The 55696-nt window shown below is 69.2% G+C and carries 52 protein-coding genes (1 of these 52 cut by a window edge); 32 read left to right on the top strand and 20 right to left on the bottom strand.

Features of this window, described 5'->3' with window-relative positions; translation table 11 throughout:
• Positions 1-1431, top strand: the 3' portion of a protein-coding gene (locus ACFVYR_RS33500) for a GntP family permease (RefSeq protein WP_384261563.1). Its footprint begins 60 nt before the window's first position; 1431 of the gene's 1491 nt are visible here — the last part of the coding sequence; its start codon lies off the left edge, out of view; its stop codon occupies positions 1429-1431.
• A 190-nt stretch (positions 1432-1621) separates the two neighbouring features.
• On the opposite strand, the gene ACFVYR_RS33495 is transcribed toward ACFVYR_RS33500, so the two are convergent.
• From ACFVYR_RS33495 to ACFVYR_RS33485, 3 genes are all read right to left on the bottom strand, one after another.
• The gene (locus tag ACFVYR_RS33495) at positions 1622-3193 is read right to left on the bottom strand and encodes an alpha/beta hydrolase (protein ID WP_384261565.1); all 1572 of its coding nucleotides are present in this window, start codon (positions 3191-3193) and stop codon (positions 1622-1624) included.
• An 81-nt stretch (positions 3194-3274) separates the two neighbouring features.
• The gene (locus ACFVYR_RS33490; RefSeq protein ID WP_384261568.1) at positions 3275-3466 is read right to left on the bottom strand and encodes a hypothetical protein; all 192 of its coding nucleotides are present in this window, start codon (positions 3464-3466) and stop codon (positions 3275-3277) included.
• 11 nt (positions 3467-3477) lie between these two features.
• Positions 3478-4329 carry a helix-turn-helix domain-containing protein gene (locus tag ACFVYR_RS33485; RefSeq protein ID WP_384261571.1) on the bottom strand — a complete coding sequence of 284 codons (852 nt, stop codon included), beginning with the start codon at positions 4327-4329 and terminating at the stop codon, positions 3478-3480.
• A 267-nt stretch (positions 4330-4596) separates the two neighbouring features.
• On the opposite strand from ACFVYR_RS33485, the gene ACFVYR_RS33480 reads away from it, so the two are divergent.
• On the top strand, positions 4597-5097 hold the full coding sequence (locus ACFVYR_RS33480) for an ATP-binding protein (protein WP_384261573.1): 501 nt from the start codon (positions 4597-4599) through the stop codon (positions 5095-5097).
• Between the two features lie 403 nt (positions 5098-5500).
• Here the strand turns inward: ACFVYR_RS33480 and ACFVYR_RS33475 are convergent, their stop codons facing one another.
• A complete protein-coding gene (locus ACFVYR_RS33475) occupies positions 5501-6907 on the bottom strand; it encodes a hypothetical protein (RefSeq protein WP_384261576.1) in 1407 nt (468 codons plus the stop codon).
• 575 nt (positions 6908-7482) lie between these two features.
• On the opposite strand from ACFVYR_RS33475, the gene ACFVYR_RS33470 reads away from it, so the two are divergent.
• From ACFVYR_RS33470 to ACFVYR_RS33455, 4 genes are all read left to right on the top strand, one after another.
• A complete protein-coding gene (locus ACFVYR_RS33470; RefSeq protein WP_384261578.1) occupies positions 7483-7776 on the top strand; it encodes a lactococcin 972 family bacteriocin in 294 nt (97 codons plus the stop codon).
• Positions 7777-7983: 207 nt separating this feature from the next.
• Complete coding sequence (locus ACFVYR_RS33465; RefSeq protein WP_384261581.1) at positions 7984-10047, top strand: hypothetical protein; 2064 nt, start codon at positions 7984-7986, stop codon at positions 10045-10047.
• A gap of 41 nt (positions 10048-10088) precedes the next feature.
• On the top strand, positions 10089-10745 hold the full coding sequence (locus ACFVYR_RS33460) for an ABC transporter ATP-binding protein (protein WP_384261584.1): 657 nt from the start codon (positions 10089-10091) through the stop codon (positions 10743-10745).
• 198 nt (positions 10746-10943) lie between these two features.
• Positions 10944-11276, top strand: coding sequence for a hypothetical protein (locus ACFVYR_RS33455; protein WP_384261586.1), 333 nt, complete (start codon positions 10944-10946; stop codon positions 11274-11276).
• Positions 11277-11352: 76 nt separating this feature from the next.
• On the opposite strand, the gene ACFVYR_RS33450 is transcribed toward ACFVYR_RS33455, so the two are convergent.
• Positions 11353-11556 (bottom strand): hypothetical protein, encoded by a 204-nt coding sequence (locus ACFVYR_RS33450; RefSeq protein ID WP_384261589.1) that lies wholly within the window; start codon positions 11554-11556, stop codon positions 11353-11355.
• A gap of 189 nt (positions 11557-11745) precedes the next feature.
• Here ACFVYR_RS33450 and ACFVYR_RS33445 point away from each other — a divergent pair, with 189 nt between their 5' ends.
• On the top strand, positions 11746-12198 hold the full coding sequence (locus ACFVYR_RS33445) for a phospholipase A2 (RefSeq protein ID WP_384261592.1): 453 nt from the start codon (positions 11746-11748) through the stop codon (positions 12196-12198).
• A gap of 88 nt (positions 12199-12286) precedes the next feature.
• Here the strand turns inward: ACFVYR_RS33445 and ACFVYR_RS33440 are convergent, their stop codons facing one another.
• The gene (locus tag ACFVYR_RS33440; protein WP_384261595.1) at positions 12287-13624 is read right to left on the bottom strand and encodes a M14 family metallopeptidase; all 1338 of its coding nucleotides are present in this window, start codon (positions 13622-13624) and stop codon (positions 12287-12289) included.
• A 246-nt stretch (positions 13625-13870) separates the two neighbouring features.
• Between ACFVYR_RS33440 and ACFVYR_RS33435 the strand changes: the two genes are divergently transcribed.
• The 13 genes from ACFVYR_RS33435 to ACFVYR_RS33375 all read left to right on the top strand — a co-directional run bounded on the left by ACFVYR_RS33435 (position 13871) and on the right by ACFVYR_RS33375 (position 26032).
• Positions 13871-15202, top strand: a complete 1332-nt coding sequence (locus ACFVYR_RS33435) for an Nramp family divalent metal transporter (RefSeq protein WP_384261598.1) — start codon at positions 13871-13873, stop codon at positions 15200-15202.
• Positions 15203-15444: 242 nt separating this feature from the next.
• Complete coding sequence (locus ACFVYR_RS33430; RefSeq protein WP_384261600.1) at positions 15445-16422, top strand: endonuclease/exonuclease/phosphatase family protein; 978 nt, start codon at positions 15445-15447, stop codon at positions 16420-16422.
• Positions 16423-16583: 161 nt separating this feature from the next.
• Entirely contained in the window at positions 16584-17534 is a 951-nt protein-coding gene (locus ACFVYR_RS33425) for a hypothetical protein (RefSeq protein ID WP_384261656.1), read from the top strand.
• Between the two features lie 105 nt (positions 17535-17639).
• On the top strand, positions 17640-18350 hold the full coding sequence (gene cpaB / locus ACFVYR_RS33420) for a Flp pilus assembly protein CpaB (RefSeq protein WP_384261603.1): 711 nt from the start codon (positions 17640-17642) through the stop codon (positions 18348-18350).
• Between the two features lie 10 nt (positions 18351-18360).
• Positions 18361-19980: an AAA family ATPase gene (locus ACFVYR_RS33415; RefSeq protein WP_384261606.1), complete on the top strand. Its 1620-nt coding sequence runs from the start codon at positions 18361-18363 to the stop codon at positions 19978-19980.
• Positions 19981-20060: 80 nt separating this feature from the next.
• A complete protein-coding gene (locus ACFVYR_RS33410; protein WP_384261659.1) occupies positions 20061-20390 on the top strand; it encodes a TadE/TadG family type IV pilus assembly protein in 330 nt (109 codons plus the stop codon).
• 46 nt (positions 20391-20436) lie between these two features.
• Positions 20437-21774 (top strand): CpaF family protein, encoded by a 1338-nt coding sequence (locus ACFVYR_RS33405; protein ID WP_384261609.1) that lies wholly within the window; start codon positions 20437-20439, stop codon positions 21772-21774.
• Entirely contained in the window at positions 21771-22718 is a 948-nt protein-coding gene (locus ACFVYR_RS33400; protein WP_384261612.1) for a type II secretion system F family protein, read from the top strand. Before ACFVYR_RS33405 ends, ACFVYR_RS33400 begins: the two co-directional genes overlap by 4 nt.
• A 37-nt stretch (positions 22719-22755) precedes the next feature.
• Positions 22756-23637: a DUF5936 domain-containing protein gene (locus ACFVYR_RS33395; protein WP_384261615.1), complete on the top strand. Its 882-nt coding sequence runs from the start codon at positions 22756-22758 to the stop codon at positions 23635-23637.
• A 261-nt stretch (positions 23638-23898) separates the two neighbouring features.
• Positions 23899-24117, top strand: coding sequence for a hypothetical protein (locus ACFVYR_RS33390; RefSeq protein ID WP_384261665.1), 219 nt, complete (start codon positions 23899-23901; stop codon positions 24115-24117).
• Positions 24114-24722 (top strand): pilus assembly protein TadG-related protein, encoded by a 609-nt coding sequence (locus tag ACFVYR_RS33385; protein WP_384261662.1) that lies wholly within the window; start codon positions 24114-24116, stop codon positions 24720-24722. The genes ACFVYR_RS33390 and ACFVYR_RS33385 overlap by 4 nt, the downstream gene beginning before the upstream one ends.
• 32 nt (positions 24723-24754) lie before the next feature.
• Positions 24755-25351 carry a hypothetical protein gene (locus tag ACFVYR_RS33380; protein ID WP_384261618.1) on the top strand — a complete coding sequence of 199 codons (597 nt, stop codon included), beginning with the start codon at positions 24755-24757 and terminating at the stop codon, positions 25349-25351.
• 3 nt (positions 25352-25354) lie between these two features.
• Positions 25355-26032, top strand: a complete 678-nt coding sequence (locus tag ACFVYR_RS33375) for an OmpA family protein (RefSeq protein ID WP_384261620.1) — start codon at positions 25355-25357, stop codon at positions 26030-26032.
• Here the strand turns inward: ACFVYR_RS33375 and ACFVYR_RS33370 are convergent.
• A complete protein-coding gene (locus ACFVYR_RS33370; RefSeq protein WP_384261623.1) occupies positions 26022-26483 on the bottom strand; it encodes a nuclear transport factor 2 family protein in 462 nt (153 codons plus the stop codon). The two genes, ACFVYR_RS33375 and ACFVYR_RS33370, sit on opposite strands and share 11 nt — an antisense overlap.
• A gap of 82 nt (positions 26484-26565) precedes the next feature.
• Here ACFVYR_RS33370 and ACFVYR_RS33365 point away from each other — a divergent pair, with 82 nt between their 5' ends.
• Positions 26566-27363 (top strand): class I SAM-dependent methyltransferase, encoded by a 798-nt coding sequence (locus ACFVYR_RS33365; RefSeq protein WP_384261626.1) that lies wholly within the window; start codon positions 26566-26568, stop codon positions 27361-27363.
• Between the two features lie 220 nt (positions 27364-27583).
• Here the strand turns inward: ACFVYR_RS33365 and ACFVYR_RS33360 are convergent, their stop codons facing one another.
• On the bottom strand, positions 27584-27994 hold the full coding sequence (locus tag ACFVYR_RS33360) for a DUF192 domain-containing protein (protein WP_384261629.1): 411 nt from the start codon (positions 27992-27994) through the stop codon (positions 27584-27586).
• Positions 27995-28293: 299 nt separating this feature from the next.
• On the opposite strand from ACFVYR_RS33360, the gene ACFVYR_RS33355 reads away from it, so the two are divergent.
• Positions 28294-28860, top strand: a complete 567-nt coding sequence (locus ACFVYR_RS33355) for a hypothetical protein (RefSeq protein WP_384261632.1) — start codon at positions 28294-28296, stop codon at positions 28858-28860.
• Positions 28861-28965: 105 nt separating this feature from the next.
• Here ACFVYR_RS33355 and mgrA read toward each other — a convergent pair whose 3' ends face one another.
• Entirely contained in the window at positions 28966-30003 is a 1038-nt protein-coding gene (mgrA, locus tag ACFVYR_RS33350; protein ID WP_384261634.1) for an L-glyceraldehyde 3-phosphate reductase, read from the bottom strand.
• A 129-nt stretch (positions 30004-30132) separates the two neighbouring features.
• Between mgrA and ACFVYR_RS33345 the strand changes: the two genes are divergently transcribed.
• From ACFVYR_RS33345 to ACFVYR_RS33330, 4 genes are all read left to right on the top strand, one after another.
• Entirely contained in the window at positions 30133-30894 is a 762-nt protein-coding gene (locus ACFVYR_RS33345) for an isoprenyl transferase (RefSeq protein ID WP_384261637.1), read from the top strand.
• A gap of 331 nt (positions 30895-31225) precedes the next feature.
• Entirely contained in the window at positions 31226-32548 is a 1323-nt protein-coding gene (locus ACFVYR_RS33340; protein WP_384261640.1) for a PhoH family protein, read from the top strand.
• A gap of 381 nt (positions 32549-32929) precedes the next feature.
• Entirely contained in the window at positions 32930-33676 is a 747-nt protein-coding gene (locus ACFVYR_RS33335) for a lytic transglycosylase domain-containing protein (protein ID WP_384261642.1), read from the top strand.
• Between the two features lie 135 nt (positions 33677-33811).
• Positions 33812-35125 (top strand): AI-2E family transporter, encoded by a 1314-nt coding sequence (locus ACFVYR_RS33330; protein WP_384261645.1) that lies wholly within the window; start codon positions 33812-33814, stop codon positions 35123-35125.
• Positions 35126-35197: 72 nt separating this feature from the next.
• On the opposite strand, the gene ACFVYR_RS33325 is transcribed toward ACFVYR_RS33330, so the two are convergent.
• Both ACFVYR_RS33325 and ACFVYR_RS33320 read right to left on the bottom strand, forming a co-directional pair.
• The gene (locus ACFVYR_RS33325) at positions 35198-35731 is read right to left on the bottom strand and encodes an alkyl hydroperoxide reductase (RefSeq protein ID WP_055568864.1); all 534 of its coding nucleotides are present in this window, start codon (positions 35729-35731) and stop codon (positions 35198-35200) included.
• Positions 35732-35747: 16 nt separating this feature from the next.
• Positions 35748-36302: a peroxiredoxin gene (locus tag ACFVYR_RS33320; RefSeq protein ID WP_384263317.1), complete on the bottom strand. Its 555-nt coding sequence runs from the start codon at positions 36300-36302 to the stop codon at positions 35748-35750.
• 133 nt (positions 36303-36435) lie between these two features.
• Here ACFVYR_RS33320 and ACFVYR_RS33315 point away from each other — a divergent pair, with 133 nt between their 5' ends.
• A complete protein-coding gene (locus ACFVYR_RS33315) occupies positions 36436-37392 on the top strand; it encodes a LysR substrate-binding domain-containing protein (protein ID WP_384263315.1) in 957 nt (318 codons plus the stop codon).
• Positions 37393-37542: 150 nt separating this feature from the next.
• Here the strand turns inward: ACFVYR_RS33315 and ACFVYR_RS33310 are convergent, their stop codons facing one another.
• From ACFVYR_RS33310 to ACFVYR_RS33300, 3 genes are read right to left on the bottom strand one after another with little or no spacing between them, the layout of a single operon-like run.
• Positions 37543-39954, bottom strand: coding sequence for an ABC transporter permease (locus ACFVYR_RS33310; protein WP_384263312.1), 2412 nt, complete (start codon positions 39952-39954; stop codon positions 37543-37545).
• Positions 39951-40637 carry an ABC transporter ATP-binding protein gene (locus ACFVYR_RS33305; RefSeq protein ID WP_384263310.1) on the bottom strand — a complete coding sequence of 229 codons (687 nt, stop codon included), beginning with the start codon at positions 40635-40637 and terminating at the stop codon, positions 39951-39953. Before ACFVYR_RS33305 ends, ACFVYR_RS33310 begins: the two co-directional genes overlap by 4 nt.
• Positions 40634-41161: a PadR family transcriptional regulator gene (locus tag ACFVYR_RS33300; protein WP_384263307.1), complete on the bottom strand. Its 528-nt coding sequence runs from the start codon at positions 41159-41161 to the stop codon at positions 40634-40636. The genes ACFVYR_RS33305 and ACFVYR_RS33300 overlap by 4 nt, the downstream gene beginning before the upstream one ends.
• Positions 41162-41412: 251 nt before the next feature.
• Between ACFVYR_RS33300 and ACFVYR_RS33295 the strand changes: the two genes are divergently transcribed.
• Positions 41413-43665 (top strand): transglycosylase domain-containing protein, encoded by a 2253-nt coding sequence (locus ACFVYR_RS33295; RefSeq protein ID WP_384263305.1) that lies wholly within the window; start codon positions 41413-41415, stop codon positions 43663-43665.
• Between the two features lie 113 nt (positions 43666-43778).
• Here ACFVYR_RS33295 and ACFVYR_RS33290 read toward each other — a convergent pair whose 3' ends face one another.
• The 4 genes from ACFVYR_RS33290 to ACFVYR_RS33275 all read right to left on the bottom strand — a co-directional run bounded on the left by ACFVYR_RS33290 (position 43779) and on the right by ACFVYR_RS33275 (position 48817).
• Positions 43779-45845: a SpoIIE family protein phosphatase gene (locus tag ACFVYR_RS33290; protein ID WP_384263303.1), complete on the bottom strand. Its 2067-nt coding sequence runs from the start codon at positions 45843-45845 to the stop codon at positions 43779-43781.
• A gap of 62 nt (positions 45846-45907) precedes the next feature.
• On the bottom strand, positions 45908-46549 hold the full coding sequence (locus ACFVYR_RS33285) for a class I SAM-dependent methyltransferase (RefSeq protein ID WP_384263301.1): 642 nt from the start codon (positions 46547-46549) through the stop codon (positions 45908-45910).
• Positions 46550-46665: 116 nt separating this feature from the next.
• Complete coding sequence (locus tag ACFVYR_RS33280; protein WP_384263299.1) at positions 46666-47352, bottom strand: DUF402 domain-containing protein; 687 nt, start codon at positions 47350-47352, stop codon at positions 46666-46668.
• Between the two features lie 52 nt (positions 47353-47404).
• Positions 47405-48817, bottom strand: coding sequence for a class II fumarate hydratase (locus ACFVYR_RS33275; RefSeq protein ID WP_384263297.1), 1413 nt, complete (start codon positions 48815-48817; stop codon positions 47405-47407).
• A gap of 122 nt (positions 48818-48939) precedes the next feature.
• Between ACFVYR_RS33275 and ACFVYR_RS33270 the strand changes: the two genes are divergently transcribed.
• Positions 48940-50502 (top strand): ricin-type beta-trefoil lectin domain protein, encoded by a 1563-nt coding sequence (locus ACFVYR_RS33270; RefSeq protein ID WP_384263294.1) that lies wholly within the window; start codon positions 48940-48942, stop codon positions 50500-50502.
• 52 nt (positions 50503-50554) lie between these two features.
• Here the strand turns inward: ACFVYR_RS33270 and ACFVYR_RS33265 are convergent, their stop codons facing one another.
• Complete coding sequence (locus ACFVYR_RS33265) at positions 50555-52231, bottom strand: fumarate hydratase (RefSeq protein WP_384263292.1); 1677 nt, start codon at positions 52229-52231, stop codon at positions 50555-50557.
• Positions 52232-52398: 167 nt separating this feature from the next.
• On the opposite strand from ACFVYR_RS33265, the gene ACFVYR_RS33260 reads away from it, so the two are divergent.
• Together ACFVYR_RS33260 and ACFVYR_RS33255 are read left to right on the top strand one after the other, a co-directional pair.
• Complete coding sequence (locus ACFVYR_RS33260; protein ID WP_384263290.1) at positions 52399-53052, top strand: DUF1707 domain-containing protein; 654 nt, start codon at positions 52399-52401, stop codon at positions 53050-53052.
• 153 nt (positions 53053-53205) lie between these two features.
• Positions 53206-53580, top strand: a complete 375-nt coding sequence (locus tag ACFVYR_RS33255; protein ID WP_384263287.1) for a WhiB family transcriptional regulator — start codon at positions 53206-53208, stop codon at positions 53578-53580.
• Positions 53581-53688: 108 nt separating this feature from the next.
• Here the strand turns inward: ACFVYR_RS33255 and glpX are convergent, their stop codons facing one another.
• Positions 53689-54720: a class II fructose-bisphosphatase gene (gene glpX, locus ACFVYR_RS33250; RefSeq protein ID WP_384263285.1), complete on the bottom strand. Its 1032-nt coding sequence runs from the start codon at positions 54718-54720 to the stop codon at positions 53689-53691.
• A gap of 204 nt (positions 54721-54924) precedes the next feature.
• Between glpX and ACFVYR_RS33245 the strand changes: the two genes are divergently transcribed.
• Positions 54925-55527, top strand: a complete 603-nt coding sequence (locus tag ACFVYR_RS33245) for a DUF4245 domain-containing protein (RefSeq protein WP_384263284.1) — start codon at positions 54925-54927, stop codon at positions 55525-55527.
• Positions 55528-55696 lie beyond the last annotated feature (169 nt).

Raw genomic sequence — 55696 nt, 5'->3', positions numbered from 1 at the left:
ACCGGTGGCATCCTCACCCTGATCGACGGCACCGCAGGCCTCCTGACGGTCGCCGCGCTCGGCATCGTGCTTCTGCTCTTCCTGATCATCAAGGTCAGGCTGCAGCCCTTCGTGGCGCTGCTCGCGGTCTCCATAGCCGTCGGTCTCTCGGCCGGGCTCTCCGTCACCGAACTCTTCGGCACCGTCCAGAGGTCCGACGCCGTCTCGGTCATCGAGACCGGCATGGGCGGCATCCTCGGCCACGTGGCGATCATCATCGGCCTCGGCACGATGCTCGGCGCGATCCTGGAGGTCTCCGGCGGCGCCGAGGTCCTCGCCTCCCGCCTGCTCGGCCTCTTCGGCGAGAAGCGCGCGCCGCTGGCCATGGGCCTGACGGGCCTGATCTTCGGTGTCCCCGTCTTCTTCGACGTCGGCATCTTCGTCCTCGCGCCGATCGTGTACGCCGCCGCCAAGCGCAGCGGCAAGTCGATCCTGCTCTACTGCCTGCCCCTGCTCGCGGGCCTCTCCATGACCCACGCGTTCCTGCCCCCGCACCCGGGCCCGGTGGCCGCCGCGGGACTGCTCCACGTGGACCTCGGCTGGGTCATCCTGATGGGCATCGTCTGCGGCATCCCCGCGGTGCTCGCCGCCTGGGCGTTCTCCGCGTGGGTCGGCAAGCGCATCTTCGTGCCGGTGCCGCAGGACATGGTCGAGGCCGCCGAGGAGGCCAAGGCCGCGGTCGTCGCCGAGCAGCGGGCGGCGGGCGTGGCCCCGCAGGAGAAGCCGGTGCCGCTGGGCATCGTCTTCACGATCATCGGCACGCCGCTGGTCCTGATCCTCCTGGCGACGTTCTCCTCGATCGCCTTCGACCCCTCGACGTTCCGCAGCGTCATCGAGTTCTTCGGCAGCCCGTTCGTCGCCCTGACCATCGCCCTGCTGATGGCGTACTACCTGCTCGGCATCCGGCGCGGCTGGTCCCGCAAGTCCCTGGAGACCGTCTCGACCGCGTCCCTCAAGCCGGTCGGCAACATCCTCCTGGTCGTCGGCGCCGGCGGGATCTTCGGCGCGGTCCTCAAGGCGAGCGGCGTGGCCGGCGCCATCTCGGACACCTTCCAGGACGTCGGCCTGCCGATCATCGTCCTCGCGTACCTGCTCTCCCTGATCCTGCGCGTCGCCCAGGGCTCGGCGACGGTCGCGATCGTCACGACGGCGGGCATCGTCGCCCCGCTCCTCTCCGAGGGCGACTACTCCCAGGCGTTCACCGCCCTGGTCATCATGGCGATCTCGGCGGGCTCCATCTTCGCCTCGCACGTCAACGACGGCGGCTTCTGGATGGTCGCGAAGTACTTCGGCATCAGCGAGCGGGACACGCTGAGGACGTGGACCGTCCTTGAGTCGGTCCTGTCCGTGGCAGGGTTCGCGGTCGCCGCTCTGCTAAGCCTGTTCGTCTAGGGCCTGTCTTTCGGATCTGTCCGGGGTCGCGGGGTCTGGCACGCACATCTGCGGCGTTGTCGTCGGTTGCCAACGCTCCGCGTTGCCGCCCTCCTCCGCCTTGCAGCTGCACGCACCAGACCCCGCTCAAGCCCCACCCAAGGCAAGGCCACCCAAGTCCGGCCTGATCCGAAAGACAGACCCTAGGGCCCTAGCGGTACGCCCTGCCGGTCTGCCGCTTGCAGGTCAGGTCGCCCGCGGGCAGCTTGCCGGTGGCCAGGTAGCGGTTGACCTGGTTGTCGACGCAGGCGTTCTCGTAGAGGCCGTAGACCGCGTGCCGGTTGGCGCCCTCGACGGTGACCAACCGGGAACTCGGCAGCAGGCCGTGCAGGGCGACGGCGCCCTTGTGCGGGGTGCGCGGGTCGCCGGTGGCGGACACGATCATCGCCTCGGCGTCGTGCGTCACCGCGGTGGGCTCCTCACGGGGCCGGTCCCAGAAGGCGCACGGGCCGATGTTGTTGTTCATCGGGCCGAAGCGCGGGTACGCGGCGCGGCTGCGCCGGATGTCCCGCCAGTAGACCTCCGGGTCGCGCGGGGCCGCCTTGTCCCCGCAGATGATCGCGGTCTGCGAACTGCCCATGTTCGACTGGTCACCGGTCGTCGCGAGCCGCAGGAGTCCGGTGAACTGCGGCGAGAGCTTGGTCGGATGCCCGGCCGCGGCCTCGTTCAGCACGGACACGTGCTCGCCGAGGGACGCCCGGGAGGCGTCGGTGTCGCTGTCGAGCCCGGCGAGGAGGACGAACGGGACCTGGGTATCGTCCAGTTGGAAGCTCTCCGGTGCGGTGCCGACGGACAGCGGGCCGCGCGCGGACTCCTTGATGACGCGGTCGACGGTGGCGAGGACCTGGGCGCGGGTGCGGCCGAGGTGGTAGGTGTCGTTCCGGGCGGCGGCCCAGGTGGCCCAGTCGGCGAGCGCCCGCTCGTTCTCGCCGACGGCCTCCTTCAGGAGCCGGGGGCCGAACTTGCGCGGGTCGATGGCGCCGTCGAGGACCATGCGGTCGGTGCGGCCGGGGAACATCTGGGTGTATACGGTGCCGAGGTAAGTGCCGTACGAATAGCCGAAGTAGGAGATCTTCCGCTCGCCGAGCGCGCCGCGGATGACGTCCATGTCGCGGGCGGTGTTGCGGGTGCTCACGTGCGGCAGTACGTCGGCGTTGGTGGCGCGGCACTTGGCGGCCAGGTCCTTGTGGAGGTCGACCTGGCGCTCGAAGCTCGCCCGGCCGAGGCCCGCCGAGAAGAGCTGCGTGCCGACGTTCCAGCCGCAGTCCAGCGGGGTGCTGCGGCCGACGAAGCGCGGGTCGAAGCCGACGATGTCGTAGCGCGGACCCGTCTTCTTCATCCACGCGTGGAACTCCGGCGGCGACTGCACGGCACCGTTGCCGGGGCCGCCGTTGTTGAGCAGGATCGAGCCGATGCGGTGGCGGGTGTCGGTGGCCTTGAGCCGGGATATCGCGACGGTGAGCGTACGGCCCCCCGGCTCGGAGTAGTCGAGCGGCACGGTGACGTCCGCGCACTGGACGCCGGCCGTGTCCAGGTCGCGGCCCATGGAGTCGTCCGGGCTCTTGGCGCAGCCGCCCCAGCTCAGGTGCTGGGAGTAGTAACGGTCAAGGCCGGAGGCGGGCTTCGCCGGGGTGGCGGTCGCCGTGCCGGTCGCGGCGGCCGCGGCGGGGGCCGCGCCGAGGCAGGCGGCGAGAAGGAGGCTGGCGTTCCGTATATGTCTCACACGCCAGACGCTAAACGGAAGGGCTGCCCCCACTCACTACGGCTGTCCCCCCACCTTCGGTGGGGCCTGCGCCCCCGCCACCTAGAGGAGGTGGTCGGCCTTGCCTGCCTTGATGTCCCGGATGAGGGTGCGGAGGGCGTCGGTGGAGTCGGTGAGGTAGTGGTCCTCCTGGCCGGAGATGGCGATGTAGGCGTTGCCGGAGGTGTCGGTGCCTATGCGGAAGCAGCTGGCGCCCTCGCCGCAGAAGGGGTCTTCCCACGTGATCTCGGTCATGAGGTGTCTCCTCAGAGGTTGTTGACGATGTCGTGGATGAAATCGCGCGACGCCTTGGGCGACAGGGCGATGCGCTCCATCCAGTCCAGATGGGCCCTGTACTTGGACAACTGGGCTTCGCCACCCAGGAATTCCGGCCCGTGGGAGCTGTCGACCTGGACGGTGTCGAGCTGCGGTACGGGCCCTTCGAGGTAGTTGACCGTCTGCCCGGCGCCTGGGAACGTGCCCGCCGCGAACGGAATCACCAGGAGCCGGAGGTTCGGTCGTTCGGATGCGGTGAGCAAGTGTTCGAGCTGGGCGCGGGCCACTTCGCGTCCCCCGAACTGCATGCGCAGGGCCGCCTCGTGGACGATTCCGACATACTCCGGTGGGTCCTCGCCCGACAGGACCTTCTGTCGTTCGACTCGGTACGCCAGTCGGAGGGCGGCTTCGTGCTCGGGCAGCGGTGGAAGCACCGCGCGGAACAGCTCCAGCGCGTGGTCGCTGGTCTGGAGCAGTCCCGGAATGTGTGCGGTGTGCGCGGTGCGCATGCGTACGGCGTACGACTCCAGCTCGGCAATGTCCAGGAGGCCCGGGGAAAGGGAGCCTCGGTAACGCTCCCACCAGCCCCGCCCGTTCGGCCCGGTCATGGCTACGAGCGCATCGATGTAAGCCGTGTCGGAGCAGTCGCAGTTGCACGCCAGTGTGCGAAGGCGCTCGGCGCTGATGGTGCGGATCCCCGTCTCGATGTTCGAGATCTTCGCGCGGTCCAGACCGAGCAGCCCCGCAGCGTGCTCGGTCGACATCCCGGCGGCCACCCGCATCTTGCGCAGCTCGTTGCCCAGCCGCTTCTGGCGCTCGCTGGGCGTCGTCCTTGGTGGCATGGCGTTCCCTTCGTGATGTTCGTCAGCAGTCTGCCGCCCACGGGCTCAATCTGACCACGACCGGGTTCAATTTCTGCTGCAAGGTGGCACAGTAACCAAAACCTGTCCTGCGTTGAGTAACGCACGCACTACGCACGGCAGTTGGCGGTGCATCGCGCGAGCCTGCCCTGGTCCTCCTTCCCTGGGAGGGGCGGTGTTCGCGTCAGGGAGACGAGCCACCGACGGCCGAGGTCAGGACCAACATCCGCTCGTGTCAGAGGAGTCCGTATGTCCACACCCGTCGAGCAGGTAACCCCAACGATCTGCCCCAGCCGAGGCGACCACTCCGCCCCCACCCCCGACACCCTCGCGTACAGCCTCACCTTGCCATCGGCCCTCACGTCCCCGGCGATCGCCCGCGTGGCGACCCCCACGGTGCTGGCCGCGCACGGCCTGGCCGCACTCGTGAATCCGGCGACGCAGATCGCGGCTGAACTGACGGCGACAGCCTGCCGGTTCAGCGCGGCCGCGGAGGTCTACGTATCACTCCGCTTCCGGGACGGAACCCTCCGCGTCATCGTCTATGACAGCCATCCGCGCCACACCCACCCACGCCTCGCCGCCGCCTGCGACGTCCGCCGAAGGGCCGCACTGCGGCTGCTCGCGTGCGTGGCGAGGGCCTGCGAGGGGGACTGGGGATTCGGGGAGGCCAGGGAACCGGGCGTGGGGACGCGGATGTGGGCGACGGTGCCGTACGGCGGGGGAGTGGCATACGTGCAGGGTGCCTGAGCCGGAGAGCCCGCCGCCGGGCTCATCGCCTGGCCCTGGCATCAGGCCGGGGCCGGGGAAATCTGAACCCTCGTAAACGCATCTGCGACGGCCTGTTCCCGGCCATCGAGTAATGGCTCGATTGCAAGCTGTGGTTCCTGCTAACTGCAGTTTCCCGTGAGGCCTTGGCCGTAGGGGGCGTGGCGTCGGTGAGTGCGGGCGGAGCATGAGGCGCTTGGTCGGAAGGCGTGGACTGTGCTGCGTGATCCAGACGATGACGGGTCGGGTCATGGGAACCAACCGCTCACGCATCGCTCACACACAGGCCCCGCGCTTTGCCTCCAAGGTGCAAGGTCCCGCGTTCGAGCGGGATCTCGCGCGGGTCATCCATCTGCGAGGAGGAGTAGTCCCGAGGCACCCTCGCTCAGCCAGGATGAGCTGACGCGAGCCGCTCGTACACCGTCACCCGCCGGCCACGGACCTGCTCGTCAGCCACTGCCTTGAAGGACTTCTTCAGCACGGAGATCTTCATTCTGTCCCGCTGCGCCGTCACCGGCGTCGCTACCTGAGGCGCATCCGTCACCAGCAGGATCCGTTGCTGGGCCAGCATCGCAGCGCGTATGTGTTGCGGGTTCGACTCCACGCCTTTCAGCGTCCCGGACTTCTCGGGGCTCTCCCTAAGAGCTATGTCTCGCAGACCGGCAAAGGCGTTCGGCGAGACGGACTTGGTGTCCCGACGCGCCGATGGGACGAAGAGCACCGCGCTCCCGGCCTCTTTCATCTGCTGCACATCCGATGCTGCCGCGCGGACGTCGTCCACCCGGCTTGCCGGCGATCGTTTGGCCAGCGACTGCGGCAGCAGCGCTGCCATCGCTACGACGAGCACCGCGGGAAGAATCCAATTCGATGCCCTCGGGAGTCGAGGCCTGGCTGCCCGCACCACAGAGCCGATGGCCGTACCGATCAGCAGCGCCAGACCCAGCAGACTGAAGAGGACGTACCGGTCCAAGAACAACGGCTGGATCAGAGAAAGACCGACGAGGCCGAGCTGTGGCACCGCTAGCAACGGCAGCCCTACGGTTGCCACTGACAGTCGGCCTCTTCGGGGCCGATCCAGCAGGGCACCGAAGCCACCGATCGCCAGCAGGACCGCAGGGCCGATCATCATGTGCCAGCTCAGCGGGGGTATCCATGACACCTGTGCGGACTGGCTGTGGCTGAAGAGAACCAGGGGCAGCACACAGGCCGTGGCGATCGCAGAGGCCGTCGTCCAGCGAATCCACACTCCGCGCTCGGCTCGAGTCCAGACCAGAGTCGCCAAGTGCGCCAGCAGAATCATGAGCGAGAGCCAGTTCAGGAGCCCACCGACCAAGACAGTGCCGCCGTATGCGGCCCAGCAGGCTATCCCGCCACCCCTCTGCAGCACGGTCACGAGGAGCAATGTAGAGATCCCCGCCCCGGCTGCGACCAGTGCGTACGGCCGCCCTTCTTGGAGATAGAACTGAACGGCTGGAAGTAGTCCTAACGCCATTCCTCCTGCCAGGCCCACCCATGCCCCGGCCAGTCGGCGGCCAATGAGCGCCACGCACGCCGCCGCAACCCCCGTGGCCAGCACTGAGGGGAGCCGCAGGGTTGTGGTGCTGGCTCCGAAGCATTCAAACAGTGCGTGCATCAGCAGGTAGTAGCACCCGTGCACGACGTCGACGTTCCCCAGCATGTGCCAGATATCAGCCGTGGAGCGTTGGGCAACCTGCCATGTTGCGGCCTCGTCCCGCCAAACACTGCCCTGCCGCGAAAGCCCCCAAAGGCCGAAAACAAGCGTCCACAGCATTGGTATCAGCCAGACAAGAACGTGGCGATTCTGCAAGTTCGATGGGGGTGCCGCGGACGTTGTTCCGACGCCCGGAGAGCGGGACGACGAGCGAAGTGTGCGGTCAACAGACATGAAGGAGGGCTTCCGGTAAGGCTGTTGGGCAGGACGGAGCACTAGAGAGGTACGAAGGTCGCTCACTGGCCAGAGATCGCATGCACCGTAGTCCCCCTGTATGCAGCCCTGTTGACCGTCAGCGTGATCAAGGATGCCATCGCAGTCTCAGCATGGTCCGCCCTCTTTGGCTGAAACCAATCCCCATGGCCGCAGCTACTGCCTCGTCATGTCGAGTGGCCGACAAGTTTCAACTTGGCCTGAAGTCTCACCATCCTCTGCGGTCGGATGGCGCGAAACTCCCTGTGCATTTCGGCCAATCGAATCGATGTCGATATGACTCGCGCAGGTGCGCCCTATATGCAGTTGCACCTTCCACGCAGTTACCCAGATCACATGAGCTAATGGTTGCGCCGCGGATACTCTCCGCAGCAAGATCTTCACTCGTCCAGACCAAGTCATGTTGAAAAGGGGAGTCATACATGAACAAGAGAAACGGAATTAAGGCTACCGTCGTGACCGTTGGCCTCATGATTGCCGCGGCCACTCCGGCGCTTGCCACCACCGTGGACGTCGGTGGCGGCAAGTGGAGCTACGACAGTGGTGCCAACACGGCGTGGTCGAACTACAAGCACCCGAACAACAAGCACGCTTCCTCGGTGAAGATCGGCAGTCAGCTCACCAAGAGCGGCTGCACGGCCAAGGGGAAGTGGTCTCTGGCCTCAGGCTCGAAGAACGGTGGCAGCATCAAGTACTACTACGACCGTAGCTGCTAAGTCTCCTGGCCGAACCTTGAGTTCGTGTACGCACGGGTGGCGCCGCTCGTGCGTACCTGGGCCGAATTAGCTGTGAGGGCGAGTTTTTCTCGCCCTCACAGCTGCTCTTCACACAGCTTCAACCTTCCCGGGCGCGTGCTCCACAAGCGCCCTCAACCTAGGTATCCGATGCTGCACCGAGGTATAAGATTCGTCCACGCCGCCATCTTGGCCTTCTCCGCAGTGCTGGCGTTCCTGTTCGTGCGTGGACTGGATGAAGGCGGGGTTTTAGGAAACTCGGCCCTTGTCAGTGTCGACGGTTCCGACGATTCGGTGAGCGGTACCCAAGTCGTCGAAGCTATCAAGGCGTTCTCTGCCGAGAACGGAGTCGGGGTGGCTCGTGAGATATCCGATCTGAAGAACCCCGATGGGCTTCGGCATCTGTACTTGGCTCCGGGCAGCACCAGCTCTCCGGCAGCGACATGGCTGGACAACGGATATCCGGCGTTCAGTAGGAACTACGAGACGCGTGTGCATCCGATCTCCGATATCGGACATCAGGATCCACGGGGTTCCTATTACGTGTTCGGATCGTCTGCGGCCGCCGATGCCCTGATGGCCAAGTTCAACGAACTCGGCATGAATGCAAGCGTCACCCACCCTCTGTCGTACACCGAACTGTCCGATAGATACTCGGATGACCCCCTGTTCAGGGCCCTCTGCGTGGTCGCCCTCGCGGCTCTGACGATGACCGGGGCGAGCGTGCTGCTCAACGCGAAGTCATACGGGGTCCTTCGGATGCAGGGCATGTCTTTCACCGGCATCCTTCTCCGCGATCTACGGCAGCTGGCAGTGTTCTGGCTGGCGTCGGTCGGCGCCGTGGTGGCTGCGACGCTGTCCTTCCTCGGCTTCTACAACGGCTTCGCCTGGTGGGGGCTCTTCGCCTCGGTGGCTGCAGTAGTCGCCGCTCTACTGGTCGTCGTGGTGCTGGCCACCCATGCGGCCGTGCTCGCACTGACCTTCAAGGTCGACGTGCTGCGTGCCCTCAAAGGCGAGCTTCCCTCGCGGGCGGCATCCGTCAGCGTTTACCTTGTGCGCATCCCCGCACTTCTGCTTGCTCTCAGCATTGCCACAAGCGTCAGCCTCGCAGGCCGGGACGTACTGACGCGCCAGGAGAACCGGGACGTCTACGACACCGTGGGCGATGCGGTCTCGATCCGCCTCAGCGGCTCCTTCGCCATGCAGATCGACCAGTTGAACAAACGCGTGGGCCCGTGGCTACGTGAAGCCGATAGGCAAGGCGAGGCCATCGTTGCCGGGCGTCGAGACCTCCAGGTCTCCGCCCCGGACGCACATCTGCCAGCCGGTGAGATCCTCATCGTCAACGAAACCTATCTCGGCCGGCAGCCGGTTCTTGACCCAGCGGGAAGGCGTTTCCCCGCTGCCCCTGGGGACAGCAAGAAGCCGGACTCACGCTCGGTACGGGTCATCGTTCCCGAATCCCTTACATCGCACGTACCGGCGATCACCAAAGCAGCTGCCGAGATAATTGACCCAGATCTCAGCCGGAACATCCCGCTCAAGACGCTCACGAGCAAGAAGGGGCAACGCCTCTTCGGCTACAACACCGGCTCCTATGTTTACAGCGCGGCACGCAGTTCGGACGAGGACGGATCCCTCGTGCAGGACCCGGTTGTTGTTGTCGTCCCCAATGGGTCGTCCTTCCTCACAAACGACGCCTATACCACATTTGCCACCCAGGCCGGTATAGTATTCCCTGACCCTGAGAAGGTGCTGAATGGCATCAAGACGGAAAAGCTTCAGGACTATGTGAGCGCAGTGAGCCCCGTCGGCCAGAAGACCGCTCTGGACCTCAGGAACGCGACAAACGAGCTTCGGCTGCAGATCTTTAACCTGATCATCGCCGTGATAGTCATCCTCGTTGCCGGTGTAGGCGTCTGCATCATCTACTCGCGAAAGAATGCACAGAGTATATTCGTGCAGAACATCAGCGGCTGGAGATACGTCGCCACCCATCGCTTCATCCTTGCCGTAGAGGTGGCTATCGCGATCATCTTTGCCACTCGAGTTCCTTTCGAAGCGTGGCAGCAGAACCGGGAACTCGAGAAGTTTGCTGCCGCCGGTGCGCCTGCCCCCTTCGAGCCCATTCACTTCACCACGCTGGACCTTAGTCTCATCACTGGTCTTGTTGTTTTCGAATTCGGTGCCGTACTCATCGCCCTTGCGTTCTTCCACCGCCGAATCGTGAAGGAAGGGGCGACTGCGGCGTGAGCCCCTCAAGCGTGGAAACTCCCAGTCAGTCGGAGCATGTTGTGATCGATGTTGAAAACCTGTCCAAGAACTTCGGCACCCGGACCTTATGGCGAGACGTTCATTTCACCGTCAAACGCGGCGAAATGCTCGCTCTTGTCGGACCGAGTGGATCAGGTAAGTCGACGCTCCTCAACTGCCTCGGGCTGCTCGACAAGCCGAATTCCGGAGCGATCCGATACGAGGGGAGGGACATCACCGGATTCGGCAAACGCGAGATCCGTCAGTTCCGCCGCAGCGCTCTCGGCTATCTGTTCCAGAACTATGCCTTGATCGAGAATGCGACCGTGGACGAGAACCTGGAAGTACCCGCCAGGCCACGACGGGCGTTGCAGGGCAAAGGCAGCACAGCCATCCCCGAAGCCCTTGATCGCGTGGGTATGGCAGGGAGGGGTAAGGAGAAGATCCACTATCTCAGCGGTGGGGAACAGCAGCGCGTGGCCCTGGCCCGCCTCATCGTCCAGCAACCGTCCCTGGTGCTCGCGGACGAGCCGACCGGTGCTCTTGACGATGCCAACGCCACTGTCGTCATCGACGTCCTTCGAGAGATGAGCGAGGCCGGATGCGCCGTGGTCATCGCTACCCACGATGCCGACGTCCGTGCCCGATGTGACGCCGTGTTCGCCGTGCATGAGTCCTCACTAGTCGGCTCTCCATGACGCGAGGCAGTCCGTTGCCATCCGGCATCGATCTCTATTGCAACTCTGGACGATGACGAGACTTTCCCGGAAGGTCCTCCGTCGGCATACCGGCGCTCCAGGTGCCCACAGTGCGGGCACCTGGAGTTGCTCGTCGGCTCACCCGCCGCAATCCGACCAACTCCTGTAGTGCTGCTGTTCCTTGCCGTCTCTCGCTCAATGACCTCGTCGGGCGGGTTGAAGCGGCCCGACAAGCACCAGGTCACCTTCAGCGCACCGGACAGGTTCACCATCACCGGCAACGGCATGGACATCGCGGGGGCCTGGAAGTACCTCGATTGGGAGGCGCACAAGCACGGGGGCAACCAGTACGGCCGACGGCTGCTCGTCCTCACCGCCAGGGACGGCAGCACCATCCACGGCGAGGTTCAGGAGTGCCAGACCTGGTGCACGGGCCGGGTCATCAACGTCAGTCTCGACCGAGGGCCCAAGGACTGGCCCACGGAGTACATCATCGCGACGCGCCCCAAGGCGGAGCCCTGCCCTTGGTGATGGCCCGCGCGTGACGTGGGCGGGGCACCCGGCGGTGTGCTCGCCGGGTGCCCCGTGTCGTAGGGGTGCGCTCAGGTCAGATCGAGCGCAGGGCGTGCCAGGTCTCCGGGCCGACGATGCCGTCGTAGTAGCCGCAGTACGCGGCCGTGGAGGCCGCCGGAGCGCCGGGCGCGATGGGCGTCGTCGGCGGGGCGGCGTGGGCCGCCCCTGCCGTAAGGGCCAACACGAGCCCGGCCAGCGTGCCGCCGACCGCCGCCACGGTGCGTCGTCGCGAGAACATCGATGGATCTCCCCTCTGTCGGCGCGTGGTCCGGGTCCGGATCACGCAGGGGGAGGCTGCGCTGCGGGTCTGCCGCCCATGCATATGCCCACGTAATACACCCCTGTGGGTGACGAGAGGCAGAAGGTGACTGTGTGTAGCTCTAATGTCGCGTGGAGTTGTCACTCCGCGTCGAAAGGCTCCCCCTCCATGTCCCCAATGACCGCCCTGCGCAAGGTACTTCTGCCCGCCCAGGCCTGCCTCGCACTCCTTGCGGGAACCGCTCCCCACGCCGCCGCGGACGGCGTCCGCGCCGAGGCCGACCGCCTCATGAACCTCGGTGCCCTGGAGTACGCCCACCAGCCGCACAATCCCCCGTACGACTGGTCCAACGACGGCTGCACCTGGTGGCCGGACGGCATCTTCTACGGAGCCTGCGCTCAGCACGACTTCGGCTACCGCAACTACGGCAACCACGGCGCGCTCAAGCTCAGCCCCACGCCGGAGACCAAGGCGTGGATCGACGAGCACTTCTGGCACCAGATGCGCGCCGCCTGCATCGACAACCACCCCGAGGGCGGCGGCCGTGACTGGTGCCTCGGCGAGGCGAAGGTGATGTACGACGGCCTGCGGGCCGGTATCGCCGAGGGGGCCTTCTACTAGGCGGACGGCCTACTAGGCGGACGGCGGCCCCGGACCCTGCTCGGGTCCGGGGCCGCCGCGTGTGCATGGCTCAACTCGTACGCGTGGCTCAACTCGCGCAGTACTGCTGCTCCTTGCCGATGGACCGGTACATGCAGTCCGAGTTCTCCAGGAGCTGCAGCACCGCGTCGCGGTTGCGCGACGTCTCCCGCTCGATGACCTCGTCGGGCGGGTAGAAGCCGCCGCCGCCGGAGCGCGGGTACATCTCGAAGGTGTAGCTGAAGATCTTCTGGTCGCCCCACAGCCAGTCGTCGATCGTGCCGTCCGTGATGTAGAGGTCACTGGACTGCTCGGGCGTGTAGCCGTTGCTCGCGGCCATCTTCCTTCCGACGGCGGCGTGCGCGTCGCGGTCGTCCTGGGTGAGGCCCGGTGCCGTGTCGTTGTACGTGAAGCCGTACGGCCACAGGACCAGCTCGCTGTACGTGTGGAAGTCGATCCCGGCCTTGATCTGCTGCTTGCCGCCGACGACGCGGCTGCGGACGAAGTTGGCGACGACCTTCACCTCGGGGGCCGACTCGGCGGCCGAACCCCGGTAGGTCTCGGAGCCCGGGGTGCTCGAGGAGCCGTCGCAGCAGCCCCACTTGTAGCCCCAGTTGCGGTTCAGGTCGGTGCCGGTGCGGCCATTGGAATTGGGCTGCCGGTTGAGCCGCCAGCTGCGGTACGAGCCGGTCGCGATGTCGTACTCGCCGCCGTCCGGATTCATGTCCGGGACGATCCAGATCTCGCGTGAGTCCACCATCTTCTTGATACGGGCGTCGGAGGCGTAGCCCGCGCCGAGTTCGCGCAGGAGGTACAGCGCCATCTCGACCGTCAGGTGCTCGCGGGCGTGCTGGTGGTGGGTGAAGAGGACTTCCGGCTCGGCCTCGTCGGTGCCCACGTTGTCGCTGACCTTGATGGCGACGATGTCCCTGCCGGAGTACGACTTGCCGATGACCTTCTTCGACATCAGGCTCGGGTAGGCCGCGATGCGCTGGTCGATCTCCGCGTTCATCTCGGCGTAGTTGTGGTACCTCGCGTCGGCGGGCGGGAAGTCCTTGACCCGCACTTCCTGTCCGTTCGTACGCTTCGGCGGTCCGGCCAGGGGCTTGAGCTCGTACCCCGACTCCCGCAGCTTCGTGGCCTGCCGGGCGTCCGCCGAGACGACCACCGCGCGGGCGTCCACCTCGTCGATGGCGACGCCGGTGCGGGCGAGCGCGGTGCGCGCGGCGCGGTCGTCGCGCAGGGGTATCTCGTACTGGCGCGTTTCCTCGTCGGCCGCCGTCGCCGCGCCGCCCGCGGCCCGGGCGTCGGATCCCGATGCGGCGTTGGCGGTCAGGGGCGCCGCCAGGGCGAGGGTGAGGAGGGTCGCGAGAGCGGCGGATCTCCTGCCGCGTATGCGCAGTCGCATGAAGTCTCCTGAGGGGGTGGGGGTTGCTCAGTGCGACACGTGCGGGGGCGTGCGGTGGTGCGCTGCGGGGCGTGCGGTGGTGCGGTGCGGTGGTGCGGTGCGGGGTGTGCGGCCGTGCGGTGCTGCGTGTGCTGTCGTGCGGTGCGGGTCGCGCGGCCCCATCGTCGAGCCATGGCATGGCCCCGTCAACGCTCTCTTCGGCCAACCCCCTTGTGCCGGAAGCGGCGATGCGCTTTCTTGATCGGCATGGCTGAAACCACAGGCAGTGGCACCACCGCCGACGCGACGGCCCCCCGGCCGCGCAAGTCGAGCTGGAAGTACATCGGCCCCGGCATCGTCGTCGCGGCGACCGGCGTCGGCGCGGGCGACCTCGTCGCGACCCTCATCGCGGGCAGCAACTTCGGCTACACCCTGCTGTGGGCGGCCGTCATCGGCTGCGTCGTCAAGATCTCGCTCGCGGAGGCCGCGGGCCGCTGGCACCTGGCCACCGGCCGTACCCTCTTCGACGGCTGGGCGAGCCTCGGCCGCTGGACGACGTGGTTCTTCGTCGTCTACGTGGTGATCTGGGGGTACGTCTACGGGGCGGCCGCGATGTCGTCGTCCGGGCTGCCCCTCCAGGCCCTGTTCCCCGACGTCATGGAGCTCAAGTGGTGGGGCATCCTCACCGGCGTCGTCGGCCTGGCCTTCGTCTGGTTCAACAAGTACGCCGTCTTCGAGAAGGTCATGACGGTGCTCGTCGGCATCATGTTCGTCGTCACCGTCTACCTCGCCATCCGCGTCACCCCGCACCTCGGCGACGCCTTCGCGGGCCTGCTCCCCGTCCTGCCCGACGAGAAGGACTCCGTCCTCAACACGCTCGGCCTGATCGGCGGCGTCGGCGGCACCATCACGCTGGCCGCGTACGGCTACTGGGTCAACGCCAAGGGCTGGACCGACGCCGGCTGGATGAAGGTGATGCGGCTCGACAACCGCGTCGCGTACATCACGACCGGCATCTTCGTCGTCGCCATGCTCTTCGTCGGCGCGGAGATGCTGCACTCCGCCAACGTCGCCATCGCCAACGGCGACAAGGGGCTCGTCCAGCTCTCCGGCATCCTGGAGGAGGAGTACGGCAACGCCACCGCCAAGATGTTCCTCGTCGGCTTCTTCGCCACGTCCTTCACCTCGCTGATCGGCGTGTGGCACGGCGTGAGCCTGATGTTCGCCGACTTCGTCGAGCGCTACCGCAAGGAGCGCGTCGGCGTCGAGGAGAAGGCGCTGACCGGCGAGGAAGTGGCGTCCGGCAGCCACGAGAAGTCGGTGCCGTTCCGCGCGTACCTGCTGTGGCTGACCTTCCCGCCGATGGTCCTGCTCTTCCAGGGCCAGCCGTTCCGCCTCATCATCCTCTACGGCGTCCTCGGCGCGGCCTTCATGCCGTTCCTCGCCCTCACCCTGGTCTGGCTGCTCAACTCCTCGCGCACGCCCAGGGAATGGCGCAATGGCTGGCTGAGCAACGGCATGCTGGCCGTCGCGGGTCTGCTCTTCCTGGTCCTGTGCGTCAAGCAGATCACCGACCAGGACTGGGGCAGCTTCTTCTGAGGGCCTGTCGGGGGAATCGCCCCGGGGGACGCGTAGGTTCCGGGGAAGGGCTTCGGCCAACCTCGGTCCGGGCGGCCCGGGGCCGAACGCGGAGTTGGCGGGGCGTGGACCTGTCGATTCCGGCTGCGTCGGGTTTTGGCCCTGATTTCCGCGGGCGCTGCCTGCGCCGGGTGCTGTCACTACTGTCATGCCCCACTCAGGCCCGGCTGCCGGAAAGCCGGGCGGACGGGGGTGGAACGACCATGAGAGCCAGCAGAGAAGTGACCGGCAGGGCGCGTACGTTCGTCTCGCTCGCGGCGCTGGTCGCCGGGGGAGTGCTGTGGGCCGCGCCGAACGGCGCCGCGGCCCCGGCCGACCCGGGCGCCGCCCCGGCCCCGGCCGCCGCGGCGTCGTACACCATCGGGCAGTTCAACATGGCGGGCGGCAACGCTCAGCACGGTGACGACGGTGACGAGGCACCGGACGCCCTGGTGCGCAGCGTCCAGGACCGCAAGCCCGCCTTCATGACGCTGAACGAGGCGTGCAGGGACTGGTCGGACCGGCTCCAGTCGCAGCTCGGCGGCGAGTACACGGTGCTGTTCGACCCGGTGACCAGGAGCGCGGGAGGGCCGAACACCAAGTGCTACCACCCGGTGGGCGTGCCGGACGACCAGCGCACGGACTTCGGCAACGGCCTGCTCGTCCGCAACGACATGGGCTTCGACACTTCGACGCTCGTCGGCCACAGCCTCGGCACCTCGGCCGACCGCGAGCAGCGCGAGATGCTCTGCATGACCTCGCCCACCAGGCAGCTGGCCCTGTGCAGCGTGCACCTCACGCACAACAGCAAGTCCGAGCGCCGCAAGGAGTCCGCGAAGGCCAAGGAGATCCTCGACACCACGTACGCCGGATACACGAAGTACCTGGGCGGCGACCTCAACGCCGAGCCGCTGCACCAGGCGCCGGACAACTTCTACCACCCCGACTACGGGCGGGGAGCGGGCGGCCAGTTCAAGGAGGCCGACAGCCACTGCGGCAACAACCCGCACTGGGGCGACGTGATCGGCGGCTCACCCTTCCCGGTGATCCTCTGGTGCCGTGACGGCGAGGCCACGATGAGCGACGCGAACAAGAAGATCGACTACATCTTCGTGCCGATGGCGACGCACGTCGACTGGGCCGACGCCACGAACGCGGAGCACTCCGACCACAAGCTGCTGTGGGCCGGGGTCACCTTCTGAGGAGCCCGGGCCGACGGCGGTCGGAACGACGGCGGTTCCCCCCGGGTGGAGCGGGGGGAATCGCCCACCTCCATATGAACAGTGGGAAGTTGGGTGTCGAGTCGACCATGACGTGGATATGGTGCTGAGGCAGGAGTGCACGAGGACCGGGGGTGTACGCATTGCCGACCGCCATAGCCGTCACGGGCCCCGACCTCGTGCTGCCGTCGCCCGACCGGCACACCCCGTCGGCCGCCGTCCTCCAGTCGGCCGTGCGGCCCCCGCGGGCGTACTCCCTGGACAAGGCGCTCGCCGAGATGCACACCCTCATCGAGCAGCACGGCCACGTCATCGCCCTGTGCCCCGCCTCCGCGCCCGCGGTCGTCCGGCAGCGGCTGCACGCGGTCCGCTCCGTCCTGGAGAGCGACCGCATCGCCGTCGTCCGCTCCGACCTGCCGCCGCTCGGCCTCTCCGTACTCGCGCTCCAGCTGCGGCAGCTGTCGGTCTGTGACTTCAGTCCCGGCGTCCTGGCCTGCGCCGCCCGGCTCCTCTCCCACTACATCTACGCGGGCGCCCTGCTCACCTCGGTCACCAGGCTCGACCGCGTCCCCGTCACCCTCAAGACACACGCCAAGTCCTGGCTGCCCGGCACCCAGTTCGCCGTCCTCGCCACCCCGCGCCCCGAACTCGTGAAGCTCTCCGGCGGCAACGGAACGGCCCTGCCGGGGCCGGGATTCGGCACCCGCCTGCTCTACGCCCCCGGCAAGCTGGCCCCCGACTGGGTGACCGGCACCCTCGCCCCCGCCTGGCGCTCCCAGGACGTCACCGAGACGACGCTGCCCGGCGAATCCGCGCGCTGGTGGGCCACCGGCAGGCTCGTCGAGTTCGCCGCGGCCATCCCCGACATCTCCGTCCTCTACCAACTCGTCTCGTCCGTCCGCCGAGACGACTGCCACTGGTGCGGCCTCGAACTCATCGGCGACCGCTGCGCGTTCTGCGCCGCGCCCCTGCCGCCGCCCGCCGAGCGCCCCGCGCCCCCGGTGCGCGCCCTCACCTCCACCGGCACCCGGCCCCGCCCCGGCAACGGCGGCCCACGGCACGACGCGACCGCCCTGCCCCGCGGCGCGACCTAGGTCAGGACCACCCGCCCCCGCACCTCGTACGCGACCGACGACCGCACGTGCGCCACCCCGCTCACTGTCCGTAGCCAACCGCACTCGATCGAGGTAGTCCGGCCCATGAACTCACGCCAGCGCCGCGGCGTCATCCTGCTGGTCCTTTCGGTCCTGTGCGCGATCGGCGCGTTCGCGGGCGTCCTGTCGGTGATCCGCGACGTGAATGCGAAGGTCGGCCCCGAAGTCCCCGCGTACAAGCTCAAGGACGACATCGCGCCCTACAAGGAGCTGACGTCCGACCAGTTCGAGAAGGTCGAGATGCCCGAGCGCTGGCTGTCCGACAACGCCGTCACCGACCTCCGGCAGATCCGCGGCAAGATCGCCGTCACCCAGCTGCGCAAGGGCTCGCTGCTGCAGTCCGACATGATCGTGAAACGGCCCGAACTCGGCCCGGGCCAGCAGGAGATCGCCATCATGATCGACGCCGCGACGGGCGTCGCCGGAAAGATCACGCCCGGCTCGACGGTCAACATCTACGCCACCTTCAAGGGCGAGGCCGACAACGCGAAGGACCAGTCCAAAGTCATCGTGGAGGGTGCCAGGGTGCTCGACGTCGGCAAGCTGACCCCGCTCGAACCGAACCAGGACGACCGCACCCGCCGCAGGGCCACCGAGGCGGTGCCCATCACGTTCGCCCTCGGCACCGCCGACGCCCAGCGCGTCGCGTACGCCGAGTCGTTCGCCACGCACGTCCGGCTCGCCCTGGTCGGCGCGGGCGGCGACGCGACCGTACCGCCCCGAGACCGGACGTACACCCTCGACGAGGACAAGTAGGAGGTCACGTATGACCACTCGGATCCTCCCCGCCGTCGGAGACATCGACGCGGCCCGCGCCCTATCCACGCTCACCGACCAGCTGCCCGACACCGAACCCGCGCTGCCGGTCGGCGACTCCACGGCGCTGCTCGACACCCTCGCGCACCTCGCCGCCGAGTCGGTCGACGAGCTGCCCGAGGTCGTCCTCGTCCACGAGCGGATCGGTCCCGTCCCCGCCCTCGACCTCATCCGCGACCTCGTCCTGCGCTTCCCCGCGGTCGGCGTCGTCCTGATCACCGCCGACACCGGCCCCGGACTCCTCACCGCCGCCATGGACTCCGGGGCACGCGGCATCGTCGGCCTCCCGCTCGCCTACGACGCCCTCGCCGAGCGCGTCCAGGCGGCCGCCGCCTGGTCCACCGGGATGCGGCGCCACCTGGGCAACGGCAGCGGCGGCCTCGAGCTGTACGCGGGCAACGGCGCCGGACCCGGCTCGGGCACCGTCGTCGCGGTCAGCGGGGCCAAGGGCGGCGTCGGGGCGACCGTCACCGCCGTCCAGCTCGCCCTCGCCGCCAACGCCTCGGGGCGCACCGTCGCCCTCCTCGACCTCGACCTGCAGTCCGGCGACGTCGCCTCCTACCTCGACGTGCAGTTCCGGCGCTCCGTCGCCGACCTCGCGGCGATCAGCGACATCACCCCGCGCGTCCTCCAGGACGCCGTCTACACCCACGAGACCGGCATCGGCCTGCTCCTCGCCCCCGCCGAGGGCGAACGCGGCGAAGAGGTCACCGACCGCGTCGCCCGCCAGATCATCGGCGCCCTGCGCACCCGCTACGACGTCGTGATCGTCGACTGCGGCGCCTACGTCACCGGGGCGAGCGCCACCGCGGTGGAACTCGCCGACCAGGCGCTGCTCCTCGTCACCCCCGACGTCGTGGCCGTCCGCGCCGCCAAACGCATGGTGCGCCTCTGGGACCGCCTGCAGATCCGCAAGGCGGAGGAGACCGTCACCGTCGTCAACCGGCACGGCAGGACCGCGGAGATCCAGCCCTCCCTGGTGGAGCGCGTCACCGGCACGAGAACGGCCCGTTCCACCGTGCCCGCCTGCTTCAAGGAGCTGCAGGGCGCGGTCGACGCGGGCCGCATGCAGGACCTGGAGAGCCGCTCCACGGTCAAGCAGGCGCTGTGGGCCCTCGCGGGCGAACTCGGCCTCGTCGACGGCGACACCGCGGCCGGCACCAAGCGCTCCGGCCTCGCCCTGCGCAGAAAGGCGGCGGGCGGCGACCGGGGCGCGGTCACCCTCGAATTCGCCGGCATGTTCCCGCTCCTCCTCGTCGTCATGACGCTCCTCTGGCAGTGCGCGCTGTACGGGTACTCGTACTCACTCGCGGGCAACGCGGCGGACGAGGCGGCGCGGGCGTACACGGCGGCGCGTGCGGTGGGGGAGGGCGCGGACGGGGCCTGCGACGCGGCGGGCAAGGAGCATCTGCCCGGTGCCTGGCAGGGCGCGGAGATCTCGTGCGGGGAGGAGGGCGGCGTGTACAAGGCCCACGTGCGGGTCGACGTGCCGGTGTTCTTCCCCGGCTTCGACGCGGGGTGGAAGGTTCACGGGGAGGCGGGCGCGGCGAAGGAGGGGGACGACGGGTGACGCGGCGCGGGTTCTTCGTGAGGCTCCGGGGCCGCCGGGGGCGGGACGGGCGCCGCCGCTGGGGCGACCGGGGCGTATCCATGCTGGAGTTCGCCGGCTTCCTGCCGATCCTGCTGCTCGTCGGCCTGGCCGCGATCCAGCTGGGCCTGGTGGGGTACGCCGCCAACCAGGCCGGGTCCGGCGCCCGCGCCGCGGCCCGCGCGGCCTCGCAGGGCGACTCCGGGGAGGCGGCGGGGGCGGCGGCGATGGACGGCGACCTGGACTCCTCCGTCGATGTCGGGATCGGCGCCGAGACCACGACCGCGACCGTCGAGGTCCAGGTCCCGACCCTGCTTCCCTTCATCGGCTCGGACTGGAGCGTCACCAAGCACGCCACCATGCCGAACGACGACGACCCCGCGGACGACTGACGCCCGCCTGAAACCAGGTATCGACGAAGGAGGTTGAGAGGACACCATGAGCCTGCGCGACCGCGTGGCCCCCACCCGCCAGACCGAGCCCAGCCGCGACGACGGCCTCGTCGCCGTCTACCGCTCCAAGCTCCTGGAGGAGATCGACCTCGCCGAGATGTCGTCGCTCGCGGCGGCCGACCGCCGGGTCCGCCTCGAACGAGTGCTCGGCCACATCATCAGCCGCGAGGGCCCCGTCCTCTCCACCTCCGAACGCGCCCAGCTGATCCGCCGCGTCGTCGACGAAGCCCTCGGACTGGGCGTACTCGAACCGCTCCTCGCCGACACCTCCATCACGGAGATCATGGTCAACGGCCCCGACTCGATCTTCGTCGAGCGCGCGGGGCGCGTGGAACAGCTCCCCCTGCGCTTCGCCTCGAACGAGCAGCTGATGCAGACCATCGAACGCATCGTCTCCACGGTCAACCGCCGCGTGGACGAGTCGAACCCGATGGTCGACGCCCGCCTGCCCACCGGCGAACGCGTCAACGTCATCATCCCGCCGCTCGCCCTGACCGGCGCCACCCTCACCATCCGCCGCTTCCCCCGTGCCTACACACTCCCCGAACTCATCGGCCTCGGCTCCCTCGACGAGCACATGCTGATGCTGCTCGCCGCGTTCGTGCGGGCCCGCTTCAACCTCATCGTCAGCGGCGGCACGGGCACCGGCAAGACCACCCTCCTCAACGCCCTCTCCGGCCTCATCCCCGCCCACGAACGCATCATCACCATCGAGGACTCCGCCGAGCTCCAGCTCCAGCAGGACCACGTCATCCGCCTCGAATCCCGGCCCGCCAACGTCGAGGGCAAGGGCCAGATCACCATCCGCGACCTCGTACGCAACTCCCTGCGCATGCGACCCGACCGCATCATCGTCGGCGAGGTCCGCGGCGGCGAGACCCTCGACATGCTCCAGGCGATGTCGACCGGCCACGACGGCTCCCTGGCGACCGTCCACGCGAACACCGCGGAGGACGCCCTGATGCGCCTGCAGACCCTCGGCTCCATGTCGGAGGTCCAGATCCCCTTCGAGGCCCTGAAGGACCAGATCAACTCGGCCGTCGACGTCGTCATCCAGCTGGCCAGGCACGGTGACGGCTCCCGCAAGGTCGCCGAGATCGTGCTGCTCGTCAGCCACGGCCGCCAGCAGTTCCGCATCGTGCCGGTCACCCGCTTCGTGCCGTACCCGCTCGGCGCCGACCGCGTCGTGCACGGCCGCTTCGAGCACCTGCCGCTGCCCCGCGAGGTCGCCGACAAGCTGTACGTCGCCAACGAACCGGTGCCGCCGGCCTTCGGTGTGGCGGAGGCCATCGACGTACTGGACACGAGGGAAGCGATCGGATGAACGACCCCGCCGCCCTCGCACTGGGCGCCACGATCCTCACGGGCACACTCGCCGTCGCCGGCATCCACACGTACGCGTCGGGGCGCGCCCAGCGCCAGGCCCTGGCCGACCGCCTGGCGCTCGGCCCCGGCTCGGGGGACGGCGGCCCGGCCGGCCGCGCCCGTCGCTTCGCCGCCGTCGACCGCCGCCTGCGCCGTACCCGCCTGGGCCGCTCCCTGCACCTGCGCCTGTCGGCCACCGGACTCGACCTGACACCAGGCGAGTTCTTCACCTACGTCGTCGCGGTGGTCGCCGCCCTCTGGCTGACGGCGGCGGCCACGCTCGCCCCCTTCTTCGGCCCGATCGCGGGAGTGGTCGCCGTCTGGAGCGCGGTCGCCTTCCTCAACTGGCAGCGACAGAAGCGCATCGAGGCGTTCATCAACCAGCTCCCCGACGTGGCACGCATCCTGGCCAACGCGACGGCGGCGGGCCTGGCCCTGCGCACGTCGCTCGCCATGGCGGCGGAGGAGCTGGAGGCCCCCGCGGGCGAGGAACTCAGCCACGTCGCCGACCAGTTGACCCTGGGCCGCTCCATCGACGACACCCTCGGAGAACTGGCCGAACGCCTGCCGTCCCGCGAGCTGATAGTCCTGGTCACCACCCTCGTCCTCTCCAACAAGGCGGGCGGCACGGTGGTCAACTCGCTGCGCAACCTCACCCAGACCCTGGAGGACAGGAAGGAGACCCGGCGCGAGGTCCGCACGATGCTGTCGGAGGTCCACGCGACGGCGTTCACGGTTCCCCTGCTCGGCCTGGGCTCCCTGCTCCTCATCAACTCCTCGAACGAGGGCGCGCTGGAGCGCGTGACGGGCTCACCGCTCGGCCAGACACTGATCCTCATCTCGCTCGGCCTGTACGGGATCGGCTTCTTCGTGATCAGACGCCTCGGAAAGATCGAGGTCTAGAAGTACCGTACAAGAAGGGAGGGTTACGTTGCTGGGCATGCTGCTAGCGGTCGCGATGGGCCTCGCTGTGGCGGGCGTCTGCCAGGGCATCCGCATGTACCGCGCGGACGCGAAGCTCCCCTCCGACCTGGCCATCGCCCTGGAGGTCGGCGCGACCCGCGTCTCGGTGGCGGGCTCCGCGGTCGACCGCCTCGGCATGCGCTTCGCCCCCTTCGTGCTGCGCCTGATGGGCCCGAAGCGCGTCGACGCCAAGCGGCGCAGGATCGACATGGCGGGCAACCCGGGCGGGCTGACCATCGACCGCTACGCCGCGCGCCGCGCGGTCTACGGCGTCTTCGGCCTCGTCCTCGGCCTGGTCTTCCTGACCAACGGCTCCCCGCTCTTCGGCCTGCTCACCCTGGTCTTCGGCGCGGTGGCGGCCGACGCGCTGATCTGGCAGGCGATCCGCGAACGCCGCGAGGTCATCGACCGCACGCTCCCCGACTTCCTGGACGTCCTGGCCGTCGTCGTCTCGGCGGGCCTCGGCTTCCGCCAGGCGCTCGACCGCGTCGCCGAACGGTACGAGGGCCCGTGGGCGGACGAACTCCGCATCACCCTGCGCCAGATGGACATGGGGGTCAGCCGCCGCCAGGCCTTCGACGAGCTCCGCCGCCGCAACGCGTCCGAGCAGGTCGCCCAGTTCGTCTCGGCGCTCCAGCAGGGCGAGGAGCTGGGCTCCCCGATCGCCGACACCCTGATCCAACTCGCCACGGACATGCGCCGCACCGACGCGCAGAACTCCCGCCGCAGAGCGGCGAAGACGATCCCCAAGGCGACGATGGTGACACTCGTCTTCATGCTCCCGGCCACGATGATCCTGATCGCCGCGGGCATGTTCCTCGGCTCGGGCTCCGACTTCGGCTCGATCCTGGGCCGTTAACACCAGGAGCGAGCACCAGGTTCGCGAAATCTCTTCGCGGATGCAACTCGATGTGGGACAGTCGGAATTGAGCTCACGGTTCGCGGGAGGGGACTTCGTGCATGGTGATCTCACCGAGAGGGAAGAGAACCCGCCAACTTGGCGACGCCGCGCGCCGGTTGGCGCATCCGTCGCGCAGAGTTGCTGCCGTTGTACGCGTGGTGGCGTACGTTGCCTCTGACTGCAACGGTCGCGGTATCGGGTGGGAGAGAAGGGGCCGTCGTGCTGAAGGATCGCGCGCTCAAAGTCTGGGTCGACTGGACGGTCGCCGTGGCGTCCCGGGTTCGGGGGAGGGGACGGGATGCGGGGGCGGGGTTTGTGGAGTATGCGGGGTTGATGATTCTTATTGCGGGGATCTTCACGTTGATCGACCAGCTGGGGCTGGACGGCACGATCTCCGGAGCCATCGGGGACGCGGTCGACGACGTGGTCGGCGGCTGAGGACCGCAGATCTCCGTAGCGATAAAGGGCAGACTCTCCCGATATACATATGGATGACGGGAATTCTGCTCTTCGTCGCGTTCGCCTTCTTCGCTTTCGCCCAGGCCGCGTCGGCCCGTAACGGCGCCCAATCGGCGGCTGACGCCGCCGCTTTGGCTGCGGCCCAGGACGCCAGGGATGAACTCGTCGATGGATTAGAGCTGTCCATTGGCGAAAGTGACGACTGGCTGGACTGGCTCGTGGGAGACAAGTTCACCGGCGCCGGCGCCCGAGGTGCGGCGCAGGCACTGGCCGCTGACAACGATGCGACCGTCATCGGCTTCGGGCCGGACGAAGTGAACGGCTCCCCGGGCTTCTGGGCGCAGATCGAAACCACGTACACCGTAGGCGACTCGATCATCCCGGGCACGGAATCGAAGCACGCGAAGGCCGAGGCGACGGCTGTCATCGAACCGCGCTGCGAGGTCGACCCGTCCGCCGATCCGGAGAAACCCGTGGAATTGACGTGTGAAGGTGACGAACCCTTCGAGATCGATCCGGACGACTTCGAATTGGGTGACCTCCCCGACGCGTCCGTCCTCTTCTCTGTTCACCTGGCCGACTGACAAGCGATCGACGAGAGAGGGAGGCTGTAGTGATGGACATTCGGCGCACCATGACGACCCGCAGGGCAATGACCGCTGTGGCGATCGCGACCGGGCTCGTTCTCACAATCGCCGGTTGCGGTGGCGGGGAAGATGACGACAAGCCCGACAAGACCGGTTCTTCGTCGTCATCGTCGGGGAAGGGCGGGGACGATGAGGGGCCGAAGGAGGACGGGGCCCCACCGGCGGACAAGGTCCTGGCGGAGACCAGGGACGGTGACGTCGGTGTCAAAATCACGTCGGCTCTCCGTGACGGAGGCGGCTTCGTCACTGTTTCGGGCACTGTCACCAATAACGGGGACCGGTCCTGGATGGGTGCCGACTGGGCCAGCGACGAACGTGAGTTGCGGTCCAATGGAGGTTCCCTGTCCGGTGCCAGCCTCGTGGACACAAAGGGCAAGAAGAAGTACCTGGTCCTCAGGGACACGTCAGGGCGTTGCCTCTGCACCAAGTTCGACGGGCGCGTGAAGCAGGGAGAAACGGCTAACTGGTTCGCGCAGTTCCCTGCTCCTCCCGAGGGGACCGGCACCGTCACCTTCCAGGTGGGATCGATGCCCCCCGCCCCCCTCGACATCTCCGACGGCGAGTGACCCATGACCCGCCACCTCCACCGCGCCACCACCGCCGCCACCCTCACCGTCCTGGCCCTGCTCCTCGTACCCGCGCCCGCCCTCGCCGACGACGAAGACCCCAGCGCACCCCCCGGCAGCACAACCACCTCCCCACCCCCCAAAGTCGACGCCACCAGCCCGGGGCTGAAGCTCGCCGACGGCGCGACCCTCGCCCCGGCCAAGGTGCTGGACATCAAGTCCGTCGTCGAGGACCTCGGCGGCGAGGAGCGGCGCGAGGACACCAACACGGACGTGAAGTTCGCGTTGCAGGCGGAGGTGCTGTTCCCCAAGGACAGCCCGAAGCTGAACCCCGAGGCGAACGCCCGGATCAAGGCGATCGCCGAGGAGGCGAAGAACCAGAAGGCCACGGACGTCAGGGTGTTCGGCTTCACGGACAGCCTCGGCAGTTACAGCCACGGGAAGAAGCTGTCCCGCGACCGCGCGGAAGCCGTGCACGACAGACTCGCGGCCTACCTCGGCCCCGAGGTCACGTACTCCGTGCGCGGCTACAGCGAGGACTACCCGATCGCGGACAACGGCTCCGAGGAGGGCCGTACGAAGAACCGCCGGGTGGAAGTCTCCTTCCCGCGCGGCAGCACGGGGACCGAGTCCGGCTCGGAGTCGGAGTCCGGCTCCGAGTCGGACGGCACTACGAGCTGAGCCACGGGTAACGCCCCACGTCCCCGCCCGCGTAATCCGGATCCAGATAGATGAAGCAGCGCTGGATCAGCCAGTCCCGGATCTCGAAGACGTCGCAGAAGCGGCCCGCGCCCCAGCCGGGCAGCCCTTCGCGCCACGCCCCGTCCCGGTGCTCGCCATGGCTCGTGCCCTCGCAGACGACGGTGTCCGTGCCGGAGAAGACCCAGTTGAAGTCGGCGTAGTGGTGCGTGATGGAGCGGATCGTGCCGCCCACGTCGCCGAACATCCGCCCGATGGCCGCCTTGCCGTCGGCGAGGCCCCACTTGGGGAAGTACACCTGGGCGTCGTCCGCGAAGAGGTCGAGGAGCGGGGCGCCGTCGGAGGTCCTGCCGCCCCGGTCGAAGGCCTTGAGGTAGGCGAGCGCGACCGACTTGCGCTGCTCGTCCGTCATGGTGTGCCGGGTCACTGTCACACGGGTGGAGTCTGACGGCTGCCGGCCGCGCGTCAAGGGCCCGCGGCGCGGCGCCGGGCGCACCCGATGTCAGGATTGCCCCATGACCAGCCACGCAAGCCAGGACCCCGGGGCCACCGGCGGCCCCCGCACGTTCGACGACCTCGTCGCCGAGGCCGAGGCCGCGCCCACCGAAGGGTGGGACTTCTCCTGGTTCGAGGGCCGGGCCACCGAGGCGCGGCCCTCGTGGCGGTACGCCGAGGCCATGGCGGACCGCCTCGCCACCGCCTCCGCGAGCCTCGACATCCAGACCGGCGGCGGCGAGGTCCTGGCCCTGGCCGCCACCCTGCCGCCGCTCGCCGTCGCCACGGAAGGCTGGCCCGCGAACGTCGCGAAGGCCACCGCCCTGCTCCACCCACGCGGCGTGGCCGTTGTCGCCTCGCCCGAGGACGCCCCGCTGCCGTTCGCGGACGGCGCCTTCGACCTCGTCACCAGCCGGCACCCGGTGAAGGCCCACTTCGACGAGATCGCGCGCGTACTGCGCCCCGGCGGCACGTACTTCGCTCAACACGTCGGGCCCGCCAGCGTCTTCGAGGTCGTCGAGTACTTCCTCGGACCGCAGCCGGCGGAGGTCAGGAACAGCCGCCACCCCGACATCGAGCGCGCCGAGGCCGAGGCGGCGGGCCTGGAGGTCGTGGACCTGCGGGCCGAGCGGCTGCGGATCGAGTTCCACGACATCGGCGCGGTCGTCCACTTCCTGCGCAAGGTGGTGTGGATGGTCCCGGGCTTCAGCGTCGCGGAGTACCGGCCGCGACTGCGCGAACTGCACGACCGGATCGAGGCGGAGGGCCCCTTCGTCGCCCACAGCACCCGGCACCTCTTCGACCTGCGCAAGCCGTAGCCGCTGGAACACATCACGCGCACCGCTCAATTCGTGACGTATGGCCGCGAATCCGAGCCCCGATTCCTCATCGTTATCAATACTGGCTCGATCCGCCTCTGAACGTCACGTAAGTTCAGACCAAGGCTAATTCGCGTGAGCAAATCTGCGCGGCGGTGCCGTGCGGCGGAGGGGGCCGCGCGGCGCCGCGAGCCGTCCCCCGGAGCCGGTCCCCGAACCGTCACCGCACGCCGCCCCCGGCCCCGTGCACGACGATCCGCGCACCCCGGCGTACGCCCCAGCCCGCCATCGCCCCGGCCTCCGCCTCGATCACGTGCCTGGCCCTCGGCCGCGGCAGCCCGATACGTCCCGGACGCATCGTCCGGACGGACAGCACCCGCAGCTCGCGGTCGAGATACGCCACATCAATGGCGAAGCGCATCCGAACGGTGTGCACGCTGCTCGCCGGTGACAGCAGGAGCGCGCCCGTCATCCCCGTACGCCCGAGCAGCCCCCGCCGCCGCGCCCGCGCCGAGTCCGCGATCTCCAGAGGGATCTCCGCAGACGCCTCAGGCGCGATCGGTGAAGAGGGAGTACCGAGGGTCGGGTCCGCGCGGCCCGGCAAAGGGGCAGAGACCGTCATCGTCGCCATGACCGCGAAATTAGCGGCCCGGCCACCCGGGGCGTCAAGCGCGCGAACCGCGCGGGGGTCCCTCTTGGGGGTACCGACGCGCACGGCCGGAATTCGCCTTCGAACCCCCGATTCCGCCGGTGGAACGGGATCGCGCAGTCGTCGGCCGGTCTCGGAGAGTAGTTGTGGCGCGCCAATGCACCCATCAGCACTTACGAAGGGTTATGGTGGAAACCCCCCCTCGGGCCGGTCCGTCTCCCCCCCACGGACCGGCCCGATTTTTTGTGCCCGAAGATCTTCGTCCGGTTATCGTCATGGGCATGTCTAACGAGCACCCCCCTCCGCCCCCTCCGCAGCCCGGCCCCCAGTCCAACCCCCAGTCCAGCCTGCCCACCTACAACGGCCCCGCCCAGGACCCGGGCTACGGCCAGGCTTATGGCCAGGGCTACGGGCAGGGCTACGGACAAGGTTATGGACAGGGCTACGGTCCGGGCCCCGGGTACGGATACGGGCAGGGTCCGACGGCCCCGTTCCGGATGCCCGGCGTGGTCCGCGCCGCGCAGATCGTGACCTGGGTGCTCGCCGGACTCACCGTCCTCGGCACCGTCATCCTGATCGCCATCGCCAACCCCGAGACGGCGGGCGCGGCCCTCGGCGTGAACATCTGCCTCCTGGTCGCGGCCGGCATGGCCTTCCGCTTCGGCACCGCGGGCAACGGCATCCGCGTCACCTGCATCGTCCTGATGAGCGTGCAGATCGCCTTCGGCCTCGGCGGCACGGCCGCGGGCAACCCGGGCGGACTGCTGCCGCTGCTCGGCGCGATAGCCGTCGTCGTCCTGCTCTCGCAGGGCACGGCGGGCGCGTGGTTCAAGCGGCCGCGGGCCTGACACGGCCGGCCCAACGCGCGCCACCTGGCGAAGACGGCCCGGGGCCCCTGGCCGGAACGCACCGCGTCCGGCCCGGGGCCCCGCCACGTCACGTCACCCGTCGGTTCAGCCCCGCCCGGCCCAGATGTTGGTGCCCGGCGTCGACACCGCGAACGTGTCGATCGCGGAGAGCTCGCTCTCCGTCAGCTTCGGGCCCGCGAGCGCCGCCACGTTCTCCTCCAGCTGCTTGACGCTGGAGGCGCCGATCAGCGCGGAGGTCATCCGCTCGTCGCGGAGCACCCAGTTCAGCGCGAGTTGGGCGAGGGACTGGCCGCGGCCTGCCGCGATGTCGTTCAGGCCGTTCAGCCGCCGCACGACCTCGTCGCTCAGCAGGTCCGGGTCGAGCGACTTGCCCTGGGTGGCGCGTGAACCCTCGGGGATCCCCTTCAAGTACTTGTTCGTGAGCAGGCCCTGGGCGAGCGGCACGAAGGAGATGCACCCCATGCCCGCCTCCTCCAGGGTGTCGAGCAGCCCGTCCTCCTCGGTCCAGCGGTTGATCATCGAGTACGAGGGCTGGTGGATGAGGGCGGGGACGCCCATCTCCCGCAGCAGGCGCGCCGCCCGCGCGGTCTGCTCGCTGTTGTACGAGGAGACGCCCACGTAGAGCGCCTTGCCCTGCTGGACGGCCGAGGCGAGGGCGCCCATCGTCTCCTCGAGCGGAGTCTCCGGGTCGAAGCGGTGGGAGTAGAAGATGTCCACGTAGTCGACACCCATCCGCCTGAGCGACGCGTCGAGGGACGACAGCAAATACTTTCGACTGCCCCACTCGCCGTACGGGCCGGGGTGCATGAGGTAGCCGGCCTTGGTCGAGAGGACCAGCTCGTCACGGTACGGGGCGAAGTCCTGCGCGAAGACCTTGCCGAAGTTGAGCTCCGCGGAGCCGGCCGGCGGACCGTAGTTGTTCGCCAGGTCGAAGTGCGTGACGCCCAGGTCGAAGGCGCGGCGCAGGATCCCGCGCTGCGTCTCCAGGGCCTTGTCGTCGCCGAAGTTGTGCCAGAGCCCGAGGGACACCGCGGGCAATTTCAGACCGCTGCGGCCCGTCCGCCGGTACTCCATCGAGTCGTAACGGTCCGGTGCCGCGCGATACAGAGACGTGTCGTTCATGGGGACGAAGCTACTTCAGCGCCCTGGCACCCGACTGTGGAGGGACGCTCGAGCGGCGGTAGGGTGTCGCCCTCGGGGTTGCTCTGGGCGCGCCCCTGGAGGATCGCCATCTGCTGGAGGCTGACACACGTGAACCTGCGCGACCTGGTGTACGGACTTTACGCACGCCGGGTGGAAGGCCGCCTCGACCACGACCAGGTGCCCAAGCACATCGGGGTCATCCTCGACGGCAACCGCCGCTGGGCGAAGGCGGCGGGCGGGACCACCGCAGAGGGCCACCAGGCGGGCGCACACAAGATCGAGGAGTTCCTCGGCTGGTGCGCCGAGACGGACGTCGAGGTCGTGACGTTGTGGATGCTGTCCACCGACAACTTCGACCGGCCCGACGACGAGCTGAAGCCGCTCCTCGGCATCATCGAGGCCACCGTCCGCTCGCTCGTCGCCGACGGCCGCTGGCGCGTGCACCACGTCGGCGCGCTGGACCTGCTGCCCGCCCACACCCAGATGGTGATGAAGGAAGCCGAAGAGGCGACCCGGACCAACACCGGGATACTGGTCAACGTCGCCGTCGGCTACGGCGGCCGCCAGGAGATCGCCGACGCGGTCCGCTCGCTGCTCCTGGAGCAGGCGGACAAGGGCAGCAGCCTGGAGGAGGTCGCGGAGAGCGTCGACATCGACCAGATCTCCAAGCACCTCTACACCAGCGGCCAGCCGGACCCCGACCTGGTGATCCGAACGAGTGGTGAGCAGCGTCTCTCCGGATTCATGCTCTGGCAGTCCGCCCACTCCGAGTACTACTTCTGCGAAGTCTTCTGGCCGGCCTTCCGCAAGGTCGACTTCCTGCGCGCGCTGCGTGACTACGCGGCCCGCCACCGCCGCTACGGCGGCTGACCGGGCACGCCCCTGAGGTCGGGGTAACCCGGAGTTAACCAACGCGTCGTCATATGCCATGGCATGGCTGCGCTTGTTCGAGGGAATAAGCCTTCCAGGTCGACGTCTCAGCAGTATCCGACAGGGACGTCGTATCTCAGCGGGCGGCATGAGCCGTCCGCCCGGGAGGCCCGTTGCACCAGGACGACCGTGTGAGCAGCACGGGCGACGTGGAGGGCCGGCGCTCGGCCCGCGCACCGCGGCCCGTGACCGGTCCGGCTCACACCCGCCGGATCGCCCCCGGCATCCCTCCCGTCGCTCCCCGACCTCATCCGAGGGGGTACGTCCTTCCGTGGTGACCAGCACAAAGCGCCGCATGCCCGACAGGCGCACCTATGTTCTCGACACCAGCGTCCTGCTGGCCGACCCGAACGCCCTGACCCGCTTCGACGAGCACGAAGTCGTGCTGCCCGTCGTCGTGGTGACGGAGCTGGAGGCCAAGCGGCACCATCCGGAGCTCGGCTACTTCGCCCGGCAGGCGCTGCGCCTGCTGGACGACTTCCGTATCCGGCACGGCCGCCTGGACGCCCCGATCCCGATCGGGGACCTGGGCGGTTCGCTGCGCGTCGAGCTCAACCACTCCGATCCCGGCGTACTTCCGGCCGGCTACCGGTTGGGGGACAACGACTCACGGATTCTCGCCGTCGCGCGCAACCTCCAGGCGGAGGGGTACGACGTCACCGTCGTCTCCAAGGACCTGCCGCTCAGGATCAAGGCGTCCTCGGTCGGCCTCCTCGCCGAGGAGTACCGCGCCGAGCTCGCCATCACGGACTCCGGCTGGACCGGCATGTCCGAACTGACGCTCTCGGCCGAACAGGTGGACCTCCTCTTCGAAGAGGACACCCTGTACGTCCCCGAGGCGGCCGACCTGCCCGTGCACACGGGGCTCACCATCCAGTCGGAGCGGGGCAAGGCGCTGGGCCGCGTCACGTCCGAGGGCAACGTCCGCCTCGTACGCGGGGATCGGGAGGCCTTCGGCATCAAGGGCCGCAGCGCCGAGCAGCGGATCGCGCTCGATCTGCTCCTCGACCCGGACGTCGGCATCGTCTCGATGGGCGGCCGCGCGGGCACCGGCAAGTCGGCGCTGGCGCTCTGCGCGGGCCTGGAGGCCGTCCTGGAGCGCCGGCAGCACCAGAAGGTGATGGTCTTCCGGCCGCTGTACGCGGTGGGCGGGCAGGAGCTCGGCTATCTGCCCGGCACCGAGGCGGAGAAGATGGGCCCCTGGGCGCAGGCGGTCTTCGACACGCTCGGTTCGGTGGCGGGCAAGGAGGTCATCGAGGAGGTCACGGCGCGCGGGATGCTCGAAGTGCTGCCGCTCACCCATATCCGGGGGCGCTCGCTGCACGACGCCTTCGTGATCGTGGACGAGGCGCAATCCCTGGAGCGGAACGTCCTGTTGACCGTTCTGTCCAGGATCGGGGCGAACTCCCGTGTCGTACTGACCCATGACGTGGCCCAGCGCGACAACCTCCGCGTCGGGCGGTACGACGGCGTGGTCGCCGTCGTCGAGAAGCTGAAGGGGCATCCGCTCTTCGCGCACGTCACGCTCACGCGGTCGGAGCGTTCGCAGATCGCGGCCCTGGTGACCGAAATGCTGGAGGACGGTCACCTCTGAGGCACATGACGGCAATCGCACCGTAGTTGGCGCCGCCCGGCGAAGCGAAGGAGCCTAGCCGGGCGGCGTCTCAGTGCGCGCCTCTTTCCGTAAAACTCGTGGGGCAAACGGGGTGTGAGCTTTCCCACGCAACGGAGAATTGCCTTGCGGTGTCCGGCTGGGGCAGAGTCTGGGTCCTGTCAGGCCCCGCATGCGACACACCTGTACCCCCAGCGGTACCGAACACCAGAACTTCATAGTGACCGTCGCATGCCGCCCGAAGCACCACGCGACGCTCCCGTCACGGGAGTTGAGCACCGGGTCCGTGCCTCCCGTGACCGATCGCAAGCGGAGGCCAGTGCCAGGGGCACGATTGCGTCCGCGAGGTCACCTATGCGGGCGATGCTGGAAGGAAACCGTGTGAGCCGGATTTCGGTCCGGGGATTCGCCGTGGCATCTGCCACCGCGGTCACCACCGTCGGCGCTGTCGTGGGTGTCGCCTCGGGCAACACCCAGCCCTCGAACACGAACGACTTCGAGGCAGCTGCAAGCGATGCGACGCTCCTCGCAGACATCCCCGCGGGTCAGCAGGCGCAGGTCCAGACCGTCTCCCTGACGCAGCAGGCCGACGCGCAGGCCATGGCCGCCGACAACGCGGCGCGGAAGACCGCCGCGGAGGAGGCCCGCAAGCAGGCCGCCGCATCGGCGATCGAGAAGCAGAAGGCCGCGGCGAAGGCGGAGAAGGAGGAGGCGGCCAAGAAGGCCGCCGCCAAGAAGGAGCGTGAGGAGAAGGCCGAGAACAAGGCCAGCCGCTCCTCCGCCCGCGACGCCTCCAGCTTCTCGCCCCAGAGCTCTTACACGGTCGCTCAGGTCCAGGCGATGGCACGGCAGATGGTCCCCGGCGACCAGTTCCAGTGCTTCAGCAACATCGTCAACCACGAGTCCACGTGGAACTACAAGGCCACCAACGCCGGTTCCGGTGCGTACGGCCTCGTGCAGGCGCTGCCCGGTTCCAAGATGGCCTCGGCGGGCGCCGACTGGCAGACCAACCCGGCCACGCAGATCAAGTGGGGCCTCGGGTACATGAACGACCGCTACGGCAGCCCGTGCGGAGCCTGGAGCTTCTGGCAGGCGAACAGCTGGTACTAGGCCGGATCCGGCCCTACCGGTGCTCAACCTTGAGAGGCCCCTCACCGTCCTTCGGTGGGGGGTCTCTCCCGTGTACGGTCGGTGCGACAGCTCCAGGGGGGAGCGGTGGGGAACGACGGGGGTAGAGGACGGATCATGTCGCGAGTGCCAGGATGGCTCGGCCGGCTGGGCGCCGGGCTGAGTGAGATGGGCGAGAGGTTGAACGAGCAGCGCCGCGACGAGGACGCCGACTCCGAGACCGACGAGCCGGGAGTCTCCTCCGCCGAGGACACCGAACACGTGCCGCCGCCGCCCGCGTACGCGCCGGCCATAGCGGCCAGACCCGACCCTGTGGCCTCCATCCCGTGGGGCATGCGCGTCGCGGCCGAGGCCGGCTGGCGCCTCCTCGTCCTCGCGGGCACCCTCTGGGTCCTGATGAAGGTCATCAGCGCGGTGCAGCTCGTCGTGCTCGCCTTCGTAGCCGCGCTCCTGTTCACCGCGCTGCTGCAGCCCACCGTGGCCCGGCTGCGGCGGCTCGGGCTTCCGCGCGGCCTCGCGACGGCGGTCACGGCGATCCTCGGCTTCGTCATCATGGGCCTGGTCGGCTGGTTCGTGGTCTGGCAGGTCATGGAGAACGCCGACGAACTCTCCCGGCAGGTCCAGGGCGGCATCGAGGATCTGCGCAAGTGGCTCCTCAACAGCCCGTTCCACGTGACCGAGGACCAGATCAACGACATCGCCAAGAGCCTGCGGGACGCGGTCGGCTCCAACACCGAGGAGCTCACCTCCGCGGGCCTCGAAGGCGTCACCGTCATCGTCGAGATGCTGACCGGCATCCTGCTGGCGATGTTCTCGACGCTCTTCCTGCTCTACGACGGCAAGCGCATCTGGCAGTGGTTCCTGAAGCTGATGCCCGCCCAGGCGCGGCCCGGCATCGCGGGCGCGGGGCCGCGGGCGTGGCGCACGCTCACCGCGTATGTGCGCGGCACGGTGATAGTGGCTCTCATCGACGCCATCTTCATCGGCCTCGGCATCTACTTCCTCGGGGTGCCGATGGCGGTGCCGCTCGCCGTCATCATCTTCCTCGCCGCGTTCGTGCCGCTGGTCGGTGCCGTGGTCTCCGGCGCGCTCGCGGTGGTCGTCGCGCTGGTGACGCAGGGCGTGTTCACCGCGGTGATGGCGCTCGCGGTGGTCCTCGCGGTGCAGCAGATCGAGGGGCACATCCTGCAGCCGTTCATCCTCGGCCGCGCGGTGCGGGTGCATCCGCTGGCGGTGATCCTGTCCGTCGCCGCGGGCGGCATGGTCGCCGGGGTCGGCGGTGCGGTCGTGGCGGTACCGCTGGTGGCCGTCACCAACACGGTCGTCGGCTACCTGCGGGCGTACTCCCGCGAGGCGGCGCTCAAGCAGGCGCCGCAGCCGAGGGGGGCCACCGCCGTGGACGCCGCCCCGGCGGAGCCGCCGCAGCAGTAGCTCCGGGACACACGAAAACACCGGCCGGGCTGGAGGAATCCAGCCCGGCCGGTGTTTTCGAGGGTGCGGAGGTCACTCCGCGAGGTGCGCCTCGGAGTCCAGCGTGACGCCCACGGCCTGGATGACCGCGGCGATCTTGAACGCCTCCTGGATCGTCTCGCGGTCGACACCGGCCTTGCGCAGGACCTGCTCGTGCGAGTCCAGGCACTGGCCGCAGCCGTTGATCGCGGAGACCGCGAGGGACCACAGCTCGAAGTCGACCTTCTCGACGCCCGGGTTGCCGATGACGTTCATCCGCAGACCGGCGCGCATCGTCCCGTACTCCGGGTCGGAGAGCAGGTGACGCGTGCGGTAGAAGACGTTGTTCATCGCCATGACGGCGGCGGCCGACTTGGCGGCGGTGTACGCCTCGGGGGAGAGGTTGGCCTTCGCCTCGGGCTCCAGCTCGCGCAGCACCTTGGGGGAGCGGGACGCGATGGCGCAGGCCAGCACGGTGCCCCACAGCTGCTGCTGCGGCAGGTCCGAGTTGCCGATGACCGAGCCGAGGTTCAGCTTCAGGTCCTTGGCGTAGTCCGGTACGGCGGACTTCAGTTCGTCGAGTGCCATGTCAGAAGACTCCTGTTCACTCGCCCGAGAGCAGCGCGACCGGGTCGAGGGTCTCGTCGCCCTGGGTCCAGTTGCACGGGCAGAGCTCGTCGGTCTGCAGGGCGTCGAGGACCCGCAGGACCTCCTTGGGGTTACGGCCCACGGAACCGGCGGTCACCATCGTGAACTGGATCTCGTTGTTCTGGTCGACGATGAAGACGGCGCGCTGCGCGAAGCCGTCCGCGCCCTCGATGCCGAGCTCACGCATGAGCTCGTGCTTCGAGTCGGCCATCATCGGGAAGGGCAGGTCGGTGAGGTCCGGGTGGTCCTTGCGCCAGGCGTGGTGCACGAACTCGGAGTCACCGGAGAAGCCGAGGATCTGGGCGTCGCGGTCGGCGAACTCGTCGTTCAGCTTGCCGAACGCCGCGATCTCCGTCGGGCACACGAAGGTGAAGTCCTTGGGCCAAGCGAAGACGACCTTCCACTTGCCCTCGTAGGTCTTGTGGTTGATCTGCTCGAACTCCGCGCCCTTCTCAAGCGAGACGCAGGCGGTCAGGTCGAACTCGGGGAACTTGTCACCGACAGTGAGCACACGTACTCCTTGCAGCAGAGAGACTCCCTTTTGGGGAGTTTCCTGTGGGGTTGGACTGATGTCGATGGTGGCACAGGGTGCATTGATTACGGAAATAGCTAGAGTGGGTCGTGTTGATCGGAGGTGGTTATCAGTGCGAGCCATATATAGGGGAAAGCCGACAAACGGCAGGCAGCCGAGTCTTGCGCAGCTGCGCGCCTTCGCCGCCGTGGCCGAGCATCTGCACTTCCGGGACGCCGCGGCCGCGATCGGGATGAGTCAGCCCGCCCTCTCCGGGGCCGTGGCCGCGCTGGAGGAGGCACTGGGTGTCAAGCTCCTGGAGCGGACCACCCGGAAGGTGCTGCTCTCGCCCGCCGGCGAGCGGCTCGCCCTGCGGGTGAAGGCGGTCCTCGACGAGGTCGAGGCGCTCATGGAGGAGGCCGACGCCGTCAAGGCACCGTTCACCGGCGCGCTGCGGCTCGGCGTGATCCCGACCGTGGCGCCGTACCTGCTGCCCGCGGTGATCACGCTGGTCCACGACAAGTATCCCGACCTGGACCTCCAGGTGCACGAGGAGCAGACCTCCTCGCTCCTCGAAGGGCTCACGGCCGGACGGCTCGACCTGCTGCTGCTCGCGGTGCCGCTCGGGGTGCCGGGGGTGGCGGAGCTGCCGCTCTTCGACGAGGACTTCGTGCTCGTCACGCCGCTGGATCACTGGCTCGGCGGCCGCGAGGGCATTCCGCGCGAGGCGCTGAAGGAGCTGAACCTGCTGCTCCTCGACGAGGGGCACTGCCTGCGGGACCAGGCCCTCGACATCTGCCGGGAGGCGGGCCGCGCGGAGGCTCCCGTCACCACGACCGCCGCCGGGCTCTCCACGCTCGTCCAGCTGGTCGCGGGCGGGCTCGGCGTGACGCTGCTGCCGCGCACGGCTGTGCGGGTGGAGACGAGCCGCAGCAATCAGCTGCTCACCGGGTACTTCGCCGATCCGGCGCCGACCCGGCGGATCGCCCTCGCGATGCGGGCGGGGGCGGCGCGGGCCGCGGAGTACGAGGAGCTGGCGCGGGCCCTGAAGGAGGCGGTGCGGGCGTTGCCGGTGCGGGTGGTGGTGTGATCCCGCACCGGCGTACCGCCGCGATGCCGGTCCGCTGGCCGCGGGTCGGACGTGGCTGTCCGCGCAGCTCCCCGCGGCCCTGAAAGCAACCCCCGGCGCCGCCCCTGAAGGCCCCCTGGGCGCCGCCTCTGAAAGCCCCGGCGCCCGGAGCTACTCCGTGCGCAAGCCGTCCGGCCTCATCATGCGGCGCAGCGGTGGCAGGCTGAGGAGCGTGACGGCGGCCACCATCGCCGCGCCCGCGCCCGTCAGGGGCAGGAACGACCACCAGTCGGTGACCGACTTGTCGATCATGCGGGTCATGACCACGCCGAGGCCGAGACCGCCGATGATCGCGAGGCCGAGTCCGAGGGCGACCGGGACCGCCGTCTGCCACAGGAGCGACCACGCCATCGACGAGCGGCGCGTGCCGAACGCGGTGAGTGCCGCGAGCAGCCTCTTGCGCTCACGCAGTTGCTCGATCATCGAGACCAGCATGGAGGCCGCGATCAGCGTCATCGTGGCGCTCGCGCCGATCTGCAGACCGCGCGCGATGGACGCGTACTGCTTGTCGCGGTCGACCGACTTCAGGGTGTCCACACCGATGAACGGATCGATGCGGAGCGCCGTGTTGCGCACGTACTCCTCGGCGTCCGCCACCTTCGGGTCGGTCTTGACCCAGGAGGTCGTCGACGCGTCGTCCAGCTTCTTGACGTCGATGGCGCCCGGCGTCGCGAAGATGCCGTCGATCTTCCTGCCGGACGGGTTGGGCCGCGCCTGGACGGTGGGCGTGTCCTTGGGCAGCGTCCACAGGACCGGGTCCGCCTTCTTGTGGAAGTCGGGGTCGGGCCCGACATTGACCGGCTTGCCGGGGCGTGCCGTCTGGTCCACCCAGCCGTTCTGCTCCTTGCTGCCGGTGTGCGAGATGAAGGTGTCGCCGTCCTTGCACGAGCCGATGGCCGCCAGCTCGCCCAGGGTCGCGCAGGTGCCGATGGTCACCTGCGTGGTCGGCGTGAGGTTGTTGACCTTCTTGCCGTCGGGGCGGGTGACGAACGCCTGCACGGTCCCGATGACCTTGGTGACGCCCTTGGTCGCGGCGAAGTCGTCGATCATCCGCTGGCTGAGGGGGCCACTGGCGGCCCCGCTGCGGACCGTGAGCTGGGCGCGCGTGGTGTCCTGCCCCGTGATCTCGTTGAAGTCGTCGTGCATGGACGCGAACATCATCTGCAGCGCCACCGCGCCCGCCACCGCGACGGTGATCCCGCTGACCGCGCGGGATGCGGTGCCGGTGGTCATCTGAAGCCTGCGGACGGCGAGTTGCCAGGGCACGGGCCCGCCGCGCAGTCGTCCCACGACGGCCTCGACGAGCCAGGGAAGCAGCGCGCTGAGCCCGATCAGGGAGAGCGCCGAACCCACCGCGATCGCGGTCACGTTGACGGCGTCGTTGCCCATGTCGCGGTCGATGCGGCCGGAGTAGAGCAGGATGCCGATGCCGAGGACCGGCAGGACGAGCCGCCACCACAGGCGGCGCTTGCGCTGCTTGGCGCCCCGGAACACGCCGAGGGGTTCGATGGCGACCGAGCGCAGCGAGATCAGCGTCACCAGGACCGCGGCCACCGGCACGGCCACCGCGACCAGCGCGACCAGGCCGGGCGACGGCACCATGTCGGAGGGGTAGGCGCTGACGTTCGTCAGGTCGACCACGCCCACCAGCTCCCGCAGGAGCAGGAAGAACACGGCACCCGCGGCGAGCCCGAGGAGCGCGCCGAACAGCGCTTCGCCCGCCGCGATCCTGCGCACCGCACGGGCGTCCGCGCCGACCAGGCGCAGGGCCGCGAGCCGCCGGTCGCGCCGGTCGCCGCCGAACCGGACGGCCGTGCCGATGAAGATCGCCACCGGGGTGAGGAGGACGACGCAGATCAGCACGACGAGCGCCATCAGGAACGGGTCGAGGGGCAGTGAGTCGTCCTGCCCGAAGCCCTCGACGCGGTAGTTGTTGCCCGTCGCGGTGATCTTGTCGCTGCCCGCGTAGTAGTAGAGCTCCACGGGTGAGAGGAGGCCCGCCTCGCCGATGGTGCCGGTCACGCGGTAGTCGCCGAAGCGTTCCTTGAGCAGCTTGTTCGCCGGGTCGTCGAGCAGGTCGCGCAGCGCGGGCGAGACGACCATCTCGCCGGGCGCGGGGAGCTTGTCGAGTCCGGGCGGCAGCGCCGGGCTCCTGCCGTCGGCGCGCACGAAGAAGCCGGTCAGGCTCTTCTCGCGGAACGTGGTACCGGTGTTGCGCATGACCACCGTCGACTCGGACGCCTTGACCGGCGAACCGTCGAGGGAGGAGTGCGGTGTGCGGGCGAACGACCGGTCGTCGCGGTTCTGCAGCATGTTCGGCACCGATGCGGCGCCGAGCAGCAGCGCGACGCCGAGGCCGACGCCGACAGCGGTCAGGACCGTGCGGATCCAGCCCTCGCGGCCGCCGCCCGTCGCGAACCGTATGCCCATGCCCAGGTCGCGCAGCCAGGCGGCGACTCCGGTCGGGGCCTTGGAGCTCGGCGCCGCTGTCGAGGGCCCCGGGCGCACTCGGGTGTCGCTCATGAGGCCCGCTCCATGTCACGGGACTTCCCGTCCCGCACGACGATCTCGCGGTCGGAGTAGGCGGCGACGCGGGTCTCGTGGGTGACCAGGACGACGGCCGTGTTGGCCGAGCGGGCCGCGTCGGTCAGGAGCTCCATGACGCGCTCGCCGTTGAGCGAGTCGAGGGCGCCGGTCGGCTCGTCGGCGAAGATGACGCGCGGGGTGGTGGCCAGGGCGCGGGCGACGGCGACGCGCTGGCCCTGTCCGCCGGAGACCTCGCCGGGCCGCTTGGCGGCCACGTCGTCGACTTCCAGGCGCTCCATCCAGGAGCGGGCGGTCGCCTCGGCCTCCTTGCGCTTGACGCCGTTCAGGCGCAGCGGCAGTGCGACGTTCTCGACGCAGGTGAGCTCGGGCACGAGCTGGCCGAACTGGAAGACGAAGCCGAACTCGCTGCGGCGCAGGGCGCTCAGTTCGGCGTCCGACATGCCGGTCAGTGAGCGGCCGCCGTACGTGATGGAGCCCGCGTCGGGGCGGACGATCCCGGCGAGGCAGTGCAGCAGGGTCGACTTTCCCGAGCCGGAAGGGCCCATGACGGCGACGACCTCGCCGGGGTGGATGGAGAACTGTGCGCCGTCGAGCGCGGTGGTCGGGCCGTACGACTTGCGGAGTCCGTCGGCCACGAGGAGGGAACCTGCGGGGGTCATGAGGAGCGCACCTCCTGGGCGAGCTTGCCGAGGCGTGCGGCGGCCAGCTCAAGCCAGCGCAGGTCGGCTTCGAGGTGGAAGAGCGCGTGGTCGCAGATGAGCTGGTCGGCGAGGTCGCCCTTGCGCTTGCGGTCGGTGAGGATGCGCATCAGGCGCAGGTGCTCCGCGCGCTGTACGTCGAGGAGTTCGGCGGCGTCGCGGCCGGTGAGCAGCGCGAGGACGACCTTGGTGTAGAGCGTCGACTGGAGGTAGGGCTCCGGCTTCTCGGGGGTGGCGAGCCAGCGGTGGACGTCCGTGACGCCCGCCTCGGTGATCGCGTACCGCTTGCGCTCGGGACCGCCGCCCGCCTCTATGCCGTCGACTTCGACGAGGCCGTTCTTCAAGAGCCGGGACATGGTCGAGTAGACCTGCCCGTAGTGCAGGGGCTTGTCGTGCCCGAACTTCTCGTCGAAGGCGCGCTTGAGGTCGTAGCCGTGCCGGGGGCCCGACTCCAGGAGACCCAGAAGGGTATGGCCAATGGACATGCGGAGCACTCTACACGGTGTGTATACGTGCTGTGTATACGCGGCACGTATACACACCGTGCAGAGATCATTTGTGTGAGGGGCGGGCAACCATAGGGGCGCGGCGGACGTCGGTTCCTTAGGGGCAGGTGCTCATTGTCACGTCCGGAAAAGACCGGATGGGCAGGAGTTTGTCCCGCGGTGCGGTGTTAGCTTCATGAGCTGACTCGACGTACGCATGTTGACTAGACGGAAGCGGAGCACTCTCAGTCATGGGCCGAGCCGAAGAACGACAAGCGCGGCAGCGCGGTGCCCGCCGGGCAGCGCGCGGGCGCCCGTCCGGCGGGGGCAAGCCCAAGCGCACCGGCATACGCCGCTTCTTCACCTGGAAGAAGATCCTCGGCACGTTCTTCGGGTTCTGCCTGCTCGGCATGCTCGGCTTCGTGGTCCTGTACCTCGTGGTGGACGTCCCCGAGGGCAACCCCGCGGCGAAGATGCAGAGCAACGTCTACAAGTACAGCAACGGCGAGGTCATCGCCCGGACCGGCGACGTGAACCGCGAGATCGTCGACCTGGACAAGGTGCCCGAGGAGGTCCAGAAGACCTTCGTCGCCGCCGAGAACAAGTCCTTCTACAAGGACGAGGGCATCGACTTCAAGGGCACCGCACGAGGCGTCCTGAACACGGTGACCGGCAAGGGCAAGCAGGGTGGTTCGACCATCACCCAGCAGTACGTGAAGAACTACTACCTCAGCCAGGACCAGACCGTCAGCCGCAAGCTGAAGGAACTCGTCATCTCGCTGAAGGTGGACCGCGAGAAGAGCAAGGACGACATCCTCGCGGGCTACATCAACACCAGCTACTACGGCCGCGGCGCCTACGGCATCCAGGCCGCCGCCCAGGCCTACTACCGCGTCGACGCCAAGGACCTCAACGTCCAGCAGGGCGCCTACCTCGCCGCGCTGCTCCAGGCCCCCAGCCAGTACGACTGGGCGGCCGCGACGCCGACCGGCAAGAAGCTCGTCAAGCAGCGCTGGAACTACGTCCTGGACAACATGGTCGAGGAGGGCTGGCTCGACTCGGGCAAGCGGGACGAGCTGAAGTTCCCCACGCCGAAGCCCCCCAAGGCCCCGCCCGGCCGCGAGGGCCAGATCGGCTACCTGGTGGAGGCCGCCAAGCGCGAGGTGCTGCGCAACAGCGACCTCAGCGAGGCCCAGTTCGAGGCCGGCGGCTACACCGTCACGCTGAACATCGACCCCAAGAAGCAGAAGCAGCTCGAACGGGCCGTCGACAAGAAGCTGAACGACAGGCTCGACCGCAAGAAGAACAAGGCGGACGCGCGGGTCCAGGCGGGCGCCGCGTCCGTCGACCCGAAGACCGGCAAGGTTCTCGCCATGTACGGCGGCGAGAACTACGTGAAGCACTACACGAACAACGCCGTCCGCCGCGACTACCAGTCCGCCTCCACCTTCAAGCCGCTGATCCTCGCCGCGGCCCTGGAGCACGGCGCCACCACGCAGGACGGCAAGCCGATCACGGCGAACACGATCTACGACGGCACCAGCAAGCGGCCGGTCAGGGGCAGTGAGGTCGGCTTCGCGCCGCCGAACGAGGACGGCGTCAACTACGGGCCCGTCACCGTCCAGAAGGCGATGAACAAGTCCATCAACTCCGTCTTCGCGCAGATGGGCGTCGACGTGGGGATGCCCGAGGTCATGAAGATGGCCGGCACGCTCGGCATGAACGTCGACGGCCTGCCCGCCGTGCCCGCGCAGACCCTGGGCTCCATGGGCGCGAGCCCGCTGGAGATGGCGGGCGTCTACGCCACGCTCGACAACCACGGCAAGAAGGTCACCCCGGCGCTCGTCGGCTCCGTCGAGCACAAGGACCGCGCCGTCGACCTGCCCGACCCGATCGGCGACCAGGTCATCAAGCGCGGCACCGCCGACTCGCTCACTTCGGTCCTGACCGGTGTGGTCGACGACGGTACGGGCCACGCGGTGCGCAACCCGTCGCAGGACGTGGCGGGCAAGACCGGTACCTCCGACGACAACAAGTCGGCCTGGTTCACCGGCTACACGCCGAAGCTGGTCACCTCCGTCGGCCTCTTCGGCGAGGGCGCCCCGGGCACCCCGGAGAGGGGCCGGCAGGTTCCCATGAAGGGCGCGCTCGGCGAGGCGCGCATCGACGGCGGCAGCTTCCCGGCCGAGATCTGGGCGGCCTACACGTTCGACGCCATGGGCGCGCCGAGCGAGTTCGACCTCAAGACGGACATGGGCGCGGCCGTCGCGCCGCCGCCGGACCCGACGTCGAAGGCGCCCAAGGAGCCGACGAGCACCCCGACGGAGCCGACGCACAAGCCGACCCAGAGTCCGACGCAGAGCCCGACGCAGAAGCCGACGCAGAGCCCGACCCAGAGTCCGACGCAGAAGCCGACGCAGAAGCCGACGCAGACCCCGACGGCCCCGCCGACCTCGACGATCGACCCGGAGGATCCCGAGGACGGCTTGTTCGGCAGGGACTGAGCAGGACGGGCTCCGAGCCCGAGCACGAAGAAGCAGGCTCCGAGACCGAGCACGAAGAAGGCGCCCCGGACCGAAAAGGTCCGGGGCGCCTTCGTACGTCGCCTGCGGGGCGCTCAGCTCCGGTTCAGCTCGAACCAGACCACCTTCCCGGTGCTCAGCCGCGTCGCGCCCCAGCGCCGCGCCATCTTGTTGACCAGGTACAGGCCGCGACCGCCCTCGTCGGTGGCGCGGGCGTTGCGCAGCCGGGGCAGCTGCGGCACGTCGTCGCCGACCTCGCAGCGCAGCACGTCGGTGCGGAGCAGGCGCAGCGTGATCGGCCGCGACGCGTACCGCACGGCGTTGGTCACGACCTCGCTGACCAGTAGCTCCACCGAATCGGTCAGCTCCTCGAGACCCCAGCGCACCAGCGCGCTGCGGGCCAGCCGGCGGGCGCGGGACGGCGTCGCGTTCTCCGGCTCCAGGAACCAGTACGCGACGTCGCTCGGGGCGATCCCGTCGAAGCGGGCGGCGAGCAGCGCGATGTCGTCGTCCCGGTCGCCAGGACCGAGCATGTCGAGCACCTCGTCGCAGAGCGCCTCCAGGGGCGGCGGGTGGTCGGGGCCCGTCAGCTGCGCGGTGGCGGCGAGCCGTTCGCGCAGCTGCTCTATGCCGGTCCACACGTCGCGAAGGCGGGACTCGACGAGCCCGTCCGTGTAGAGGAGGAGCGTCGCGCCCGCGGGGGCGTCCAGCTCGACGGCCTCGAAGTCGACGCCGCCCACGCCGATGGGGGCGCCCGGCGGCACCCGGAGCACCTCGGCGCGACCGCCCAGGTGCAGCAGCACGGGCGGCGGGTGGCCCGCGTTGGCGATGGTGATGCGGTGCGAGACCGGGTCGTACACCGCGTACAGGCAGGTGGCCATGCGGTCGGAGCCGAGCCGCTGGGCCTGCTCGTCCAGGTGGTGCAGGACCTCCTGGGGCGGCAGGTCGAGACCGGCCAGGGTCTGCGCCGTCGTGCGCAGCTGGCCCATGATCGCGGCTGAGGTCATGGAGTGCCCCATGACGTCGCCCACGACCAGGGCGACGCGGCTGCCGGGCAGCGGGATCGCGTCGTACCAGTCGCCGCCGACGCGGGCCGTCTCGGCGGCCGGGAGGTAGCGCGAGGCGAGCCGCACGCCGGTCGGGCGCGGCAGCGTCTCGGGCAGCATGGTGCGCTGCAGCTCGTCGGCGATGTACGCCTCGCGGCCGTACAGGACGGCCTTGTCGATGCCGAGCGCGCTGTGCGTGGCCAGCTGGGCGGCGACGAGGAGGTCGTCGCCCTCGAACGCGGGCCGGTCGGGGCGGCGCAGGAACACGGCCGCGCCGATCACCCTGCGGCGGCCCCGCAGCGGCGCCAGTATGGCCCGCTGGCCGCCCGGCAGGGTGCGCCCCTCGCCGAGCAGCTCGGGCAGCGCCGCCCGCGCGGCCACCGAGTCCGCGAAGACCGGGCGCACGCCGCGCAGGACCTCGGCGAGCGCGCCGCCCGGCCGCACCTCGCACAGCTCGGCGCTGCCCATCACGTCGGTGATGTCGGACTGCACCATCTGCAGCGCGGGCTGCGTGCCGCCCTCGGTGTCCGGCTCCTCGGCGCCCTCCTCGATGGAGCGCAGCCGGTCGGAGCGGCGCAGCCGGAGCACCAGCGGACCGGTCGGCCGCTCGTCGCCGACGGGCAGCGGGTCGCGCAGATAGACCAGGATCGCGTCGGAGAACGTCGGCACCGTCGCCCGGCACAGGCCCATCACGATCTCGTCGAGGTCGATGCCGCGCGCGATGCGCCGGGTCGCGGCGCCCACGAAACGCAGCCGGTCACCGTCGCGCCGCATCGCCACGGGGCCCGAACCCGGCGGTCTCGGCTGCCCGGAGCGCCGCTCCCCGCCGTCCGGCGGGGCCGGGAGTCCGGCAGGGGCGGGTCCGCCCTGGGACGGCACGCCGCTCTCGGGCACCGGGCGCGGCCGGTGCGGGTCGGGCTCGGCGGCCGAGGACTGGGAGTGCTCGCCGGACGGCACGGGGGCGCCCGGGCGCGACTCGCCGGCTTGCTGTGCCGCTGACCCGGCGCCCGCCGATGGTTCGGTGGAACGCAGCAGCGCCCCGCGGGAATCCGCGGGGGCGGTCGTCCCGGCACCTGGTGCCTTGCGACCCTCGTGGGGGGTGAGGTGCTCCGTCACGCGTTTCGAATCCGTCCGTCCGGGGCTGCGCGCCGTGCGCGCCGTCCAGCGTTGCACGTTGCTCAGCCGCGTCGGCAGTGCAGAAAGACCTGGTGCTCGGGTGGTACGTCGGTGCTCGCGGGGGCGTACGAGTACGTGTCCTCGCCGGTGATCTCGAAGCCCGCGTCCCGTACGACCTGCCGCAGTTCGTCCCGCAGGTAACCGGATACCCGGATTGTGTGTCCCAGGAACGGAATTGCCGCGTCATCCAGGTCGGCCTCGACCATGGACAGCTCCATCAGGCCTCCCGGCCGCAGCAGACCGTGCAGCCGCCGCAGCGCCTCGGGGATCTCCACGCGCGGCAGCATCAGGAGGGCGAAGAAGCAGACGATGCCGTCGAACGTGCCGACCCCGCCCGGTCCATCCGCCCGCAGGTCCGCGATGTCGAGTTGCCGGAACTCGACTGCCGGGACGTTCTTTCCTGCCAGCTCCAGCATGCCCGCCGAGATGTCCGTGCCGAGCACCGAGTGGCCGGATTCGGACAGCTGGCGGGCGGTGGGCAGGCCGGTGCCGCAGCCCACGTCCAGGACGCGGGACCCGGCCGGAAGCGCCTCGGCGATACGGCGTCCGGCGTCCAGTTGGCCTTCCTTGTGCGGGAAGGCGTCGTCGTAGTGCTGCCCGATGGCGTCAAAGGCCTCGGCCTGACCTCTGCGGTCCTCGCTCACGTTCTGCCGCCCCTCGATGACTTCCTGTCAGGCACCGCGCGAACGCACGGAGTTGCTGTGGTGCGCCCTTGCGGAGGACGATCCTACGTTTGAACCACGGGGGCGCATCAAGGGTCTCATGTCGACACGTGCGCGGGCGTACGGTCCCAGTCATCCGGAAGGGACGGTACGACCCAGGACGGATCGGGACGCCAGTGCTGCCAGCCGTCCGAAAACGGTGTGCCCCAGGACTCGATCACGTCAAGTGCGGCGCGTCCGGCGGCGCGTACCCCGGCGGCCTTGTCCGCGTCCATCAGGCCCACTCGGCGGGCCTGCTCGAACTCGTCCTCGTCGTGCCAGCGCCAGCTGCGGTCCGGGCGCACGGAGATGTCCAGAAAGTGGTCCTCGGAGTCGACGCCGCCGGCCCAACGCACGCGCGGCTCCTCCAGGTTCACGTACCAGTTCTTGAACTTCCAGCCCGCGTCCCAGAACAGCCAGACCGACCAGGGCTCGCCCGGCCGCGCGAGCTTGAGGACGCCGGTGCCGAACCAGCGGTCCCTGCGTACCGCGCGCGGCTTGGTGTAGCGGGTGGCGAGCGGTTCGCGGTGCAGGGGAGTCCCGTCGGCGATCACCGGCTTCACGCACTCGGTGCCGGGCGCCATCCACGCGGCGAGCAGTTCGGCGGTGTCGCGCACGACGGTGACGGGGCGGCAGATGTGGACCCGGGTACCGGAGTTCTCCCGGTACCGCCACAGGACGTGGTCCCCGGGCGCCCACCGCGCCGCTCCGCCACCGGCCGTCGTCTTCCCGTCGAGGTCTGTCATGGACAGATACTAGACGCCCCCTCCGCCGGGGGCGGGTCCGCGCCGGGACGCGTCAGGGGTGCGTCATGCGCAGGACGTCCAGTGCCTCGTCCAACTGCTCCAGGGTGAGGTCGCCCCGGTCGACGTAACCGGATTCGAGCACCACTTCGCGGATCGTCTTCCGTTCGGCCAGGGACTTCTTCGCCACCTTCGCCGCCTCCTCGTACCCGATGTACTTGTTCAGCGGCGTCACGACGGAGGGCGACGACTCGGCGTACTCACGGGCCCGTTCGCGGTGGGCGGTGATCCCGTCGACGGTACGGTCGGCGAGCAGGCGCGAGACGTTGGCGAGCAGCCGGATCGACTCAAGGACGTTCTTGGCGATGACCGGGAGCATGACGTTCAGCTCGAAGTTGCCCGCGGCGCCGGCCGCCGCGACCGTCGCGTCGTTGCCTGTGACCTGCGCGGCGACCATCAGGGCCGCCTCAGGAATCACCGGGTTCACCTTGCCCGGCATGATCGACGAGCCGGGCTGCAGATCCGGCAGGCTGATCTCGGCGAGCCCCGTGCGCGGGCCCGACGCCATCCACCGCAGATCGTTGGCGATCTTCGTCAGGCCGACCCCGATGGTCCGCAGCTGCCCGCTGGTCTCGACGATGCCGTCCCGCGCGCCCTGCGCCTCGAAGTGGTCGCGCGCCTCGGTCAGCGGCAGGCCGGTGGCCCGCGCGACCTCGGCGATGACGGCGGCGGCGAAGCCGGGCGGAGTGTTGATGCCGGTGCCCACGGCGGTGCCGCCCAGGGGCAGTTCGGCGAGGCGGGGCAGCGAGGCGCGCAGCCGCTCGACGCCGTACCGCACCTGCGCCGCGTACCCGCCGAACTCCTGGCCGAGGGTCACGGGGGTGGCGTCCATGAGGTGCGTACGGCCGGACTTCACGACGTCGGCGAACTCCTCCGCCTTGCGCTCCAGGGCGGCGGCGAGGTGCTCCAGGGCGGGGATCAGGTCGCCGGTGACCGCGCCCGTCGCCGCGATGTGGATCGAGGAGGGGAAGACGTCGTTGGACGACTGCGAGGCGTTCACGTGGTCGTTGGGGTGGACGTCGCGGCCGAGCCGTTCCGTCGCGAGGGTGGCCAGGACCTCGTTGGTGTTCATGTTGGACGAGGTGCCGGAGCCGGTCTGGAAGACGTCGACCGGGAAGTGGTCGTCCCAGCGCCCTTCGGCGACCTCGGCTGCCGCGGCGGCGATGGCGTCGGCGACGTCCTTGTCGACCACGCCCAGCTCCGCGTTGACCTGGGCGGCGGCCGCCTTGATCTGCGCGAGGGCGGCGATGTGGGCGCGTTCGAGTACCTGCCCGGAGACGGGGAAGTTCTCCACCGCGCGCTGGGTCTGGGCCCGCCACTTGGCGTGCGCGGGGACCTGTACCTCGCCCATGGAGTCGTGTTCGATCCGGTACTCGCCGGTGCGGTCGTCGCTGGCGTCACTGGTCATGCCCTGAACCTACCTCTCCGTTCAAACCCCGTGAAAAGTTGAGCACTTGTCTTGTTCCAGGTATTCCCAAGCCTCCTACCCACCAGTAAAAACCCTGGGTAACACCACACCGGGGAGGCGCAATGAAGCGCATCAGACGCAGCGGACGAGGCAGCGGACGAGGCAGTGGCAGGGGCCGGCTGCGATGTTCGTTCGCGGCAGCCGTCGCGATGACGGCGGTACTCGGTACGGCAGCCGCCGTACCCGCCCAGCCGGCGGACGGGAGCGGGCAGAGGGCGCCCGCCGCGACGCCCCTCCCGCCCGAGCTGGAGAAGATCCGGGCGGACGAGGCCACCAAGCTGTACGGCGGCCCCGCCGAGCGCCCGATGGCCGACCGCAAGACCGGTCTGATCTCGCTCGGCGACAGCGAGATCTCCGGCGAGGGCGTGGGCCGTTACGAACCGGGCACCGACGGCCCCGACAACTGGTGTCACCGCTCGCCGGACGCCGCGATCCACCGCACCGGCATCCCGGCCGACGTGACGTACAACGTCGCCTGCTCGGGGGCGCAGACCGTCAACATCAGGATCGGCGGCCAGAAGCAGTACGCCGACGAGCTGGTCCAGAGCGACAACCTCGCCATCAAGGCGCGCAACACCAGGATCAAGGCGATCCTGCTCGTCATCGGCGCCAACGACGACCTCGAATTCGCGCCGGTGATGACCGACTGCGTGACGCGTTTCCTGCTCAGCCAGGGCTCCTGCGCGGGCAAGTACACGCCCGGCTGGCAGGCGCGTGTCGACGCCCTCGTACCCAAGGTCGAGCAGTCGCTGCGCGACCTGAAGACGGTCATGAAGGACGCGGGCTACCAGGAGGGCGACTACAAGCTGGTCGCCATGGGCTACCCGAGCCCGATCGGCCCGGACTTCCGCGACAACCCCAAGTTCCCGGGGAAGCTCGCCTGCGGCGGACTCGGCTACGACTCCGACACCGAGTGGGGCCGCAACTACGCGGTGCCCGCCTTCGAGACCGGCATGCGCAAGGCCGCGCGGAACGCGGGCGCGACCTACCTCGACAACTCCCGCCTCTTCCACGGCCACGAGGTCTGCACGGAGGACACCTGGGCACGCGGCCTCTACGTCGACGTGTCCAACCCCTTCCCGCCGGACTCCAACTCGGTGCGCCAGTCCTTCCATCCGAACGCCCGCGGCCACGCCGCCTTCGCGTCCTGCCTCACCCAGATCTACCGCTCGGACCGGCGCGAGGGCAGCTGCGCCGACCCGGCCAGCACGGGGAGTCCCGCCCTGTATGAAGGCGCGTGGGACGACGCGTACAAGCCGCTGAAGAACGCCGGCACCGGCACCTGCGTGGACGTCGACGCGTCCAAGAGCGCCAACGGCACCAAAGTCCAGGGCTGGGACTGCACCGGAAACCGCAACCAGACCTGGTGGTACGACGACGCGCGCGGCTCCCTGCACACGGGCCTGACCCAGGACCGCTGCGTGGACGTGCCGGACGCCTCCTACAAGGAGGGCACCGCCGTCACCCTCTGGAACTGCCACGGCGGCGCCAACCAGAAGTTCGTGCGCGACGCGGGGACGGTGCGCCCCGCCGCCGACACCGGACTCTGCCTGACCCTTGCGGGGGCCAGGGAGCCGGTGCGGCTGCAGAAGTGCACGGGGGCGGCGAACCAGCGGTTCGCCTGAGAACGCCGCAGGGACCCTTCACGCGCGCGTGAAGGGTCCCTGCCGCCAAGTGCTACGCCAGGCCCGGTCCGCGCACGGGAATGTGCGTGAACGTCGGTTCCGGGGCCGGGTTCTGGAAGAAGTCGTTGCCCTTGTCGTCGACCACGATGAAGGCGGGGAAGTCCTCCACCTCGATCTTCCAGACCGCCTCCATGCCGAGCTCCTCGTACTCGACGACCTCGACCTTCTTGATGCAGTCCTGGGCGAGGCGCGCCGCGGGGCCGCCGATGGAGCCCAGGTAGAAGCCGCCGTGCGCGTCGCACGCGTCGGTGACCTGCTTGCTCCTGTTGCCCTTGGCCAGCATCACCTTGGAACCGCCCGCCGCCTGGAACTGCTCCACGTAGGAGTCCATGCGGCCGGCCGTCGTCGGGCCGAAGGAACCGGACGCGTAACCCTCGGGGGTCTTCGCGGGGCCGGCGTAGTACACCGGGTGGTCCTTCAGGTACTGCGGCATCTCCTCGCCCGCGTCGAGCCGCTCCTTGATCTTGGCGTGCGCGATGTCGCGGGCCACGACCAGCGGCCCCGTGAGCGAGAGGCGGGTCTTCACCGGGTGCTTGGTGAGCTCGGCGAGGATGTCGTCCATCGGCTGGTTGAGGTCGATCTTCACGACGTCCGCGGCCTCGGCGTCGTCGTTGAGGGTCTCGTCCGTCGTCTCCGGCAGGAAGCGCGCCGGGTCGGTCTCCAGCTGCTCGAGGAAGACGCCCTCGGCGGTGATCTTCGCGGTGGCCTGGCGGTCGGCCGAGCAGGAGACGGCGATGGCGACGGGCAGCGAGGCGCCGTGCCGCGGCAGGCGCACCACGCGCACGTCGTGGCAGAAGTACTTGCCGCCGAACTGCGCGCCGATCCCGATCTTCTGCGTCAGCTCGAAGACCTTCTCTTCGAGCTCCTTGTCGCGGAACCCGTGGCCGGTCGCGGAGCCCTCGGCGGGCAGTTCGTCGAGGTAGTGCGCGGAGGCGTACTTCGCGGTCTTGAGCGCGAACTCGGCGCTGGTGCCGCCCACGACGATCGCCAGGTGGTACGGCGGGCACGCGGCCGTGCCCAGGGAGCGGATCTTCTCCTCCAGGAACTTCATCATGGAGGCCTCGTTCAGGACGGCCTTCGTCTCCTGGTAGAGGAACGACTTGTTGGCGGAGCCGCCGCCCTTGGCCATGAAGAGGAACTTGTAGGCGCCGCCGTCGGTCGCGTACAGCTCTATCTGGGCGGGGAGGTTGGAGCCGGTGTTCTTCTCCTCCCACATGGTCAGGGGGGCCATCTGGGAGTAGCGCAGGTTGAGCTTCGTGTACGCGTCGTAGATGCCCTTGGAGAGCGCCTTCTCGTCCTCACCTTCGGTGAGGACGTTCTGTCCGCGCTTGCCCATGACGATCGCGGTGCCGGTGTCCTGGCACATGGGCAGCACGCCCGCCGCCGCGATGTTCGCGTTCTTCAGCAGGTCGAGCGCCACGAACTTGTCGTTGCCCGACGCCTCGGGGTCGTCGACGATGCGCCGCAGCTGGGCCAGGTGGGCGGGCCGCAGGTAGTGCTGGATGTCGTGGATCGCCTCGGCGGCCAGCTTGCGCAGCGCCTCCGGGTCGACCTTGAGGAACGTCCGCCCGTCGGCCTCGAAAGTGGAGACACCCTCGGAGGTCACCAGCCGGTACGGGGTGGTGTCCTCTCCCAGCGGGAGCAGATCGGAGTACTCAAACTCTGGCATTACGGCCATTCCTCACTCGGCAGACAGCGGCGCGGCCTCCATTGGCGACGCGCCATCCAGCGTAGAGCGCGCGGAACGAGCCGGGTCTGTGAGGTAGGGCTCAGTAACCCGAGGCGGGTTATCCACAGGGGTAGTCGCGATCTATCGCGTTTGGGTACGCTGCTTTCGTGGACCTCGAAAAGCAGCCCTCAGCGCTCCGTGCCTCCGACGCCGACCGGGATCGGACGGCGGACATCCTGCGTGAGGCCCTGGCCGAGGGCCGCCTGACCGCGGAGGAGCACTCCGAGCGGATCGACGGGGTGTATGCCGCCAAGACCGTGGCCGAACTGGAGCCGCTGGTGCGGGACTTGCCCGCGGCGCACGGGCGGCCGTCCGCCGGGAGAGGAGCCCCCGAGCCCGCCCCCTCCAGGCCGTCCCCCGGCGTCGTCCCGCCGGTCGCCGACGAGAACTTGGTGGCGGTGCTCAGCAGTTCCGCGCGCAGGGGCCGCTGGCGGGTGGCCCGCCGCACGCACGCGTACGCCGTGTTCGGCAGCGTCGAGATCGACCTGAGCGAGGCGATCTTCGAGCAGCGCCAGGTGGTCATCAAGGCCGTCGCGATCTTCGGATCGGTCGAGATCCGCGTCCCGGAGAACGTCTCGCTGCGCGGCAGCGGCACCGGCGTCCTCGGCAACTTCGAGGTGGACACGCTCGACTCGCCGGACCAGGACGCCCCCGTCGTGTACGTGGACGGCATAGCGGTCCTCGGCAACATCGAGGCACGGCCCAAGCGCGGCAAGCTCGTCCGCGATCTGCACCGGCAGCTGCGCAAGCACTTCGGATGAAGGCGGCGCACGGGCCGTCGCGGGGACCAGGTCACGGGTCGTCCCGGGGAAGCTGAACGTCCGTAATCGGAACTCAGTGCATAGGCGCGCACACAGCGGGTAGAGCTTGCTGCATCGTCTCTCGCTCGCGAAGCCGTCGTCAGGAGTAGACCCGTGCTGCAACCGTCGCGTCAGTCTCTGCAGGCCGCCGCCGTTCCGGCACAGCGGGTGCCCGTGCGAGATCGGGACGATGACGCCCCATGGCACACCGAAGCCGTGTGCCGTCGTGACGAGGCGGGCCTGTTCTTCGCCCCGTCCAAGGAGCCGACCGCGGCGCGGCTGTCACGCGAGGAGGCGGCCAAGCGCGTCTGCGCCCGCTGCCCCGTGATGGTCGAGTGCCGCGAGCACGCCCTCCTGCAGCCCGAGCCGTACGGCGTCTGGGGCGGCCTCACCGCCGCCGAGCGCCGCGTCGTCCTGGCCCGTCGTCGCCGGCGCGACCTGGAGCTGCAGAAGGCGGCGCACGCGACGGGTATCGCGGCGGCGGGCTAGCCCTCCGCCCACGCACGCCGAAGGGGGCGTCCCCCGCACGGGGCGCCCCCTCCGACGTATGCCTTGTTCCTGTCCGGTCCGGCCGGTCCGGCCTGCTCGGCCCGCGTCCTACTTGGCGCGGTCGAAGTCGATGGCGCTGTACGCGCGCAGCTTCGACAGCCGGTGGTCGGAGTCGATCTTGCGGATCGTGCCCGACTTGGAGCGCATGACGAGGGACGACGTCGAGGCGTTCGCCGCCCGGTAGCGCACGCCCTGGAGCAGCTCGCCGTCGGTGATGCCGGTCGCGACGAAGAAGACGTTGTCGCCCTTGACCAGGTCGTCCGTGGAGAGCGTGCGGTCCAGGTCGTGGCCCGCGTCGATGGCGCGCTGACGCTCCGCGTCGTCCTTGGGCCACAGCTTGCCCTGGATGGTGCCGCCCAGGCACTTGATCGCGCAGGCCGAGATGATGCCCTCGGGGGTGCCGCCGATGCCCATCAGGAGGTCGACGCCGGTGCCCTCACGGACGGCCATGACGGACCCCGCGACGTCGCCGTCCGAGATGAACTTGATGCGGGCGCCCGTCTCGCGGATCTCCTTGACGATGCCCTCGTGGCGCGGGCGGTCGAGGATCATGACCGTGACGTCCTCGGGCGAGGAGTTCTTGGCCTTGGCGACGCGGCGGATGTTGACCGAGGCGGGCGCGTTGATGTCCACGTAGTCCGCGGCCTCGGGGCCGGTGACCAGCTTGTCCATGTAGAAGACGGCGGACGGGTCGAACATCGCGCCGCGGTCGGCGGCGGCCAGCACGGCGATGGCGTTCGGCATGCCCTTCGCGCAGAGGGTCGTGCCGTCGATGGGGTCGACGGCGATGTCGACCTCGGCGCCGGTGCTGTCGCCGATGTGCTCCCCGTTGAAGAGCATCGGGGCCTCGTCCTTCTCACCCTCACCGATGACGACGACGCCGTTCATCGAGACGGTGGAGACGAGGGTCCGCATGGCCCTGACGGCCGCGCCGTCCGCGCCGTTCTTGTCGCCGCGGCCGACCCAGCGGCCCGCGGCCATGGCGGCCGCCTCGGTGACCCGGACGAGCTCCAGGGCGAGGTTGCGGTCGGGAGCCTCGGGGGAGACCTCGAGCTCGGAAGGGAGATGATGCTCGGTCATCGGAGAGCACCTTTCTGCTGATACAAAAAAGTGGCGCGCCCGTAGGGCGTCCTTGGAAGGGCGGTGGTGGGAGACGGGAGGGCGGCCGGATGAGGGCGTGGCACGACTCTATCCGTAGGCCGACAAAATGAGCAGTGGGCCCCACGCATGAGCGGGGCGGGCACCGGGGGGCGAGTCGCGCCGTGCGCCTGAGACCATGGGGGCGTGGCAGGAAGACAAGGCACTCAGACGGTCAAGAACATGCTGTGGTCGTTGGTGGCGATCACCCTCGCTGCGGGCGTGATCTACATCTTCGTACCGCACGACGAGTCCAAATCGTCCGTCAAGCGGGTCGACTACCGCGTGGAGCTCCTGACGGCACGGCGGGCGGCGTCGTACCCCGTGGCGGCGCCCGAGGGGCTGCCCAAGGAGTGGAAGCCGACGTCGGTGCGGTACAAGGGCGCCGAGGACGACAGCTGGCACCTGGGCTTCCTCGACCCGCACGACGAGTACGTGGCGATCGAGCAGTCCGTCTCCGCGAAACCGGCCGCGTTCATCAAGGACGTCACGCACAACGCCTCGAAGACGGAAGCGACCGAGGAGGTCGGCGGCCGCACCTGGCAGCGGTACAAGGGCTCGAAGTACAACGCCCTGGTGCTCGGCGGGCAGGCCGAGAAGGCCGAGAAGGCCGAGAAGGCCGAGAAGAGCGACGAGGACGGCAAGAGCGACGAGGGCGGCAAGGGCGGCAAGGGCGCGACCACGGTGATCACCGGTACGGCGTCCTTCGGGCAGCTGGCCAAGATGGCCGAGTCGCTGAAGATGTCGTGACCGCGCGCATGCGTGACCGTCAGGGCGTATGACGGTGATGTGACGGTGAAACGCGAAGGGCCCCCGGCGATGACGCTTGAGTTCTAGTGGTCGTTGCAACACCCCAGCTCAGGGGACGCGATGGCCATCGATTACAGCAAGCGACGCAAGCCCGCAGGGCATGCTCCGC

Origin of the sequence: Streptomyces sp. NPDC058284 (genome assembly GCF_042881135.1) — a bacterium.
Lineage (GTDB): Bacteria > Actinomycetota > Actinomycetes > Streptomycetales > Streptomycetaceae > Streptomyces.
The sequence above is the reverse complement of the archived record's forward strand: the minus strand, read 5'-3'. Positions and strand labels throughout refer to the sequence as shown.

What these genes read in the sequence shown, in the direction of transcription:
- ACFVYR_RS33470 (WP_384261578.1), top strand. Translation starts at nt 7,483, where the DNA reads ATGAACAAGAGAAACGGAATTAAGGCTACCGTCGTGACCGTTGGCCTC.
- ACFVYR_RS33365 (WP_384261626.1), top strand. Translation starts at nt 26,566, where the DNA reads ATGACCAGCCACGCAAGCCAGGACCCCGGGGCCACCGGCGGCCCCCGC.
- ACFVYR_RS33395 (WP_384261615.1), top strand. Translation starts at nt 22,756, where the DNA reads ATGCTGCTAGCGGTCGCGATGGGCCTCGCTGTGGCGGGCGTCTGCCAG.
- ACFVYR_RS33265 (WP_384263292.1), bottom strand. Translation starts at nt 52,231, where the DNA reads ATGCCAGAGTTTGAGTACTCCGATCTGCTCCCGCTGGGAGAGGACACC.
- glpX (WP_384263285.1), bottom strand. Translation starts at nt 54,720, where the DNA reads ATGACCGAGCATCATCTCCCTTCCGAGCTCGAGGTCTCCCCCGAGGCT.
- ACFVYR_RS33400 (WP_384261612.1), top strand. Translation starts at nt 21,771, where the DNA reads ATGAACGACCCCGCCGCCCTCGCACTGGGCGCCACGATCCTCACGGGC.
- ACFVYR_RS33445 (WP_384261592.1), top strand. Translation starts at nt 11,746, where the DNA reads ATGTCCCCAATGACCGCCCTGCGCAAGGTACTTCTGCCCGCCCAGGCC.
- ACFVYR_RS33405 (WP_384261609.1), top strand. Translation starts at nt 20,437, where the DNA reads ATGAGCCTGCGCGACCGCGTGGCCCCCACCCGCCAGACCGAGCCCAGC.
- ACFVYR_RS33435 (WP_384261598.1), top strand. Translation starts at nt 13,871, where the DNA reads ATGGCTGAAACCACAGGCAGTGGCACCACCGCCGACGCGACGGCCCCC.
- ACFVYR_RS33325 (WP_055568864.1), bottom strand. Translation starts at nt 35,731, where the DNA reads ATGGCACTCGACGAACTGAAGTCCGCCGTACCGGACTACGCCAAGGAC.
- ACFVYR_RS33375 (WP_384261620.1), top strand. Translation starts at nt 25,355, where the DNA reads ATGACCCGCCACCTCCACCGCGCCACCACCGCCGCCACCCTCACCGTC.
- ACFVYR_RS33335 (WP_384261642.1), top strand. Translation starts at nt 32,930, where the DNA reads ATGCTGGAAGGAAACCGTGTGAGCCGGATTTCGGTCCGGGGATTCGCC.
- ACFVYR_RS33305 (WP_384263310.1), bottom strand. Translation starts at nt 40,637, where the DNA reads ATGACCCCCGCAGGTTCCCTCCTCGTGGCCGACGGACTCCGCAAGTCG.
- ACFVYR_RS33310 (WP_384263312.1), bottom strand. Translation starts at nt 39,954, where the DNA reads ATGAGCGACACCCGAGTGCGCCCGGGGCCCTCGACAGCGGCGCCGAGC.
- ACFVYR_RS33480 (WP_384261573.1), top strand. Translation starts at nt 4,597, where the DNA reads ATGTCCACACCCGTCGAGCAGGTAACCCCAACGATCTGCCCCAGCCGA.
- ACFVYR_RS33475 (WP_384261576.1), bottom strand. Translation starts at nt 6,907, where the DNA reads ATGCTGTGGACGCTTGTTTTCGGCCTTTGGGGGCTTTCGCGGCAGGGC.
- cpaB (WP_384261603.1), top strand. Translation starts at nt 17,640, where the DNA reads ATGAACTCACGCCAGCGCCGCGGCGTCATCCTGCTGGTCCTTTCGGTC.
- ACFVYR_RS33330 (WP_384261645.1), top strand. Translation starts at nt 33,812, where the DNA reads ATGTCGCGAGTGCCAGGATGGCTCGGCCGGCTGGGCGCCGGGCTGAGT.
- ACFVYR_RS33275 (WP_384263297.1), bottom strand. Translation starts at nt 48,817, where the DNA reads ATGACCAGTGACGCCAGCGACGACCGCACCGGCGAGTACCGGATCGAA.
- ACFVYR_RS33270 (WP_384263294.1), top strand. Translation starts at nt 48,940, where the DNA reads ATGAAGCGCATCAGACGCAGCGGACGAGGCAGCGGACGAGGCAGTGGC.
- ACFVYR_RS33485 (WP_384261571.1), bottom strand. Translation starts at nt 4,329, where the DNA reads ATGCCACCAAGGACGACGCCCAGCGAGCGCCAGAAGCGGCTGGGCAAC.
- ACFVYR_RS33415 (WP_384261606.1), top strand. Translation starts at nt 18,361, where the DNA reads ATGACCACTCGGATCCTCCCCGCCGTCGGAGACATCGACGCGGCCCGC.
- ACFVYR_RS33380 (WP_384261618.1), top strand. Translation starts at nt 24,755, where the DNA reads ATGGACATTCGGCGCACCATGACGACCCGCAGGGCAATGACCGCTGTG.
- mgrA (WP_384261634.1), bottom strand. Translation starts at nt 30,003, where the DNA reads ATGAACGACACGTCTCTGTATCGCGCGGCACCGGACCGTTACGACTCG.
- ACFVYR_RS33295 (WP_384263305.1), top strand. Translation starts at nt 41,413, where the DNA reads ATGGGCCGAGCCGAAGAACGACAAGCGCGGCAGCGCGGTGCCCGCCGG.
- ACFVYR_RS33430 (WP_384261600.1), top strand. Translation starts at nt 15,445, where the DNA reads ATGAGAGCCAGCAGAGAAGTGACCGGCAGGGCGCGTACGTTCGTCTCG.
- ACFVYR_RS33455 (WP_384261586.1), top strand. Translation starts at nt 10,944, where the DNA reads ATGACCTCGTCGGGCGGGTTGAAGCGGCCCGACAAGCACCAGGTCACC.
- ACFVYR_RS33360 (WP_384261629.1), bottom strand. Translation starts at nt 27,994, where the DNA reads ATGGCGACGATGACGGTCTCTGCCCCTTTGCCGGGCCGCGCGGACCCG.
- ACFVYR_RS33300 (WP_384263307.1), bottom strand. Translation starts at nt 41,161, where the DNA reads ATGTCCATTGGCCATACCCTTCTGGGTCTCCTGGAGTCGGGCCCCCGG.
- ACFVYR_RS33355 (WP_384261632.1), top strand. Translation starts at nt 28,294, where the DNA reads ATGTCTAACGAGCACCCCCCTCCGCCCCCTCCGCAGCCCGGCCCCCAG.
- ACFVYR_RS33490 (WP_384261568.1), bottom strand. Translation starts at nt 3,466, where the DNA reads ATGACCGAGATCACGTGGGAAGACCCCTTCTGCGGCGAGGGCGCCAGC.
- ACFVYR_RS33450 (WP_384261589.1), bottom strand. Translation starts at nt 11,556, where the DNA reads ATGTTCTCGCGACGACGCACCGTGGCGGCGGTCGGCGGCACGCTGGCC.
- ACFVYR_RS33280 (WP_384263299.1), bottom strand. Translation starts at nt 47,352, where the DNA reads ATGACAGACCTCGACGGGAAGACGACGGCCGGTGGCGGAGCGGCGCGG.
- ACFVYR_RS33410 (WP_384261659.1), top strand. Translation starts at nt 20,061, where the DNA reads ATGCTGGAGTTCGCCGGCTTCCTGCCGATCCTGCTGCTCGTCGGCCTG.
- ACFVYR_RS33440 (WP_384261595.1), bottom strand. Translation starts at nt 13,624, where the DNA reads ATGCGACTGCGCATACGCGGCAGGAGATCCGCCGCTCTCGCGACCCTC.